Source organism: Motilimonas eburnea (assembly GCF_021295345.1).
GTDB classification, from domain to species: Bacteria; Pseudomonadota; Gammaproteobacteria; order Enterobacterales; family CBDFNC01; genus Motilimonas; species Motilimonas eburnea.
In genome coordinates this window covers 1-57,671 of record NZ_JAIMJB010000011.1, presented here as the reverse complement: position 1 = coordinate 57,671, position 57,671 = coordinate 1, and the positions used below count along the sequence as shown (strand labels likewise).

Sequence of the window (57,671 nt, the reverse complement as noted above, 5' to 3'; positions counted from 1 at the left end):
TGGCGCAATAAGTCGTCCAAACTTTGTTGGTAGGTTTGCAAGGAGTTTTGATACAGCTGCTGCATCAGCAAACTCATCACCAAAAACAAGCCGCCACCAAACCAAAGCAGCAGCTTTAAAACACTCGAACGATAAAGTACATCGCTACTAATGGCCGCCATGGCGAGCTCCGTTTAATACGGGCCTAGCGAATAACATAACCCGCTCCGCGCACGGTTTCGATAAGATCTTTAGCGCCTGCTGCTTCTAACTTTTTACGCAAATTGGCTATGTGTACGTCAATCACATTGGTTTTAGGGTCAAAGTGATAATCCCAAACCGCTTCAAACAAGCGCATCCGCGATACCACCTCCCCCGTATGCTCCATTAAATAATGCAGCAAGATAAACTCTTTATGCTGCAGCTTTAACGGTGCGCCCGCCACATCGACCTTATGGCTGCGCATATTCAGTCGCACCGTCCCAATAATAAGTTCATGGGAGGGAGCCAGAACGGGCTGGTTACGACGCAGCATGCTGTTAACACGAGCGAGTAATTCCGCTAGCGCAAAGGGCTTAGTTAGATAATCATCGCTGCCCGCCGTCAAGCCGGCGACCTTGTCTTCAATACTGTCCATGGCACTTAAAATAATCACCGGCGTGGAGATGCTAGCAGCCCGCAGTGCGGCTAAGATTTGCATGCCGTTTAGCTCGGGCAACATACGATCTAAAATAATCAGCTGATATTCGCTGCTGGTCGCCATCATCAAGCCTTCACGGCCTTGCCCCGCTTCATCCACCACAAAGCCTTCTTGGCGCAGCGCCGTTACCACAAAGCCTCGGGTAGTGATGTCATCTTCAATAACCAGTATTTTCATCTTTAACCTAGAGCCGCTAATCCTTTAATAACTATGCCCAATAGTAAGTTATGTTTTATTAGACGAATATCTGCCGCAGGGAAGCCGCAGCTAAGCCATCAAGGATGATTTCACGGCGTTTCGTATCACAAAACATAACTTTCTTAATTATTTTTTCTCGTTTAACTTCAGCTAACTATAACATTTACAAGCAAAAAAGGTGGCCAAATTTGGCCACCAAAGGAAAGGAGCAACGCTTGGTTACCGTTACTCACATAGCGCATGAGCAAACACCATGTCATGCGCCATGATCCACCACTAAATGGCCTTCATCTCACCGGCGATGATTTCCGCCATCGGCCCTAAAATCACTTGTAGGTTTTTATCTCCCACATGCACCACGGCTTTGGCACCTAAGGTTTTCAGCTGGGCTTCGTCGACCTTACTCTTATCCGCAATACTTAAGCGCAAGCGGGTAATACAAGCATCAATTTGAGTTAGATTGTTTTTTCCGCCTAACGCTTTGATATAGCTATGAGCCAGTTCTGAACTGTCTAGATCATCGGCTTGCTCACTCACGGTCGCATCTTCACGACCTGGCGTTTGAATATTGAAGAAGCGTATCGCCAACATAAACAAGCTGTAATAGACCAATGAAAACGCCAATCCTAGTGGCACCAACATCCAAGCATTTTTCGCTGCAGGCGCATTAAAGAACAGCACATAGTCAATCAAGCCCGCCGAGAAACCAAATGACATATGAATATCGAGTGCTGCCGCGACCGCTAATGAGATCCCCGTTAACACCGCATGGATGAAATACAACACAGGTGCCAAGAACATAAAGGTATATTCAATCGGCTCGGTAATACCGGTTAAAAAGGCAGTAAAAGCAATACTTAACAGCATACCGCCTACCGCTGGTCGGTTTTCTTTACGCGCACTGTGGTAAATAGCCAAACAAGATGCCGGTAGTGCAAACATCAACACCGGATAGAAACCCGATAACATCAAGCCTGCGTTTGGATCACCCGCGGCAAAACGTAGCATTTCGCCCGTTACGCCGTTGTACTCACCCATCACGGTCCAGACGATACTGTTAATGATATGGTGTAAGCCCACCGGAATAAGTAAGCGGTTGACAAAGCCGTAGCCAAACTTACCGCCCACTTCACTGGCCAACATCCAGTTACTAAAGGCATCGATTCCCGCACTGACAGGCGGCCAGATAAAGCTCATTAATACCGCCAACAGCAAGGCGCTCAAGCCAGTGATAATCGGCACAAAGCGCTTACCACCAAAGAAGCCTAAAAACTCAGGCAAGCGTATGGTGTGAAACTTGTTATAAAGCTCACCGGCGATCACCCCTATGATAACGCCGCCAAACACCCCTAAGTTCAACGCAGGATCGAGCACCTTCAGGGCTTCCGTTAGAATAAAATATCCCACCATCCCCGCCAGAGCGGCAGCAGCATCACTGTTTTTACTTAAGCCTGCGGCAATCGCAGCAGCAAATAAAATTGGCATTTGCGAAAAGATCGCACTGCCCGCCGCCTCCACAAAAGGCATGGCAAACACATCTGGTTGGCCCAAGCGAAGCAATAACCCCGCCACAGGCAAAGTGGCAATCGGCAGCATTAACGCCTTACCTAGCCGTTGTAAATAGCCCAAAATATTCATCGGTCAACTCCTTTATGCTAATGTCCAATCAGCATAAAAAAGTCAGTATTAAGCCATCCCTTGGCCAACATTAACTCTACTTAATCTTGGTTAAGTAACGCAGAAAGTGTGATATGGATTATTTTTCAAGCCCTTAGTTAGATGAGCATAGCCTCATGGAGCGCCAGTACCAAAGCATTAATCCACACCATTTTCTAGCTCTGAACGAACAAGATAAAGACCGATAAGGTTGCCTATTAATCAATGTGTTACGATATTAAGATAAAAAGGCGATGGATGTTTTAATTTTTATAAAGTGAGCTTGCCTTGAAGCATCAGCTTGGCTTAAATGGCTGAATGCAGCAGGCCGAAACGCCAACAGGGGCAGTGCAAAAACATGCTGACGACATATTGCTGGTACGAAGGCTAATTTCAAGTCATAAAGCAAATTAACAGAGCATAAATGACAACCCCCTGATACATCAGCGAAAGCAGCGGCTCAGTCTTGCATGGGATTGAGATACACAACATTCTTAACATACTAAATACACGCAATCTATCGGTTTGCATTAAATAAAGACCACTATGATAAAAAAATATTCTTTAAAGCAACTGTCTGCTATTTTTCTGTTAACAGGTTGTCAGTCAACACAAAGTCAACTACAACCTATACCTGAAAACGTATTGACAACCCTATCCACTCAATGGGTGGTTGTAGAAGCCTGCTATAACTCTGGAGATTATAGTGTCGAACAAGCCGTCAACTACCAAGAGGCGATTAGTTACTCTTTTTCGACTTGGTTAGTAGAGCAATCCAACATACATGAGTCAATAGGTAAAGTTCGCTTAGCACTATCAGAATATCAATCTAACTATGGCAACCTTGGAACAACATGTAAGGATTGGCATTTACATTTAGAATCTGGATTGCGGAAAGTTAATAATCACAAAAATCAAATATCGCTCAACCAGCAACGAGCACATGAAATAAACAAAGCAAATGCATCTAAGCCCGTAACGTATTCAACACAACCATCAAATTCGAATAGCAATTTTGTTCAATGTTATAAGGCTGGTGACATTAGCTTTAATAAGAATATTCAAACATTTAATGGCATGTTCTGTCCCATTGGTTGGTTTCAATATTACGGTTACTAACGCATACAGCTAACAACCAAGAAAAGATATAGCGTTGCCGAAACTCTATTTTCTCTTTGTGATCAATGCACGGATAATCTTTAGATCCTTGATAAGCTCGGCTCACTTAACTTACAAGTTACTAATTCGACGTTAACTGAACTGGCCCGAGAGCCTTTCTTAGCTAACTGCACTAGCATAGACACAATCATTCCAATGATTGACTCGGCTGCTTGTCTTGTAATGTTTAGTTGGTAAGATTTATACCACACTCTGACACGGAGCGGCTTCGTTCAACAAGTTGCTTAATTTTGTTCTGACAACAAACGTCATAACCTTCACAGCACTGTATACACAACGGCAACCTGCTAATAATGCGTTAGGTGCTAACACTATATTGGTGAAAAATGTTAACCGAAGAAATAAAAGCTTTAATTGATGCCAAAGCAAAAAGCCTGAATGAACACGATAACTTAGCAGGTTACGTGGCGAGCAAAATCGACCTAATCAATTCATATATAGACCAAAAAACAGAGTTAAGTGAATCTCAAATCGAAGATATGTTATCTGAATTGGTTGGTTTCTTTACTACATCCTTGCACATCCCACTAGACCCTGGGTTAAAGTTGCTTCGGGCTAGGGCGTACAAAACTATGCATACAGAATCAAATGTTTCACAACTGTCTTATATCGCCAAAGAACACAGTGATAAAGCGAGTATTGGGCGTTTAAATGAGCAAGGACACCCTGTATATTATGGTTGTATATATTTCTCGGGAACTGGCGCTGTTAACGTAGCTTTTTCGGAATCCAATTCCTCGGTGGGTGATACAGTAAATATATTACGCTCTGAATTGAGCGGTGAAATCAACGTTTATTATGTAGGCATTTACGACCATGTTCGCAGACAATCTAAGCCAAGGTTTATGTCTGAAGATATGTTTGGTTCATTTTGCGAAGTGAATCAGTATCAAGAGCAAAGGTACACACCTAGTGTATTCTTAGCTCACATTCTATGCGATGCTTTTTTGTCTGACATCTTACGTAGGAAAGAAAATGGAAACCTTTATAAAGTAACTTCAAAGTTACTTAACATTTTTACCAGTGATGACACGACTGATGGAATTATCTATACGTCCGTGAAATCTGAGGGAGACCCCGTTGTTGCTTTAAAGACTTCAACGGTTGACGATAAAATTGTCCATAAGTCATGTGATTGCTATCGTGTAGAACACGACTACGGATATGCACTTTACAAAGCGGTGCATACGCATAGCGCTAGTATTAACTCTGATAAATCAATCAATTGGGTTAACACTCATTAATAAAAATAGATGAGGCGTAGCCGACGGGCTATATTAGGTTAGTTACGCTGTACAACACATATCTCCACTATTTGAGAACGCTTAATCCTTAGCTATACGCCAAACAGTGGATTGACGTCCATACTCTTATGCAGGATCCGGATCACCCTGATTTGTTGGCTTCCTATCTGTAGATAAAATATGACGTGACTACCTTGAGGAAATTTCCGGTACCCTGTGCGGATTTCATCACATAGTTTTCCTATGTCAGGGTTTTCGGCCAGCAACCAAAATGAATCATCAAATTGTTTGAGGTAGATATTTCGTTGCTGTTTACCCCAGCGCCTTTGCGTAAATAGAGCGATATCACGCAAGTCAGTTGCGGCTGCAACAGTGAGGTTAAATGGCCTCATCAAATGTTTTCACTATCGAGCTCATTTACAAAACGATCAAAGTCATAATCAGCATCACCGCTTTGTTCACCTTCGACAAGCAGTTGGCGTAATGTCTGCAGTTTGGTTTCTTGGTTTTCGAGTAAACGTAGCGCTGAGCGAATCACTTCGCTGGCTGAGCCGTAACGACCACTTTGAATTTGGCTTGTAATAAAGCCATCGAAGTGCTCACCAAGGGTAATGCTTGTATTTTTAGCCATTTGATCGCCCTCACAATACCAATAAATACCTAATTATGGTATCAAATAGCTTTTTCGGCAAGGTACAACCACTAAAAATAGGTATCACGCAGCCAACGTCCTATACTCGCTCGACTGATGCCAATGCAGCGCATGCTGTACTGGCAACGCCTCCCTTGCAAAGCACCGCCTAACATCACTACCAACGAAATTTCAACGCCGTCCCAGCCAAGCTAAGCAGTTGCGACTAAACTGGTATTTATCAAGCAAGTTGCGCAAGGATGCTTATGGCTAAGCCACCGGTCTCATTCACACTCGACTATGCTCCGTTATGGCCGCAGGTACGCTATCAATTACTGCACCTGCTGCCCTTGTTCGCCGCGGGGGTGGCACTGCTATTTTTTATGCCCTTCTTGCCTTTGGGTAAAAACCTGGATGAGCTGATATCCCAATCCCATCTCTTAGGGCTAAGCGCCGCCGTTGTAAGCGCCCTCTATTTAACCTTTGTGTTTCCCATTAGTTTGCTACGCGCCAATCTAGGCTTTGGCAAGATGCTGATGCTGTTACTTGCCAGCCACTTGTTACTCTGGCTGTTACTAAGCAGCCAAGTGGCCGCCGAAAGCCTGTTCGATATATTAGGCACACCCGTGCTTAACTGGCCGTGGGAAACCGAATTATTGATGCGCTTTTTGGCTTGGCTTTGGTTGGTGCAGCTGTGTTGGCTGTTAACCACGCGTCAAGCCAGCTCAAAATGGCTGTGGATTGGAATCAGCCCCTTTGTGTTTGCCGCCAGCTATACGGTGATCATTCCCCTTGCGGCCACCGATAATATCACCGAGCTGCTGCGCCAGCCCTTTGGTTTAGTGGGCATCATTGCCACCTTTTTGGTCATGTTTGCCGCCAGTGAGCAGCTTAGCCTAGCCAAACCTCTCGGGCAGCGGGTGCTGATTTACCTTATTACTTGGCTGGTCAGCTTTGCCTTATTAGCCATCAGCACCCAATCCGAAGTGGATAAATATGGTCACCAGTTTGCCGCCTTAAGCTTTATGCTGGGGTTAGGGCGCCAGCAAACCACCAGCATGGTGTTGCTGCTTGGGGTATCATTGTTACCCTATATAGTGATCATGATGGCCTTAGTGCAGCTGCGTAAATTCGCAAGGCAAACCGCGCCGAGCTTGGCTCCCCAAGGTACAGACCATGAGGAAATCTCAGTTCAGCCCGTTAATAGGGCGAACAATAGCCAGCACGCCAGCACTCAAAGTCATGGCATTCACATCAGTTCTTGGCCGCTGATCCTTTATGCCATATTGATCGCCTACGGCACCTTATATCCCTTCGATCAATGGCAAAGCCTTGCCCTGCCTGCTATCTGGTCGGTGTTAACCAGTGCGCCATCGGGATTAAGTAGCACGGATATTCTAGTTAACAGCCTTATTTATCTACCTTTTGGTTTTATGTTGCATCAGCACTTATATAGCAGTGTGGGCAAACGTCACCTGTGGGTGTTGCTATGGGCATTTTTGCTTAGCTATTGCTTAGAGTATTTACAATTCTTTTTGCCAGAGCGTAATACCTCACAACTGGACTTATTACTTAACACCTTAGGGGGCGGACTTGGCAGCTTACTGGCGGCGCGTTATCACCCCGACAGTGACTATCTATCTAGGCTCAATGCTTGGCGGGCACAATATATTATTAGCAGCCCTAGTGCTTTATTGGGGCTGGCGAGCTTGGCCGCCTTATTGATTGGCTATTTTAGCCCACTGCAACCTAACCTCAGCCCTTACGGGGTATGGCAAGCCATCAAGCCGTTATGGCAACCCCAGTTGTATGATTTTAGCGCCTTTAAACTCCTCAGCTACTTTTTACAGCATTTGATTATGGGTTTGATTTTGCGGGCGGTTTTGCACGCTGATAAACGCTACTGGGCGTGGCTGCTACCTTTATTGCTCACCTTTATTCACCCATTTATTCTGTTTCACCAGTTGAGTTTAGACCTTATGCTGGGCAGCGTGTTAGCCAGTATCGCCTTGCTGTTTGCAAGCCTTAACCGTCAAACCAGTGAGCGCCAGTATTCGGTTATTGCCTTTATTACCTTAGCTTGGCTGCTGATTAAAGCCTTGTTACCCGCCAGCGGTGACATTCACCCCTTTAATTGGTCGCCGTTTTTTTACCAGCTGCAAAATCTTGCCTTTGCCAGCAGCATGTTTAACGCCGTTTGGCCGGTATTTGCCTTGGCTTTTTGTGCCATGCAAGGTCATGCCAATTGGTTTATCAAACGCGAGCTGATCTGCGCCTTGGCCATCGGTTTATTGTTTATTGCGTTGGAAGTATTACAAATCGGCCAGCCGGGGCGTTATCCCGATATTACCGATGCCATTATTGCCGCCATTAGCTGGATTTTTATCGTCCATTTTTATCGCAATCACTACGCTCACCAGCAAGGGCACAACAAAGAGCCTGCTTATCTGCCCTATTGGCCCATTGCGGTCTTTTCATTATGTTTATTGTTCATAGGCACCTTGCTCAGTATCCATCAATTTAGCCAGCCCAGTGTGCAAGCCAGCCCCATCAATGCCGCCCTTGATTATAAGCTGCCTCAGTTTAATGCTACTCGGCCTCGCTTGCCTGCGCCCAGCAATGAGGACATCAAGGCATTAAGCCAAGATGGCTACTATTTGAGTGAACTAAAAACCCGCAGCAAGCGGGGTAAGTTAGACAGCCAAGCCATCTTGGCTTACTTGCAACCCGAGCAAGTGGATCTGACGCAATTACATCAAGATCTCATGGCGCTGGAATTTCGTGGCCGCGGTAATGTCGAAGTGAAACCCTTAGCCGTCGCCTATGACTGGCTTTATCCGCGCTGGAGCCAAGCGCAAAGGGCCGAGCTGCAAGGCAAACTATTGCAAGGTTGCCAATTTATCATCGACTACATCAGTAAGGCGCAGCTGTCGCCCTACAATGTTTATCTCTACAACAGCCCACTGCAAGCGTTAATGGCCTGCGCCATCGCGGGCTATCAAGACGCCCCCGAGTTTGAGCCTGTGATGGCCTTTACCGCCTACACTTGGCGCGAACAAGTATTGCCAGTTTGGCGCCAAGTCATGGGTCAGCACGGCGGCTGGCACGAAGGCGCGGAATACGTCGGTATCGGCATAGGCCAAGGGATTTACCAACTGCCCGCCATGTGGCGAAAAGCCACCTCGGAAGACTTTTTTAATGAGCCGGGTATTGTCGGATTTGCTGATTTCTTGTTATATCGTATACGACCCGATTTAAGCCAAATGCGCTGGGGGGATGGTCGCTTTTTTGATCGCGGCATTCCCGACCAGCTTGCTTTGGCCATTGAGTTAAATCATCAAGCCAGCTTAACACGCCTTAGAAACAAGCATTTAGGGCCAACCTCTTGGCCTTGGGGGCCATTAATGGGAGATTTAACTCCAGCAGCCAAGCCAGCGCCCTTACCTTGGGCGAAATGGTTCGATGGCATAGGGCATCTGGTTGCACGCAGTGATGAAAGCCCAAATGCCACCTATGTGAACTTTCGCGCGGGGAATAACTATTGGTCCCATCAGCATTTAGATCAGGGCAGTTTTACCCTATATAAAGGCAGCCCCCTAGCTATCGACAGTGGCTATTACGGCCCGGGATACGGCGCCGACCATCATTTAAACTACAGCTATCAAACCATCGCCCATAACACCTTAACCATTACCGACCCCGATGATAATCAAGCCATGCCAGCGAAAAAGGCCGGCCAAGCCGAACGCGAAATTGCCAACGACGGCGGCCAGCGCCGCATTGGCTCGGGTTGGGGACAAGCTGCCCCCACCAGCGTCGCACAATGGCAACAGCAAGTTGATACCTTTCACACCGCGACCGTATTAGAGCAGGTGCAAACCGAAAGCCTAGTGGCCATTTATGCCGACCTCACACCTGCCTATCAAAATCAGATGTCTGGCAAGGGGGACTTTTCGGCCCGCAGCCAGCGTGTCGATAAGGTCAAACGCCTGTTTATCTACGATAAACAACTGGATGTGGCGATCGTGTATGATCAGGTTACCTCGCGCCAAGCCGATTTTACCAAGCGTTGGTTATTGCACAGCATAGGCCAGCCCACTCGACAAGCCGATGGTCAATGGCTGATCCAAACGCCCGCCCAAAGTGAGCGCCAACAACCGGGCCAGCTGTGGTTTATTCCCCTGTTGCCACAGCAACATCAGGTGCTAGATATAGGCGGCCCCGGCTTTGAATTTTTTGTCGATGGCGTTAACTATGATGAAAACGGCAAACTCAACACCATAGTGCAAAAACAACGCCAGCCCAAACCAGAGCTAGGCCAGTGGCGCTTAGAGTTAATTCCCGAGCAGCCACAAACCGAGGATGAATTTTTAGTGCTGCTCAAGCCGGAATTGGCAGGTCTTAGCAATCAAACCCAGCACAGCTTTAGCCAGCAAGGCGGGCAACATCGGCTAACACTGAGAATAGCGGATTACCAATTGAGCTTGCTGATCACCCCAGAGCAAATCCAACTGCAGCAGATAAGTGGCACAACCCCATCTCCCCCTTGGCTGTGGGCCAAGTAGGAGCACCAGTCATGGTGCGATTTGAGCTTATATTGAGCCTTTAATCGCCGCATTACTGCGGCTCCCACTGGATTACTGCGGCTCCCACTGGATTTATACAGTTCCCACAAAACTGCGGCTCGCCACAAACCTTTTTTTGTCTACACTTAAAACAGTGTCTACTAGCTAGGAACCTGTGCATGGATGCAAGCAAGCAAGCCGCGCCCGCGCAACCAACCACAAAGCGAGCCGATCCCCCTTTGGCCCACCATGCTATGGGCTCAGCCTTGATTGGCATTGCCGGCTCGCCTAAAGTAAGGGTTAATCAAGCGCGCCAACTTAGCCTGTTTGATCGACCCCATTTAAGCCTTGCCAGCAGTCAGCCTGAACTCAGTTTCACCAGTGCTAACCTGGGTTTCTATAGCTTTATTGGCCAACCCAGATGGCAAGGTGCACCGCTAACTCAGGCCAGTAATCAGCAAGCCTTTGCGAACCAATTTATCCAATTACCACATAAGGCCTTAAACCAGCTCAACGGTGGCTTTGCCATGGCCTATAGCGATGCCAAGCAATGTATCTTGGCCAGTGATCCCTTTGCAAGCCATAGTGTGTATTACACCCTCATCGGCCAGCAATTGATCTTTGCCAGTAACTTAATGTCGCTGCTACAACAGTTACAGCAAGCGCCTAGTTTAGATCTACAAGCCATCTTTAATTACTTGTATTACCACATGATCCCCAGCCCACAAACCATATTTAAAGGGATCTATAAACTTAAACCCGGCGAATTAGTCCGCTGTTACCAAGGTCAATTGCACCATCAGCAGTATTTCGTTGCCCCATTTAGCGAAAACAAACGCCAGCAAAGGGAGCAGCTACAGCAAGAGCTCAAGCAAACCCTGACCGATGCGGTAAAACAGCAACTCCCAAGCGGTGAATATGATACTCAACAAATCGGCAGCTTTCTTAGTGGTGGTTTAGACAGCTCCACCATCACAGGATTATTAAGCCAATTACGCCCCAATAGCCCTTGCTACAGTATCGGTTTTCATATTGAAAAATATAACGAGCTGCCTTGGGCCGAGCTCAGCGCTCAGCATTTCAACAGCCCGCTATATCAGCATAAGGTCACGGCCGATGAAACCGCCACTGTCATCGAACGCATTAGCCAATTTCTCAATGAACCCTTTGGTAATTCTTCCGTGGTGCCGACCTTATTTTGCGCTCAATTAGCCAAACAACACGGCACCCATATTATGCTCGCGGGCGACGGTGGCGACGAATTGTTTGCCGGCAATGCCCGCTATGCTAAGCAGCAAGTGTTTGAGCTGTATCAGCAGTTACCTAGAACCCTGCAAACCAAACTGTGCGATCCCTTAGTCCACGCCTCAAGCTTGCAGCGCTGGCGCTTAGGACAAAAGGTACAAAGTTACCTCAAGCAAGCTAAGGTCACCTTACCTGCCCGATTAGAAAGCTATAACTTTATTCATCGTCTTGGGCCAGAGCACTTTTTTACCCAAGAATTTTTAGCCCAAGTCGATGTCGAACAGCCAGAGCAACTTAACCAAGCGTGTTTTAACCAACCTGACGGCATCAGTCAGCTTAACCGCATGCTCTGGCTGGATTGGAAACACACCTTAGCCGATAACGATTTACGCAAGGTCAGTAGCATGTGCCAATTAGCGGGGGTTGATGTGCGCTATCCCATGCTAGATCGCCAAGTGGTCGATCTTAGTTGCCGTATTCCCAGCCAATGGAAGCTGCCCTTTGGCAAGTTGCGCCATTTCTACAAGCAAAGCTTTCGCGATTTCTTACCTGAGCAGTTACAAACTAAGCCTAAACACGGCTTTGGCTTGCCTTTTGGCATTTGGACTAAGGAGCACCAAGGGCTGCAAGATTTAGCCAGCACAGGAATAAACACCTTAGCTTCACTTAATATCTTTTCACCCAGCCTACTTAAGCAGGTGCAAGACTTACATCAGCAGCAACACGCTGAATACTACGGCGAGCTGGTTTGGATCTTGATGATGTTGGGGCTTTGGCTCAAGCAACATCAACACATCAAACTAAACCCAAACAAGGAAGTAGCAGCATGATTTGGTTGGCTGTAGAGCTGTTAGTTTGCTGGCTAGTGCTAGCCAATTTGGTGTTGCTGGCCCTGTATCGGCGTAAATTGCGCTTACTTTGGCTTGAGCCGACCTTTAAGCAGCCGGTGATCTTGTTTGAAAGCGATGACTGGGGGCCAGGACCCGTGCAACATGCCAAGGCGCTCGATCAGATCCAACAGGTCCTGGCTCAAGCCCGCGATCACCGCGGCCGCTGCGCCCACATGACCATAGGCACAGTGTTATCAATTCCCGACGCCGATAAAATTATCCAAAGCCAATACCAAACCTATACTGGTATAGACCTCTCTGCCCCGCAGTTTAGCGCGGTACTCACCAGTTTGAAAAACGGCTGGCAAAAGGGGCTGTTTTCACTGCAACTGCATGGCCGCGAGCACTTTTGGCCGACAACCTTACTCGCAGCCATCCGCGATAGCGACGAACTAAAACAGTGGTTAGCCAACGACAGCAGCGCAACCGAGCAATTGCCCTCCACACTGCAAAGCCGCTGGAATCCGCCCATCAGCGTGGCCGACATCGCCCTTGCGGTGAAGCAGGAAACCGAGCTGTTTAAGCGTTGCTTTGGCTTTGGCGCCGAAGTCGCGGTGCCACCTACGTTTATTTGGCATGAACAAGTTGAAATCAGCTGGCGCAGTCAGGGCATCAACACCATTATTTGTCCGGGCAAACGCTTTGTTGAGCGCCAGCAAAGCCAATTTCGCTGCGATCAGGATCTGATTGTTAATCTGCAAACCTCGCAAACAGGGCAGACTTACTTAGTTAGAGATCAATATTTTGAGCCTGAATACGGCCACCAATGGCAAGATGCCATGGTAAAAATCGCAACATGTTTGCAACTCGGTCGACCCTGTTTATTTGAAACTCATCGTTTCAACTTCACCGACTCGGCTCAAGCTTGCCACAACAGTTTGCAACAATTGCAACAGCTGTTAGCCCATGCGCTCAAGCGCTGGCCCGACTGCTGTTTTTTAACCAACAGTGAAATCATCAACTTGCCACAGCATGATCCCGACCACGTGCTGGAGCACGGCTGGCGAGCAAGATTAAAGGTATGGCTGGCAAGGGCCAACACCCTGCCTCGGTTTCGCTACTTTGCCACATTCACTGGGCTAAGTTTTATGGGCTGGTTACTCACCCTAACCTTTACCCACCCTAAACCTAGCCTAACTCAATCAGCACAACCCTAGCAGTGAAGTTGCATCGCGCTAACGCGGATCGGATAAGGATGCCATGATGGAAACAAACTTAGTGCACAAACTCACCAATGCTGACTACCTACACAAGAACTGGGTGGCGCTACAGCGTCATTTAAAAGGTCAATGGTGGCAATTAACCCAGCCACAAACCTTAGATCCCATCTTTATCGTCGGCTGCTCGCGCAGTGGCACCACAGTCACCTTTGAAACCTTGTCGCAATCCACTCAAGTTAAATCCCTTGGCTATGAAACGCCGCAGCTCTGGCACAGTTTGTATGGACCCAAGCACAATCAATGGCACTCAGAGGCCGCTCGCGCCGAGGATGCCAAACCCGCCCACCGCGACGCCTATTTTAAATATTTTTACCAACGTCTTGGCTCAGGCCAAGTACTGGATAAAACGTGCATTAACATCTTACGGTTGGAATATTTATATCAGCTGTTTCCCAGTGCCAAGTTTGTATTTATTTATCGTAATGGCCGCGACAATGTTAGCTCTTTGATGGATGGCTGGCGCAATGACAAGCAGTTTTGTTTAACCCAATTTTTGGGCGAGAACCCAGAACAAGTAGCCATAGAAAATGGCGAGTTTAAGCAATGGCATTTCTTTTTACCGCCACAATGGCGCAGTTACAATCACGCCAGTTTGGCCGAGGTTTGCAGCTTCCAATGGCTCAAAGCCAATACCTTGGCACTAAAAGCTAAACAAGTGATCCCCAGTCAGCAATGGGTTGAATTTCGTTACGAGGACTTTGTTAAGCACCCCGTCGATATCATGGAGCAAGTGTGTCAAAAGTTAGGCTTACCGTTTGAGCCCAGCATTAAGCTGCATTGTGCTAATTTAAGCGCGCGCCCCACCAGCTTAGTTAGCGGTAAGCCCGAGCCCGATAAATGGAAAAAGCGTAATTACCAAGCCATCCTTTCCATCGAGGATAACATCGCCCCCTTGATGCAAAAGTTAGGGTATCAATAGATGCGAGATCCCAAACGTGTGAGTGTGGTGATCCCCCTTTACAACGGTGCTTGGTGTATCGAACGCGCCGTCAACAGCGTATTGGCCCAACATCAGCCGCCATTAGAAATCATCGTGGTGAATGATGGCAGTCAAGACAATGGCCCCGCCCTACTTAAGCATTATGGCGACCAAATAAGAGTAATTCATAAAGCCAACCAAGGCTTAAGCGCGGCGCGCAATACCGGCATTCGCGCGGCTCTGGGCGACTATGTGGCGTTTTTAGACGCCGATGATTATTGGCTAGAAGACAAACTGGCTGCTCAAGTTGCCCTGTTTCAGGCTAACCCTAACCTCACCTTTTGTGGCTGCGCGGCTAAGGTGGTCGATCAAGACGATCGTGAGCTGCAAGTCTGGCCTTGCCCAAACTTAACCGGTGAACAAACCATCCTCAGCGCTATTTTTGCCCAGCTAGGTTTAGTGCCCGGTAGTGGCTCTGGGGTCATGGCGCCCACCCAATTGCTATTGCAACTAGGTGGCTTTGATAGGGAGCTTAAGGCGCTGGAAGACGTCGACATGTGGCTGCGCTTAGCCAGCCAAGGTGAGTTTGCCTGCGTAGAGCTGCCACAAGTGGTGATCTTACGCCACACTGACAGCATGAGTGGCAGCCTCGATTTAATGCGCCAACATGCCATTAAGGTGTTGCAAAAGAACCGCCATTTATTGCCGACCAAATTACGCGGCCGCTATTGGCAACATTGCTACGCCGGCATGCTCATTGATTATGCCAAATGGGCCTATCGCGCCAAACGCAGCGCTCAAGCCCGCAGAGACTTACTCCATGCCCTGCGCCTTGCACCGCTGCGTTACGGTAAATTAATCGCGTCATTGTTTGTTGCTATGAGTGCCCATAAACCGATTTGAATTAAAGGAGTGCGCCATGGCTGGCCAACCTACCTTAGTGATCACCGAACTCTTTTTACCCACCAAGGGCGGCACCGCTGTGTGGTTTGATCAGGTTTACCGCTGTTTAGGGGGCAAAGAGCAACATATTCTAACCGCCAAGGTAGCGGGAGATGCACAACATGACGCCGACCACCCTAACCATATTCACCGTCTCACCTTACGAAGAGTAAGCTGGCTAAGGCCAGAGTCCCTGCTGATGTACCTTAATTTATTTTTTCATAGCCTTTGGCTATGTTTACGTTATCGCATCACCAGTATCCATGCTGGGCGCGTATTGCCAGAAGGGGCGATAGCGCTGATTTGCAGCCGAATTTTTCGCATTCCTTGTATCGTCTATGCTCATGGTGAAGAGATCACCACTTGGCGTCAGAACGGAAAATTTAAAGCCATGACTTGGGTGTACCGCCATTGCGATCGCATTATTGCCAACAGCGAATTTACCCAGCAAGCCTTGCTCGAACTGGGCGTTGCCAAGGACAAGATAACCCTGATCCACCCCGGTGTTGATATCGAGGTGTTTCGCCCCACCTTGGCCTGCGCCGATCTTAAGGCTCAATTGGCAATGACAGCCAACACCCCTTTGCTACTGTCGGTAGGGCGATTAAGTCGGCGCAAGGGCTTTGACCATGTTATTCAAGCCCTTAGCGAACTCAAACAAGCTAACTTAACGGTGCACTACGCCTTGATTGGCATCGGTGAAGATCTTGACTATCTAACCAACCTAGCTAAGTATCAAGGCGTTGCCAAGCAGGTGCATTTTTTAGGTCATGTGGCCGCTGATGATTTACCGCGCTGGTATAACGCCTGTGATGTCTTCGTTATGCCTAACCGCGAAGTTAACGGCGATACCGAAGGTTTTGGTATGGTCTATATCGAAGCAGCAGCTTGCGGCAAAACCGCCATATCCGGCTGTGTCGGTGGCCCGCCCAACGCCGTGCTGCACCAACAAACAGGACTAAATGTCGATGGGGAAGATATCCAAGCGCTAAGCCAAGCCATCCAACAATTGTTGCAAGACGTTGAGCTGCGCGAACGCTTGGCAAAGCAAGCCATGGCGCGCGCTACAAATGAGCTTAGTTGGCCCGCCGTTGCCAAACAAACGCAGCAATTGCTCAACAATATGGCCTAGTAAATCATGACGAACGGGGCTGACATCGACGCCAAAAAAGCGATGCTACATGGCGCAATGTGGACCGTGGCAATGCTTCGTTGGAGCGGTAAGTTACATAAACAACTCGGCTGGTTCGCTGTCGCTAAGCAAACTCAGCAACCTATCAACCTATCAACAATATGGCCAGCTAAATCATGACGAACGGGGCTGACATCGACGCCAAAAAAGCGATGCTACATGGCGCAATGTGGACCGTGGCAATGCGCTGGGGCGGTAAGTTTCTCGGTTTAATCAGCACCATCATCGTTGCTCGCTTAGTGCTACCAGAAGACTATGCGGTGATTGCCATGGCCATGTTAGTGGTTGGCTTGTTGGAAGCCTTTATTGATTTAGGCGCCGCTACCGCGCTGATCCGTGAACCAAAACCGAATACCGATTTTATCAACTCGGCATGGACCTTGCGTTTTTGTCAGTCAGCAATCGTGTCGCTGCTACTGCTGACTCTGGCCTCCCCCTGTGCCGCTTTTTTTAACGAACCCAATGTGGCTCCCATCTTGTTATTGCTAGCAGGATGTATGCTGCTGAACGGCGCCAATAATTTTGGTTTGGTCTTAGCCCGCAAAGCCCTTAATTTTGCCCTCGACTTTAAGGTTCAAATTATCGCAAAAAGCTGCCAAGTGCTGGCGACCGTTATTGCGGCCTATTATTTGGGTGACTATCGTGCGCTGGCCATTGGCGTAGCCCTTGGCTATTTGCTGGGCTTTATCCTCAGTTATGTGATGCACCCTTATCGACCTTGGTTTTGTACCCGCGCTTGGCCACAAATTTGGCAGTTTAGTAAATGGCTGATTATCGCTAACAGCGCCCAATATCTGCTGCAAAAGCTAGACCAGCTAGTAGCGGGGCGCACCGGCACCAGTCATGAGTTTGGCTTGTACAATGTCGGTGGCGATCTGGGGCAACTCCCCACGGCCGAGCTAGGCCCCGCCATCATCAAAAGCTTTTTACCTGTGTTATCTAGCATTCAAGACCAACCCGAGCGAGTCAATCGCGGCGTGCTAAAGGTGTTAGCCATACTCAATACCTTAACCTTACCTGTGGGCTTTGGCATCGCGGTAATAGCCGACCCCTTGGGCAACCTGATGTTAGGGCCAAATTGGCAAGGTGTGGCCCCTTTTATCGCCTTATTTGGTATTTGTAGCGCATTTAAGGTGGCACCTAAGCCCCTTTCTAGCTTGCTATTGCTACATGGGTACAGCAAAAATCAAAGTGGCATCTTAGTTATCGAGTTAGTGAGCTTTATACTGGCGGCTTGGCTACTTATGCCCCTTTATGGGCTAGTGGGTTTAGTATTGGCGCGCATCAGCGCGGCCATCTTAGTGATCTTCGCTTTTTGCTATGAAGCCCAACAAAAATGCGCCCTGCCTTTTTGGCAGCCTCTCTCGACCTTAGTTCGGCCGCTGGCGTGTGCTTTAATCATGTATTGGAGCTGCACTGAATTGCTCAAACAGCTTAACCTCAATAATGACCTATATCAGCTCGCCGTTGCCATTCCCAGCGGCGCCCTGATTTATGGTGTGTTGATGTGGGTACTGTGGCTACTTTGCCGCAAACCCATGGGGTTAGAGCAAGAAATTTGTCTATGGCTAGCACAAAAATTTAAACCAAAAGGAAGCCCGCAAGTATGAAGCAAGTGTACCAAGATTGGTTGATCCGTACTCATCACTTACTGCATGTATCTCTGCCATTGTGGTTGGCAAGCTTCAACACCAAAGCGAATCACAACCTTGAGACCCATACCCTGATTTTTCCGGCTGATCCACAAAACCCATTGGGCTCGATGGGCGACCAAGCAATCTTTCTCGGCCTGATCCAATTACTGCGCCAGCAAGGTAACCACAAGATTTCCATCTTGTGTTATCGCACCCCAAAGCAAGATTGGCCCGAGGTCGAATTTATCCAGATCTCGCCCAGTTTTAGCGGCAGCGCTGAATTTGCCAAACAGCTCGCAAACGCCACCCAGTATGTGTTTACCGGCGCCGACGTGGTGGATGGTAAATACGGCGCGCGCTTTGTTTGCCAAGCCTTAAGCTTTGCACAGTTTGCTGTCATACAACAAAAGAGTGCCATCATCACCGGGTTTAGCTTTAACACTCGGCCGCGCCAAATCATCATTAACGCCCTTAATCGCTTAAGCAAGGCGGTAGCCATTCATGTCCGCGATCCTGACTCACTGCAACGCTTCCAACATGTATGCCAACACCCCGCCAATCTCGTGGCGGATACCGCCTTTAGCATGGCCAAAGCCAAGCTGCTTCCACCAGAGGTTGAAGACTGGCTGGCAAAAGTGGCAAAGCAAAACCAATTGCCTGTTGGCATTAATATTAACCGCCACGCATTTAAAGCGGCGGTTAAACGCTTAGGCCAACAGGCCTTTGTTGATCAAGTCGCAGCGCAGTTGCAAAACCTAGCTCAGCACCACCCACTGGCATATTGCTTTATCGTGCATGATTACAAAGCCCAAGCGGGCGATGTGGAGCTGCTCACCGAGCTAGAACAGTGCTTACAACAAGGTTTACCGCAAGGTTTGCAACAAGCTGATTCTGGCATTACCTCATTATTGCTGATGTCACATCAACCTGCTGAGATCAAAGCGGTATGCGCCAAATTGAGCCTAGTGATCAGCGCCAGAATGCACTTGGCCATTGCCAGCTTAGGCGCAGGCACCCCTGTTTTAGTGGTGGATTATCAAGACAAATTTACCGGCCTGCTGCGCCATTTTGAGTTAAATGAACAGGCAATCTTATCCCCCGATGAGTTTCTCTCGCCGAAATTACAGCAGCAAGTTGCTCAGCAACTCGATCAGCTAGAACAAAGCCGCAACCAAATCGAACAACACTTACCTCAAGTGATGACATTAAGCGCCAGGAATTTGGCGAGTGGGCCATCACAACAGGCGATGGCCGTTAGCAGAGCACGCAGCGGTTAGGGCTACAAATGGAGGAGATCCCCATCATTCTCTTGTTACATACCCATATGCTCAAGACCTGTGATTGGATTGTTACGATTAACCAAAAACACGGACACCAACCTAAATGATAAGATAAATTTTTCAGATTCAATAACACACGATAGCTTGACGACAAAAACCTGGCTTTCGGCCAACTTCACTCTCAACTTATCATTCTCGCCAATATACGCACTATTAACCTACCATCGATGAATCCTTCACAGGAAAACTCCCGACCTAAGACACTGAAATAAAAGATTTAAAATTATATTTCGTGAAAAGCATTTGTTTGCAACTAGTTATCCGACAGCGGTTGAGTAATATAGCCTGCGCACAGCAGAAAATAAAAAAATCTACGCTGTACCAAAGCTTATTCTATCGCTCAATGATGAGCATAGAGAGAAAAAAACAGGGAGAAGTTACATGCTTAAAAATAAAAAAATAATATCAGCTACATTACCACTCATGCTTTCACTGCTTGCTGGTTGCGCCAGTAACGGTGGGGATAAAATAAGCATGCATAATGGCGAGGTTGTGTTCAGTGAAAACTTCACCGGGGGTTTTGAGCAATGGGTTGGTAAAGAACAAACAACAGAGATAAAAAGCATAATAGTGAATGACCCGCTACGCGAAAACAAAAAAGCGGCCCAATCTACAGAAAAAGTCTTTGGTGGTGACTATATCAGTAAGCAAAAATTTACTGCGGGCGAATATATACTGAGTTTTGATTACTTAGGTACCTGCTCAAAAGATTGCGGCGGTGTAGTCGGCTATGGTGAGGGTTTTCCAGGAGTCAAACACCACTGGCTTGCCGGTACCCGTAGTGGCTTCCCGACTAAGTTAAACGACAAAAATGAGTGGATTCATTACCAAATTGAATTTAGCGCGGCCTATGATTTCCACCTCATTTTCGAGCAATGGACGGATTCAGACGGCGAACCCGGTACAGTATTGTTTGCCGATATTGAACTGCAAAAAAAGTCATCCCAATAAATTAGCGATGATAAGGAGTGTTCTCAGGGTGGCCGCGTGAATGTACAGAAAACAATCATGGGTTTGTCCTGAGAGCGTTGGTATTCACATTTTGCACCAATTACTGGCGGGTTTGCTGATATTGGCAGGGGGAGTCATGCTGCGCCGACATGGCTTGGTTTTGTAATCTGAGCCTACAGGTCGTCAGGCCCAGCAAGACTTACCAGCGCCGAGATGGCCGAGCAGGCAGTAGCGCCAACCGAATCAGAAAACCCGCTATCAGCACAGTGATCCAAAACGCGGTATAGGCCATCATCAGCGATATATCTTTTATGCCGGGGAAAATGATTGAAGCAAAGGAGAGATCATACCGGCGCATCGGCTTCCAGTTGCTGGGCTCATCTACCGGGAAACGAACCAACACTTTTTGGCCCTCGCGAAGCGCTTCGGTATTTCGCATACTGCGCTCTGCGCCATTAAAGGCTACTTTCGCCATCCGAAAGTCAACTTGTTTACTGCCTATCCGATTACCTTTTGAGTCTCGGGTGGTTTGAGTTTGCGACTCGGTATAGAGCCGAGTAACCACCCCTTGGCCTTCACCCTTAGCCCAAGCGTATGTGGCCTTTTTACTCATATCTTTCCACGCCGTTGCGGCACCTAAAAGCAAGATTGACGCGAATAATAGATCGATAAACAAATCTGACATTCTGACACTATATCTTTGCCTAAGGAGTTGTAAAAGAGCCACGATGAAATCCCTTTCTCAAAATTTATTTCAAACTGCTCACGGCAGACGCTAAAGCCATAAGAAAAGCTAAGGACATCCAACTCAATGAGCCGACAATTTTATAGGCCACCAAAATATAAACCAAATTTTGTTTGCTCATTTGCGACAAGCACGCCTACTGCCAGTTCGCGCTTAAAGCAGGGAGCGTGAATTTCTGGAGTCGTGGGGTAGCTCGGTTATTTGTTATTTTATTCTCTAAATTGGCGTTATGCAGAGCGAGTCATCACCAACAAAAATTGCGAATAAGCTCTCAAAATTCCAAAGTGATCATGATAATGCTCTCAAGTAAAGCTTCTCTATAAGCAGCTTACTCGCCTAAAGCTGATTCACTGATAAACTTTTTTGTACTCAACCTATTAAGGACCATTGATATGAGAAATTCTTCTACTCAGGCATGGATGCGTAAAATCGGGCTGGCCTTATTTGTCATCCTACTAGCAGGTTGTTATGACGATCAATTGGGCAACCTCACACTGACTGATCTTGACGCCAAAGGCGAACAAACCAAGTTTGGCGAAGTTGTTACCCTCGAGTATCAATTTGATTCACGCGGCTTTACTGACCAAACAACCGATATCCAGTTTGTGCTAGCCAATGTTGACGACTTGCATGTCGACCCTGATGTGGAGCAGGAATTAAGTGAATACCACGTGGTGGGTATCGAGACCGTCCCTCTCACTAACAGCATTACCACGCACTCGGTAACTTTCAGCATACCAGAAACCGTAAAAGGCGGAACGTATCAGGTCGTTGCCCACATAGATCCAGATAATCTCATCGAGGAAGAGAACGAAGAAGATAACTCCCCGACCATCAATGATACGGACGGCACCCATCATCATGCGTTATTACAAATTCAAGGGCCACCTGAGCATGACTTTCACCTTGAAAATATCTCACTTGGAATAGAGCAACTGATATTGGATACGCCAGAGACTGAAGCCCTAGGTGAGATCAATCGCGCGGATATCGTGGGTTATGTTGACTTACGGTATCATGGCCTTCATACCGATAAGGCAGCATTGACAGCCGCGGCTGAAATTGACGGAGTATGGGTACCACTCAAATTTTGGCATGCCGACTCCAATAGTTATACCGATGATATCATTGTCGATTTAAGCCTAGACGATCAGAGTAACCACATTCAATTTGATCTCGACTTAAACGCGAATCACCTCAATGCACTGCATGCTAGCTACGATGCCAGCGGCGACAATCAACTAAAAATACGCTTGACCGCAACAGAAGGTGAGACCACAGGCCAATTTGAACACAGTGATGATAACAACCACCTCGACATCACCTTATCCTACTACTTCTTCTCTGGTGAACAAGCACGCCAAACAACGGCTCGCTCAGGGGTCGGCACCATCAATTATGAAAAAGACTTTGCTGCCACTTATGGCAACACCAGCAAGTTTGCGGTGGCTATTGATATTGCAGGAAAAATGTCTCTCGTTCCCTTAGTTGACCCCGGCGCCGCCATTTCTGGATCAGGGGATGTGTCTGCCTACTTCTTCAATGCACATAACACCTTGTTTGGCGTCAGCTTTGAAGGCAGCGCTTATGCCAGTGGCAATAATAGTGGCTACGCGACCGAAATGGTCATTTTTAACGCCACCGTGCTAGACGAAGAGTTCTACAACAACGCATTTAGTAAAACATGGGAATACACATGGGAAGAAGAGCGCGTATTGGCACAAGCTCGATTTTCTATTGGGCCTGTGCCCATGTCAGTAGAAGCAGGCGTTAGCGGCAACTTAGGCTTGGAATTAACCGTGGGTTACAATGCGGAATTAACCGGAGGTGGAGATCTGTTCCATGTTGACTTTGGCGCATTTGGCCGGGGTGGGATCAACTTACTCGTTGCCTCTGGTGGTGTCCAAGCCATTTTCACCCTCATTGATAACACTTTCTCCATGGACTCCAGTGCCGGTTTTGAGTTAGCCAATAACGGACAAAATGAACCTAATATTTACTACAGCATCGGACTAGAAGACAGCATTGATGCCATATCGGGTAAGTTTGGCCTTTATGCCGAATTACAAGGTATCAAGTGGTGTAAAAAGTGGATTATTTTTTATCCCTGTGGCACTAAAACAACCCATTACGACCTCTGGCTATACCAAACACCGAGCTTATTAAATAAAACATGGACCTTACTTTCAAAAGAAGGACAACAACCGTTATGAAGCTCGCGTTAGTCATCGCTTTAGGTATATCGATAGTCTTGCTTGCACCTTGGGTGCAAGCAACACAATGTCAGCGGCAATATCAGTTTAGCATCAATACACAAACGCACTTTTCGATGCAATCGCCTTTACCTAGCAGCCTCACCATGAAGGGGGTTATCTCGATCACTCCAGTACAATACCAAGAGCAAGCATGGTGGGGAGTTAAGGCAGATAATGTGATACTCACCAGCAATGGCATCAATGACCGCGACCCTAGCTTTGAAGCCCCCTTTGCCTTTCAAATTGACAAACAAGGGTTGATCAAAGCATTTTGGTTTGCGCCCCATCTCTCCGCTAATCAACAGCAGCAATTACAAGGGTTTGCATACTATTTTCAATATTTAAGTGGGCCAAACACGACCAAAGCAAAACCGACTCGGTTAGAGCAAGATAATTTAGGCCAATATCAAGTGCGATATAGCACCAATCAACAGCAACAGTTGCAAATGCAAAAAACAGCCTACCGCCTCACTCAAGCTAGCGCCGCTAACGCCTTTCGCCATATCGAGGTGAAGCAGTCTTTGCACACGATTACCCCTGAGCAATGCTGGTTTAGTCAGCGCCATGGCACAGAGCAATTAAACCTAATAGGCCAAGCTGATGAATTATCTTTCAATACCAAGCAAAGCTACCAATTGAGCTTGTTGAGCCAAGCCCAGCCGAGCGAATTATTCTCCCTGCCCGCCAAGGTTGAAGATTGGCCCGTTAATAACCAGCCTACACTTAGCGAAGCACAGCTCAATGAACTAAGCGCACGACTCGACCACTTTCTTACCAATACCGACTTACTTGCTTTGGATGGCTTTAGTTTAGCCGCCAAATTGCGCGAGTTTGACGCCGTGCTCCAACGCTTACCAGATACACTCAACCAGCTAAACTTGTCAGATAAAGCACAAATGCGCCTATTTAACGCGTTAGGACAAGTGGATAGCCCACAAAGTCAGCTAACCTTGGTGCGCTTTATTGATCACCAAGATAGCGCTCCAAACACACGCTTTCGTGCCCTGCGCGCATTAGAAAATGGCCAGGCCCCGCTGGGCAATGCTGCCAGCCAAGCCATCATAGACCTATTGCAAAATACATCCGAACTCGGTGAGCAAGCAGGCAGCTTTATCATGACATTAGGAGCCATGTTAGGACGCCGCCAAGATAATGAAAACAGCCAGCTGATCAGTGAACAACTGTTAGACAAGCTGACAACGAGCAAGGATGATAACCTAGCCGCCAGTATCATTACCGCGTTTGCCAATAGCGCTGACGAGCAATATACCGATGTCGTATTGGGATACACCAATAGCCCTTCCAGCGCGATACAAAAAGCCAGCGCTAGAGCACTGGGTAGCTTCGCCACCCCCCGAGCCTATCAAGGCTTACAAACCATGCTCACTCCAGAGCGAAAAGAGCGAGTTCAACAAGCTGTATTAACTTCCCTTGGCAATTATCAATTAGACACTAATACGCGTAAGGATGTATATCAGTATGCAGCAACCGCAAAGCAAGATAAGGTACGCTATGCTGCGATCCAAGCCCTAGCCAACCAACATTATGCTGATCGTAACAAACAGCTACGCACCCTGTTAAATAATGAAACATCGAGACGAAATTTCACGGCTATCGTTAAGGCATTGCATCAAAAGCCTTAACATTTATGCTAACGCCTCATGTAATCGCAACGAGTAGATACGTTGTTATATACCCAATCAACCTGGAGATGCTTGATTTCAGCAAGAATTTACAGGCGTTTAGGCAAGGCATTGATTGCAGGTAATGGTTGTTCCCTTATCAAAATCAATAACGCGGCATAAACGCCTGTAAAACTTGCCCTTTGGGAGCGACACCGTACTTCCACTACGTTGTTACGCTAATTTAGAAGGTGCTTACATTCCTGCATTAGCGTGCCTAGTATTGAAAGCACGGTGGCGCTCTGAAACATACATCTTCAAGTAGATTGGGTATATAGAGTGAGAGCTGCTTGCTGATTGGTTTACGGTTAACTGAGGAGGTCGCCAGTAGTTGGCAGGTTTGTTGAAAATTGGCTGAAATTGCTTTGGTGATGATGCTGCGCTTCTGCTTAATCGCAGCGATCCGATATGTTTTTATGTTGCATTGGAGTTACTTGTTGGTTTGCCGCTAACACAGGTGATAATAACCCTTGCGCCAGTTGTTGGCAGGTTTGCTGAAAATTGGCTGAAATTGCTTTGGTGATAATGCTGCGCTTCTGCTTAATCGCAGCGATCCGATATGTTTTTATGTTGCATTGGAGTTACTTGTTGGTTTGCCGCTAACACAGGTGATAATAACCCTTGCGCCAGTTGTTGGCAGGTTTGCTGAAATTGATTGGGGTGATAGTACTGCGCTAACACGGCTTGACCCTTACTAATACGCCCTTGCATTGCCTCGCTCTCGTTAAGGGTGCTAATACAAAGAGCAGCGAAGTCATCTGGCTTATCCGCCACCAGCAAGGTTTCATCTGGGGTTAAATAAGGGGCAAACGCATCACTGCAGATAGAGGTGGTGACGCAAGGTTTGCCATAAGCGATAGCTTCTAGCACCTTGATATTACTGCCGCCGCCCATTAATACCGGGGCAATGACGGCGCTCGCATGCTGGTATGCTTGGGCTAAGCTTTCAACAAACCCCGGCGCCAACACGCCCTCGACCTGCTGCCACTTTTCCCTTCTCGCTTGCGGCGCGGCGCCCACTAACATGACTTCAACGTCTGCTACCTGAGCGCGAATTAGCGGCAAAACCTGAGTTAAAAACCAATCCACCGCCACAATATTAGGTTGATACCACAGGGAACCAACAAATAAGAGTCGCGGTTTGGCTGGCACGGCGCTTGGAGCCTGAGCCGACTGTTGCTCACTTTGCTGACAAACAATATTGGGCAAGATCCGCGATGGCAGCCAATTGGTTGCGACTTGATCGCGCTGACAAACAAAAAAAGCCCCTGCAAAACGGCGCAACAACAAACGATTGTGCCAATAGGCAAAGTACTTTTTCAACGCTGAGACAGCAAGGGCTGGTGTCCAGCTTAATTGATTTGAGTAGCGGTATTTAAAATCGTCTAAATCCACTAAGGTTGGCACATGATGAGGAATCGCAAGTTGACTGATGGGCCAAACATAACGACCAACAACAAGGTGATAATCGGCCAAGGACTGACCCAATTGCGATTCGATTTGACGATTAAGCTCACGATGGGGCCACCAAGCATGCCAAAACCGACTAGCCAAGGTCAGCTTTAGTATTGAATGAGCTTGATCCCATATCAGCTTAGTCTGCGCGCCGCACTGAATTTCAATCACATCCACTTCACCCAAGGCAGACAACGCCTGATAAATCAGTAAACTGCGCTGCGCTGCGCCGGAAGTTTGCGCAAACGGCGAAACAGAGCACACCAGTAATATTTTTACCTTAGGTTTAGCCTGCATCGGCCACCGCCTGCGCCTGTTGCGACGCTAAGATCATCTTGACGGTTTGCCGATCAAAAAAGCGATGATACCAAGCGGGTCGCAGTACCAAATGCTCCAAAGGTGCATCTTGATATAGGATTTCAACCCGCTCGGGAATACCTTTTAACCCTGCCACATATAAGCGCTCAGATAACAGTTTATTTTGAAAATGGCGCAAGCTATAGCGGCGATAGCGATTGAGATAGAAACGCGGATCGGTAATGGCATGCCACCAAGTGCTGGGATAGTTAAATTGCGCCTGCGGACATACCTTAGTTAAGGTTTTGTTCCAACGATTGCCCAAGGGGTCGAGATCCCAATGAGCCAGAGCGCCCACTAAGCTATCGTCACCAATAAAACCAATGGGCATCTTGATTTTTTGCTGTTTGATCCTTTGCACAAACTGACCCGATAAGGCGTAAAGACAGCCCGCTATGCCGCCTTTATTGACCATCTCTTGGCGATACAAAGACAATGTTGCACTAGGTACGGCCGAGCACGCGTTTAACTTAATATCATGATTTAATTCATCGATTAGTTTAGCAATGGCGTTAGGCTGGGCAACACAGTCACCATCGAGAAACACATAATATTGTGACGGCTTACTGTATTGATGCACCGCACGGTTCCACGCGTTGGCTTTGTCGCCACGCTCGATTTCAAATACTTTTACCCAAGGTTGCACCGAAGGTTTTAGCCTCGCAAACTGTTCACTGAACTGACGCGCTAACTCAGCGGTATTATCACGACAGCCATTGGCCACCACTAAACACTCCACTTGCGCAAACGGATTTAGCTTGGTTGCTACTAACCCTTGAACATTAGCTGCGACCGAGGTTAAACAAGCAATGATATTATCAGCCTCGTTATACGCCATGATCACCACAGTTAACAACAAGGGTTCAGACTCAGATAAATGCTCTTGGTTCCCTACCTTGGTCATAACCGCTCCTTTTAATTTGAGCCAATGCTCGCCTCTGCCTCGGGTAACAGTTTTTGATATTTTTGCAGCCGCTGTTGCAAGTAGTCCGATTGAGTGTGCTTGATACCGATTTCCAATACTTCAATCGCTTGTTGCGGTTGCTGATTAAGTAAATAAATGCGACTGAGCTGCACATAACTGCGCACTAATCTAGGCGACATCACCACGACTTCATTAATGCTCTCTACCGCTTTATCATATTGCTGTGAGACTTCATAAATATACCCCTTAGTTAATAATAGCTCGGGATAGATAGCATGTTCGGGCGGGGTACGAGTTAATGAATAATTGACGTTGTTGAGAGCCGCCTTTACCAGCACTTTTTCGCTGCGATCACGAGATAAATAATGCTGTATTTGCACCAAGGCATGGCAATAGTGATGAATATGAGAGTACACCTTACTGCCAATGCGATCCGACCAATATTTCACTTCAGGCACGCGCATATTGTTACCATTTTTACTGGCTTTAGGACGACAATAGCCCGGCAACGTCATCAACTCTTCCGGGGTTGCAGAAAAATTGCCTATCCCCTTCGCCTGTACTTGGCTAAGGCTAAGCAACAAGGCACTGCAAAATAAACCGACCCAGTATCCTCTCATTGCTGTTCCTCCTGCAAGATCCACGCTTGTAATAAGGCAGCCAAGCCCTGCCAAGGCGCCATGGTTAAGTCACACGGCCCTGCAGGATGGGGATCTTGGCTACAACTTAATTGCGTGCCCGTTGTTAACCTCAGTTGCTCTACTTGATACGGCCCTTGGCGCACCGCTTTTAAACGCGAACGATTGATTTGATTTAAGTATGACTCCTTAATCGCTAAGGTGCCTTGGGTCGGGTCGGGGATATATAGCAGCTCAGTAATGTTGGGGTAGCGAAACCTATCTTTAGGTAACCCTGGCATTTCACCTAGCCACATGCCACTTTCATAGAAAGCCACGCTTTGTTCATTAGCTTGACTGAGGGGGGCGATGGCCATGGTCGAAGGAATACGGATACCCAGTTGCTGTAAAATGGTTGGCGCGATACTGAGGCTACTGGTGGTATGGTTAATGGTGTGCGGCTTAGGATCACGTGGATCATACAAGATAAATGGGATACGGTAACTCGAGGGATACAACAAGTTACCTTGGCCCCAAGATTCTTGCTCGAACAAGTCAACACCGTGATCGGAAAACACCACCACTAAGGTGTTTTCAGCGATGCCTAGGGCGACTAAACGTTGGATAACCTCACCGACCAAATCATCAAATTGACTGACGGTGCCATCATACAAGGCATTGATCTGCTCAATGTCAAAACTGCGTTTATCACGCGCCATGTTCTTCATCACTTCACGGATAGAGCCAAAACTGCTCATCACATATTTAGATTCCCCCTCATAATCTGGGTTGCTGTATCGCTGATAATAAGGCCAACGGCTAGCGAAGGGGATGTGCGCGCCTGCGCTAAATACCGTCATAAAAAAGGGCGCGGGCTGCCCGGCAAGTTGATTGAGCTCATCTAAGGCCAGTTGATAGATGTGTTGGTCGATGGAACTGCCTGCCACATAAAATATCTCTGGTAACCAACGTCGTCCTAATTCGTGATGCCAAAATAAACTTAATAACAGACGAATATTTTTTGGTCCCTGGGCAATTAAGGTGGTTAGATTCCATTGGTCTGCCGGTAAAGACTGACGCGAAAAGCCGAATTCAAATTTACCCAAATCCGTTGCCGCCCAATCTCCCACCACGGAAGTAACGTAACCTTGCTCCGCCAACACTTGAGGTAATGCACCTGCCACATCGACCTGTTGCTCGGTGACAAAGTTGGTCCTTACCCTATGCTGCCAAGGGTAGCGTCCCGTCATGATCGAACTTAAGCTGGGCGCCGTTCGCGCTAACGGGACAAACATGTGATTGGCTTGCAACCCTTTACTCGCTAGAGCATCGATATTCGGGCTAATTTGGCCGCGAAGTTGGTAACCATAGGTAGATAATCGGTCTGCCCTGAGTGTATCTGCACCTAACATAATGATATTAGGTAAATCACTTCGGGCTGGTTTAACGGAGGTTGTCGCAGCACCTTGCAACGGAATATGTAACAAAAAGACCGGCAATAACACCAAGGCAAACCAAGGCCACAGAATGCGCCAATGACTGGTGACTCGCGGCACAAAAAAAGCCCGTAGTAGATGAATAAACACGGGCAATAGCAAAAGTGTCAGCAGTAAACACCAAAGGGCTAAAATAACATCCTTATTTAACAAAGGGCTAAAATAGGCCAGCCATTTTTGATCATAACTAAAATTAACCACTATCACAGACGGGTTAAAAAACAGCTGGGTAACAAACAGCAAGATCAGGAAGGCTAAGTTAAAACCCACTAAGAGAAAAAAATAAACACTTGGGCGTGGGCTCAACCACCCCAAATGTCGATAGTTTTGGTAGCTAAGCACACTAGCATAAACCATTAAAAACAGTGACACCCAAACCGCGAAAGTCAGCTTCAACAAAGACACGAGCATGTCCTGCCAAAATGGCAGCAACAGCTTGAATTCAACGGCAGGACCAGACATGGAAAAGTTCACGTAAGCGTAGCTAACGTACAAGATCGTTAACCCTAAGGTGATCATGCTAATGCGAGTAACCGACATACGCCTCCTTGAACCAATCTAAACCTAAACTTAGGCTAGTAAAAACCTGATTTAATAGCATGTTTATCATCTTTCTCGGATTTAACTGACTGTTCATTGGGTTGCTGTTGAACCAAAACAGAACACGTGATCACGATACACAATAAATGATAAGGCAAATCAAAATACGCCATTCCTAAAAACGCCCCACCCGAAAGATAAGCAACAAAAGCCACCTGCACATGGCGCAACAATTGATTGATAGATGCCAACTCAGAATCGGGGGGCGCCTTATTCGTTTGCACAATAAGACGCTGCGCGCTGAGCCACGTCATGGCCCACAAAGATAGAAACAAGGCCAAAGCGATAAAGCCGTGCTCACCGAGCACCTCAAAATAGATACTGTGGGCATCGTGCACCATGGTTGGCTCGGGCGCATAGAGATAAAATGTCTCATCACGGAAGCATTCAAACCCACCCCCTAATAGCTTTTGGCTGGATAAATTAAACGCCATTTGCCACGCATTTATTCGCCCCATCGCCGACTGGTCCTCTTCAAAGGTTTCGATCGTGTTCATCCGTTCGGTCCACTGGCTGGGCGCGAAATTAAGCAGCAAGGCCCCAATCAAAACAGAGGAGGCCAAAGACAAGAAGGGGGTTTTACTGCGTAGACAAAGAAAACTCATCATCACAACGCCCCCCACCAACGCGCCCCGTGAATGGGTGCCGACCACAGCAAATAAACAAATCACCGCCATGCAATTAAGCCCAAGGCGTAACCACCATTGCTTGGCGTCAATGGCTAAAAACCGGATGAGTGGTGTGATAATTAAGATCGCGAGCCCGATTTCATTATTGCCAAACATGAACGAATCTGCCGGCCCCTGAACCCGATAAACGCCCCCTGTGGTAATGGTAAATATGCCCCCTTTAACACCATAAAACCCGATGGATAAAACAATCACCCACACCAAGGCTTTAAGATCTTTATAGCTGGTTAGTACATACAAGGAAGCAAAAACAATCACCTGAATTTTTAGTACCTTCTCCAGCTGGTACCAAGCTAAGTCAGGATAAAATGCGGTTAACGTACTCACTATCATGCAGCAAATAAACGCTATTAGGATCATTACCTTGCCATCACGCCAAGGCATGGTAAAACGTTCTTTACTGAAAAATAATGCAATCAGCAATAAAATGGCCGTGGTTTGGGCAAAGGGCAATGAATAGGCAAATCCATACACCAAGCGATGGGGGTTCATATAACTGAGCCAAGACCAAACCAAGATTGCCCACATAGGTCGCTTTAGACAAAATGGGATCAGGCCAAGATAAACTAAGGTCAGCGCAATATCACGCATAGTCCCAAGTCGCTCCGACCTTGCTCTCTACATATTTAAACTTACCTGATTTCTCCCTTGGAATTTGGCTGACAAACTCTATATCTAACTGAATATCACCTAGACGTTGATGGAAGTTACGGCGAATAAAATCGATGCTGGCATTGTCTATGTCCGATTGCATCACCAGTAACAAGCGGGTGTGAAATTGCGATTCTTGAATAATTTTAAACTCGGCCACATTGGCTAATTCACGCAGTACATAAATCAAAGACAGCGCATGCATTGTGGTACCGTCGGCGGCGAGAACAAAATCAGTGGTACGCCCTTCAATGCTTTCCAACAAAGGTAAATGGCGCCCACAGGGGCATAAATCCGTGCCCAAACACGCCAAGTCCCCGGTGCGATAGCGCACAAAGGGAAACTCAGCCGTGGCTAAATGCGTCACCACCACTTCACCAATTTCACCCGCTGGTAATGGCAAACCTTGTTTGTCCACTATCTCGACAATAATGTCTTCGGCAGAAATGTGCATGCCACCATGGGGGCATTGATGGGCAATAAACCCCGCATCTCGACCACCATATCCATTGGCTACTGGGCAATTAAACACCTCAGATATTAGGGCTTTTTGATTTTCAAACAAGCGCTCTGAGGTGACAAATGCCACCTTGATACCAAGATTAGACAAGTTAATTTGATGACGTTTGGCATAACGCGCGATCAAGGCCAAGGAAGAGGGGTAACCAAATAGCATGGTCGGCCCATAATGAATAATCTCTTTGATATACCCCTTGATGTGCTGATCCGACATAGCGAAAGCGGGCAACAAACGCGACCGAAACACACGGTCGCGCCATTGTTTCAGGTGATCTTGCGCCCCTAATTCAATCGGCGACCCCCAAACCACTAACTCTTTATCGCCTATATCCACATCCCACCAGCGGGTGGCACGCCACTTGGCTGCCACATCATGGCTTTTGCGCTGCTTACCCACCATAAATTGCAGGGGTTGACCACTTGATCCCCCGGTATTAAACAGGCTTAGTGGCCCAGCATTATCGGCTTGCAGCAAACTCCCCGCTTGACGGATCTTGGTTTTGTCTAGTAGAGGTAATTCAGCGAGTTCGGTAACGGATTTAAAATTGCCAGGAATAAAGCCAAGATCTTGAAACATACTCCGATAGTAAGGCACATGCCGCCCTATCTCAGTCATAAAACGGTTCAGCTTTTCAAGTTGCATCGCAGCGAGTTTGTCTTGATTAAACCATTGGCTTGCTTCTAGCTCACGGCGCAACGCAACACTTGAATGGCGCTTAACGAGCTCATGTATAGGAAACAGTACTGACGAGACCAATTTGGTGTACATGCCTTACTCCTTAGCCAAAGCCATAGGTTGCCTGCGCCTTGACGACCTGTTTACGCCCTCAGGTTGAGAAAAAAAGCCTAGGGCCTGTTGACCTTTCGTGGTTAATTTTTGTTCGAGATAAAAGCGTTTTGAGCAAGGCGAGCAGTGTGTAGCTTAGCATTCTAAGTAAATACTGCTCAACGACGCGCAAAACGCTTTTAGCCGAATCCAAAGGACAGCGTTTGTTGGTCATTTCTACTGCGTTAGCGCCTTTTCGCGTAGGTGACTATGCCACAAAGTCGCTGCCTTGTATAAATACCCAACAAATCGCTGCAAAAACAAGCTCCAAAGATCAACAGGCCCTAGCAACACATTGACAGACAATGTCCGTATTCATGCCTGTGTTACGTTTGCTGCTGTGCAACACAAGCATTGAGCCTATTTAATAAGGATAGACACAATTGCTCGATCTCGGGGCTAAAACTGGGTGCATTTCGCTTCCCCACCGAACCACTGAAGATATAACGTGTCATTTTGTCATTAACCGGCAAATCAGCGAAACTAAGGACTTCTGGTAACACTTGCTGTGGCTGCTCAACAAGCTGCTCGTATTGAACTAATTTCACATCTGGGCCCTGATCTAGGCCTAATTCGAAAAACATCACGTTCCTAACATACCACTGCAGCGCGGCCGCATCGGTATCGTTGATATCTGGCGTCACGCGATCCTGTAATAGGGCGAGCGAGGACTCAGATAGGCCATTACCCCACCAAGAATCATCTTGCCCTGAAGCCAAGCGCTTAATTTGCTTACCTTGGTTGCGAAAAGACTTCAGCATGGAGTTGACCACATCTCGAAAGTCTCGATAGATCCACAAAATTTTAGCAGGCGCTAATTCTTGCGTTAGGCGCGGCAGTAATTCCAATTCACACAAGGTTTTTAGCACAAACACTGGCGCCTTACTTTGCTCTCTTAAATCCTTAATCACACCAAGCTCACGCATTTGATAGCGCTCAAATGCACGCTCGTCGCGTTCATGAAACACATCAGTGGCTAAGCTTAAATCCAAGATGTCCATTAACATATTGGTACCGGAACGCTGGCACCCCGCCACCAATATAGTGCGCTCAGAGTCGGTGGCTTTAATATGTTGCACTAAATGCTTGAGCCAATATTGCTGCCCTTGCTGGGCCTTTTCTATTAATCTTTTCATGGCCACACCCTATGATTCACTTTCTAGTTCAGCTTTCTCGTTCATCGCTTCCCTGCTCGCTTCGATTCAATGCGAGAAAATGACGCTTTAATTGCTCGACTCGTAACTGCCAACTGTTTGCCTTGGCGTATTGATATAAGGTCTCTTGTTGCCAGTGCTTGGCCAGCCCTTGCTCAATGCCGGCTAGCAATTTTGCTTGGTCGCCATAAGGATAAATCAGCCCCAGTTGCTCATTAGCAATCACTTCACGATTACCGCCAACATCACTGGCCAACACAGGCACACCGCAAGCCATGGCTTCAAGGATCACATTGGCCCAACCTTCATTGGCACTGGCTAGCACAAACAAATCTGCCGCACTTAAATAATGACGCAGCTCAGATTTGGGTTTTGGCCCAACAAACAACACCCGAGATGACAACCCTAATCGAGCCACCTGTTGTTCAAGGGTGAGTTGATAATCACCCTCAGCACTGGCTCCCCCAACAATCACATATTTCACCGAGTCAGGCAGCTGCGCCAAGGCGTCGATCACCAGATGAAACCCTTTGCGCGGCACTAACCCCGCCACCGTAATCAACACTTGGTCTGTCTCAGCTAACCCTAAAGCAGCTCTGGCCTGCTGCTTATCCACGGGATAAAAAGTATCGCAATCCACCCCATTGCCAACCACGTCGGATTTGGCTGGCGATGCGCCTTGGCCCAAAGCAAGTTGTTGCAATGAAGTCGAAACCGCAAACACCCGATCCGCTTGGCGCCAAGCCCAACGTTGCCAGCGCGCCGTGAAAAATCCCAAACTATGGGGCACCTCAGTACCACGCAAGGTAAGGGTAACGGGTTTACGAAACCATTTTGATAGCAAGCCCGCAGCCGCCCCTTCGGGATAACTAAAATGGCTATCTAAGATCTGCCAATCTAATTCTGGATGCCGCTTGAGCCAGCGTGACACCGCCCTAGCCATAAACCAAGCATCAAAACAGCGCCCCACCCCCGGCAAAGAAAAAAAACGCGGAAAGTAGACATGCACCAAGGATCCATCAGGTGCGGTTTGCACCTCAAAATTGGCTGGTTGAGGGCGATAATGAGGCCGCCACCATTGAATCAGGCCTTGTAATGGAAACCAAGGCACGGGGCTAACCACAAATAAGGGGAATTCAGCCGCTACGCGAAACATGCGCTCTTGAATAAACAGCCCTGCAGTCGGACGAGCCTGACTTGGAAATAATGAGCTCAGTACCAAAATACTCGGCATATTAGCCGCTCTACGACTATGATGGGCAGCATGGGCTGCCGGCATGGGCTGAACTGAATCGGGCTTGGGCATAGCCACCACTAGCACGCCCCTTGATCTAGGGGTTGGCCACTTAGCCCGCCTAACTGATAGACTTTTTGGTAATTAGCCACGCTGACTGACCAATTACGCTCATTGCGCACGTAATCTATGCCCTGCTGCCAAATCGCAGGCCAATGGGCTTGCTGCGCCAACACCTTAGCTAAGGTTTGGGCCAAATCTGTCACGCTACCTTGCTGAAACAAAAAGCCATTCTCACCATCACGAATTAACTCCCTATGCCCGCCTACATCCGATGCCACTACTAACTTACTTTGTGCCATGGCTTCTAATGGCTTAAGTGGCGTCACCGTTTCCGTTAACCGCATGCCTAGGCGCGGATACACTAAGATATCCACTAAGCTGTAATATCGCGCCACTTGATCATGGCTGACTCGGCCAATAAACTGTACCCGCTTGTTCAAACCCAGACGCTCAACTTGCTGTTGCAAATTGGCTAATTGCGGCCCGCCCCCTACCAACAACACACAAATGTCGTCATCTTGTAACGCGGGCTCGGTCAGGGCATCAATCAGTAAATTCAAACCTTCATAACCGTAAAAGGATCCCAAAAAGCCCAATACCTTTTTCCCTTCGAGGCCTAACTCTTGCAACAGCACCGAGTCAGGCTCGGTTAAAGGGGTAAACTTGTCTATGTCTACCGCATTAGGTATCAAGGTGATTTTTTCTGCAGCGATGCCGCGCTGTTGCATGTCGTCTTTTAGCCCTTGGCAAATCGTTGTCACGGCATCGGCACGTTTAAGTACAAACGTTTCTAATGCCTTGGTTAGCTGGTAGCGCCAACCATGCTCAACCGCAGTACCATGGTCCACGGCCGCGTCTTCCCAAAATGCCCTCACCTCATACACCAAGGGTAATCCGCTCATCTTCGCTTGCCACCAAGCCGCTAGGCCATTTAATGCCGACGAGTGAGCATGGATCACATCCGGCTTCACTTGACGCACAGCGCGGCTTAACGCCCATTTAAGGGTGATAACCGTCGTTAACTGCTCAAGCAAAGGTATATTCATCAACCAAGCAACATAGGGGCTACGCATAAACACTAAGCCATGGCTTAGTTCCTGCCAATCCAGTCTAGGCCCCTGTTTTGCCGAGGTGAGGTGATAAGTTTTCCAGCCGCGAGCACGCTGCTGATTTAATATGGCTAAGGTGCGAAAACTATAACCGCTATGTAAAGGCACCGAATGATCAAGAACATGTAATATTTTCATAGACTTCCCTGTTATATCACGGCCGATGCGGTGACCGAGTCTGGCTGCGAAACAGCCCCCGCCTGTTGCTTCGCCAAAAAGGCTTCAAACATCAACAGTGCCCATAAGGCAGCACTATGATCACGGCGCCCAGAGCTGTGCTGCTCAAGTAAGCGGTGAATGTAATCCAAGTTGAATAATTGGCTTTGAGCCAGGCAGCCGGACGACAAAGCGGTATGTAACTTGTCTTTAAGTGGGCCACGAAACCAGCGGCACAAGGGCACAGCAAAGCCCATTTTGCGGCGATACAGCACATCTTCAGGCAAGTGAGGCTCGAGCGCTTGTTTCAAGATAGCCTTGCTGACGCCTTTAGCCAATTTAGTCGCTGGCGGTAATGTTGCACTCCATTCCACTAACTTGTGATCCAGTATCGGGACCCTGACTTCTAAAGCATGTGCCATGCTCACTCGATCAACCTTAGTTAAAATATCGCCCGGCAAGTAGGTTTTTAAATCTAGGTATTGCACCAGTGACAAGCTATCCACCCCGTCAAAGTTGGCGTAATGTTCATTAAACACACTGATACTGCGATAGTCCCCTAATTGCGCCTTTAATTGTTCGCTAAATAACTCACTCTTTTGCGCTTCGCTGAAGATTGAAAAATTATGGAAATACCCTTCGACCGTGTCTCTGGCAATGGCTTGAAAGGTGGTTTTAGCGCGTAAAAATTTGGGCGCCCAATCGGCCTTAGGGTAAGCCTTCGCCAATAACGAAAAAACAGGTTTACGGGCGGCTTCAGGCACTAAGCTACGGATCCGCTCTTCACGCAAATGCCATTGATAACGGCGGTAACCTGCAAATAACTCATCGCCACCATCCCCCGAGAGGGCCACGGTGACTTGCTGTTTGGCCAGTTCACACACCCGATACGTCGGCATGGCAGAGCTATCGGCGAAAGGCTCGTCGTAAAAATAAGCCAGCTTGTCGATCAAAGCAAAGTCGTCACTGGCCACGGTCGCGACGCGATGGGCCGTTTGATAACGCTGTGCCACCATGGCGGCAAATTCGGTTTCGTTAAAATCCGCGACATCAAAGCCAATGGCACACGTGTTAACGGGCTCGGCTTGCAACTGCGCCATCATCGCCACCACGGCACTGGAATCAACCCCTCCCGATAAAAACGCGCCTAGCGGAACTTCTGCAACCAAGCGGATATCGACCGCTTCACGCAGGCGCTCTGTCAGCTGCTGCGCTATGCTCTTACTCGCATCCGTTTCTGCACTGGCTGGCGGTGCAAAGGAGACATCCCAGTAACATTCACTGCTTGGCAACGATGTCATACCTTGTTTTAATAACAGGGTATGACCGGGGCGCAGCTTATAGACTTGCTCAAAAATGGTTTTAGGCTCTGGAATATAACCCAATGAGAAATAGTCAGAAATGGCCTGAGGGTTAAGCTCAGTGGGTAATTTGGGGTGTACTTGTAGTGCTTTTAACTCACTGCCAAATATCAATTCACCACTGGCCAGCATGGCATAATATAAGGGCTTAATGCCGAGTCGATCCCGAGCTAAAAAGAGTTGCTGCTGAGATTGGTCCCAAATCGCAAAGGCAAACATGCCACGCAACCGGTTGACCACTTGCGGCCCCCATGCCAGCCACCCTTGAAGGATGACTTCGGTATCACACACAGTGTTGAAATGGTGCCCTAACTCAATCAGCTCTTGGCGCAATGCTTGATGGTTATAGATTTCACCATTAAACACGATACAAGCTCGTTGATCGTCACTGAGCATGGGTTGTTGACCACTGGCCACATCAATAATAGATAAGCGGCGATGACCTAAGCCGACCCCTTCGCCTAAATAAACCCCACCCTCATCTGGACCTCGATGAAACAGCGCCTGATTCATATCCCGAATCAGCTGAGCATTCACTTCGTTACCCTGCGCTAATACTATCCCTGCAATGCCACACATAACGCCTCCAGAATCAAGCCATGTTATCCCGTTGCGACTAGCCGCTATCTATAAGCCTAGGGCTTGTTTTTCATTTATGCTGAATATTTGACCCGTTATTTACGTCTGTTAAATCATCACTCGGCAAACGCTTGGCATGCGGATGCTGAGCCAATAAATCACGATAAAAGCGGCTATATTTACCGACCATGACAGGTAACGAAAACTCAGCCACCGCTCGTTCACGTGCCGCCTGGGCGTGTTTGGCTAACATGGCAGGCCTTAATAAATAGGCCAACATGGCTCGCTCCAGCTCAGCGCAATTTTGTGACTCAACTAAGGTGCCGGTTTCGCCATCTACGACCAACTCGCCATTGCCCCCAACATCCGTCGCGATCACCGCCTTACCTGCCGCCATTGCTTCCAGTATGGTGTTACAAATCCCTTCAGCAAGGGACGGCAACACAAATAAGTCCATATATTGCAGCCACTTGTTGATGTCTTCTTGTTGCCCCATGAAAAACACAAATTGCTCAAGGTGATGTTCACGCACAAATTGTTTTAAGCTTGGCTCACATTCACCCGAGCCAATGATCAGCAAACGAACCTTCTTGCCATCACCGGCGGGGTTATCCAGTAACGAAGCAAAGGCTTGTAGCAGCAACAGTTGATTTTTAACCTGTGCTAATCGCCCAACAGTACCAATAACAAAGCAATCTTGATCAACTTGGTCAGGGGGTAACAGGTTAGGTTTTCCCGCTGGCGAAAAAACATCGGTATTCACCCCGTTACATATTTGCATCACCTTAGCCGGCGGAATGTTCACTCGCTCAACCAAGTACTGATAGGTATGTTTTGATAGGGCGATATAGGCATCAACCCAATAAGAGTAGAACCGTCGGATCAAGCGATACTTTAACCGCCCAGTTAAATCAGAGACATCCCAGCCATGTTCACCATGACAAGAGAGGGGCCGAGTGGCCAGCCATGCTGGCAGTTGATATTCAAGGGCAGCCAAATTACGGCTATGGACAATATCGGGTCGGATCTGCCTCACTAGTTTGAAAAAGCGATAAGAACAGCCCCAGTCAAAGCCCGCTTTCTTATGTAAATCAATGACCTCAACGGGCACTTTGATCCGCTCAATAAAGTCATCGTGATCCGTTAAGCAAACGATAACATGACGCACCGCCTCCGTAGGCATCTGATTAATAATGTTCACTAAGCCATTTTCTAAACCTCCGGCATAAAACCGATATACCACATGCATGATAAGCGGCCTTGCGTCTTCATTACGCTCCATTTTTTGCCTCCTTGGCTAAGATAACGGGATTGGCAAACCACCGTTTCAGCCCCTCGAGATGCTGGTTAATAAAGGTCTCAACCAATGCAAGATCGGCTTGCTTTGGCACCATGATCGCAAACACTTGCCCGCGACTGGGCCCAAAGGGCGCATGTAACCATTGTTGTAACTTAGTGTTGATACCACCTAACGAGGGATGCTGTCCTACCTGATACCAATAATAGACAAATTGTTGTTCGCCCAATTCGTTACCCAATCGGAGTTGGTTAGCCACCAGCGTTATCTGATCGAACTGCCCCTCAAAACGGTTCTGGCTTAACACATGCCAATGACTTGGGTTATATAACCGATTGAGTACACTGACTAATTCTTTACCTTGTCGCTCTTGGTGATAGTAAGCGCTATACACATAGAGCACCTTACCCTGATAGCGATATTGCCCTAGCCATTGATGATCAGCATTAACAAAGCGGGGTTGCCACGATAATGCATCGGCGCCAATCCTCACTGAGTCAGGACCTTGCCAGCCCAAGCTTGCTGTCGGTAAAGGCTTAGCAGCAAAGGTCACCGCCGCGGGTTGGCTGTTGCCCGCGAATACGGCGACGAGCGCTAAACTCACCGCTGCCAAGATTAACGCAGCGATACCTGACAGATGGCCAAATAAATCAGCGCCCTGACGCAGTGACTCATTAACGGTAGAGGCAAGTTGATCCACTTGAGCCGGCTCAGCAAACCACCATCCCACTAAAAACAACAACCCGATAACGAGCGAGAAAAAAAACCACCCATAAATCAAATGATCCACATCGCCGGCAATACCTTGGTCGATAAAATGGTAAATCATGATAATTGACCACGCCCTAACGCCATTAGCCAAAATCGGCAATGCGATAGAGAACAATATAAATAACAATCGCTTGCTGTAGATTTGAAAATGCAAGTAAGCAAACAAGCAGCCCAAGCTCAAGGCGGCTAACAAGTAACGAATACCACTGCAGGTCCATGCCACCTCAAAGCGCGCATCCGGGGTGTATAAGAACATGCCCTCTTGGTATACCGGCACACCACTGAGGCGTAACAGCCATACTGACATTTCTGCCGTAATGTGTTGTAAAGAAGGGATCAAAAATTCGCCAAACGGTAAGGCAAATAAACTATAAAGCAAAGGAAACAAGATCACCCTGCATTTGGCTGAGCCCCAAATCAGCCAAACAAAGTTAGGTAACATGGCCAACACCGCGAATTGTTCAATCACTTGAATACCCAAGCGCAGGCCAAATAACCAACCTAACAACAGACAAAAATGTAACCCAACGGGCCACCAAGAAAAGCCTATCGCGGTGCACGACAACGCCGCTCGACGCTGCCATATTAGATACAGGCTAATGGGAATAATAAAAAAACAGTGTGCGAAGGTTTCTATGCTGTACCAAATCTTCACCATCGTCAGCCAAGTCACTGCAAAGCTATATAACCAGAGCAACAGGAGGCCAGCTAGTGCAAACCAAGGCAGCCAAAGGCGGGTGGCGAGGGGCGGCTTAGTCTGAGTTAAAGGTTGAGGTAAGGCCATCATCGGTTAGCCCTTGGCTTGGCCCATCAGATGTTCGAGGCGGTTAAAACTATTTTGCCAGCTAAAATGCTGCTGTACCCAATGACGCGCTAAAGACTCAACGGCCGCGGTATGGGTGTGACCGTCATAGAGTTGAGCCACTTGACTCAACGCCGCAACACAATGGCGAGCAAAGTCTTGCTTGGTATCCGCCATTCGCGAACCAGAGGCATTGCCTATCCCGACAAAAGCATGACGACTGCCCACCACGACCTTGTTCATCGCCAATGCTTCTAATACCTTATTTTGGATCCCTCTGCTAATGCGTAACGGGGCGACCGCCAAATAGGCATGCTTCAAGTAGGGCCGCACATCGTCAACGCGCCCCGTGACAATAACGCCGGGCTGATTGGCTAATTTTTTAACGGCTTTGGTTGGATTTGAACCCACAATATAGAAGGTCGCTTTAGGTTTTTGCGCCACAATACGTGGCCACACCTGTTGTACAAACCACGTCACCCCCTCTATGTTAGCCCAATAATCCATTGCCCCAGTAAAGACCAGCGCCTGCTCATTGTCGGCATAGGGCGATACGTCACTGACCACACTGGGATCAAAGTAATCGAGATCAACCCCATTTTGCACCCAGCTAATATTGTCATTGATTTGGGTTGTTGGGGTCACTTTTTGACGTTGCTGAAAATCATCAGCCTCGCTTTGCGAAACAAACAAGCTTAGGTTGAAGGTGCTGGCAACATGGCTCTCATACTTAGCTAAGGTGTTGTATTCACGGCGGTATAGCCACGCCATCAAGCCTTTCTTTTTGTCTGCATATTGCTGCCATTTATCCGAGTCGATATCAACAAAGTCCATCACCCGAAACCGGTCTTCTTGGCCAACAAACTGCGCCATCACCGACGAGAAAGTTAATACCTTAATATCCGGATGCTCACGAATAACGGCCTCAACCCAACTTTGCATTTGTTTACTTTGGTAATAAGCCAAACTTAATGGGCGCCGATCCATCAATGCACGCAAGCTTGCCATCTTATGCCATAGAGGATGGCGTGCCACAAGATGACACCCCGCCAATTGTGGCTGCAATACGGCTTGGTATTGCCAGTCTTCAGGATCATCAATAAAAGCGCCAAGATAGACGTCATATCTTTGCTTTAAATACTGCAGCCAATGGTACGAGCGGATCTTATCCCCTTTATTGGGGGGATATGGGATCCGGTGACACAGATAAAGTATTTTCTCCATTAGCCTAAGTCCTTTGCGAGTACCGGCCCTAACACCCTACTTATAGGTAAAGGCAGCTTCTTCCAAGCTTTTATAAACAACTGATACTTAGGGTTAGTCGGGCTGACATTAGGTAAGCTTTGGCTTTTTACCAAACAGCTTTGATAAAACAGCGGCTGGGCCACCATGCCCCAATGTTTTTTATATGCATGGGCGCCACTGCCTAACTTGCTACGACCAAAATCAAATTGCGTCATGCCTTTTTGAGCACCATGGCACATTAATTGGTAATACATGTAGTCGTTACTTTTTAGCTCACGAGCCGACAAGGTACCGCCGCCATAATACGGCATGACCTGATGCTTAAAGTAGAAGCTCATGACACTCGACACAGGTTGACCCTGTGAGCGAACGGTCAATATATCGATATACTCGGGAAAGGTGGCGAGCAAAGCTTGAAAATACGCCTTGGCAAACACGGGGGTGCCCAAATTGCGCACACTCTCAGAATAGATGGAATAAAAAGGCTCAACCTCTTGCTCAATTTCAAAGCTCAGCCCATTAGCGAGGGATTGACGAATTACCGCTCGTTGTTTTTTCTTAACCCCGGCTAAAATTTGCTCGGGTGAGCCAGCGAGCTCACAGGCAAAGTTTTCATGGCTCGGCTTGGTCAGCCAATCGGGTAACATGTCGCGTCGATGACGTAATTCAATACAATCGACTTTCAAGCTCGTAGCCAAGGTCTTGGCTTGCTCTAGCAACAAGCGCGTCGCTTCTGGATCGGTGGATAAAATGCCAGCACAAACAGAAAAAGGCAGCGAGATAAGCTTGTTACCAAAAATCCAACTTTTGATCTGAGCCAGGGGTAATAAGCCTAAAATACGCCCTTGATGCTCAATATAATAAAACCAACATGGATGGTGATAAACTTGCTCAAAAATTTGTTGCCACCCCGATAAGTGAAAAAACTCACCTTCAGGGTGGGACATCACAAAGTCATCCCACTGTGGTCTTGTATCGGGTGTTAATTGCTTTAGTTGCACAGCCTATTCCCTCATCATCGCGGCCCTCTTGGCCTTGTCATGTAGGCTACTGCTATGTAAATGCCTGCCGAGTTTGTTGTTAGCCTTGCTCGTTCTTGTCTAAGAATAGTTCATCCATTCGCCGCCATGGATATTTGCTCAATAAACGCGCAATACGCGGCTCGGTTTTGTGTAAATTTAAATAATGCCGAAATTGCGTTTTCTTGCTCAGTTGAAATGGCCGAGGCTGCTTAGGATCTAACTCCCAAGGGTGAATGTAGAAAATATAAGGCTGTTGTGCTTGACGATGAAAACGACGTAAAGCCCATTGCATCAAAGTCTCTGGATACAATCGAAAATAACCACCACCGCCAATGGGGAAGTTTTTGCCCATCAATTGGAGCGTAGAAATAGGCACTTCCAATACATCAGGGTGAGCCAAAAAAGCAAATCTGGGCAATAAGGGGGAGCCATAGTGATCATGCTTAACGGGGTAAACACTCGAACTATAACGATAACCGGCATTAGCCAACTCATCATAGGCCCAAGGTGTACGCTCACTAATGGAAAAACTCGGCGCACGATAGCCCTGCACTGCAACGCCACCAGTGTCTTCTAATAAGGCTTTGCTGCGCCTGATATCGGCGGCAAAGCCTTGTCTGGATAAATGGTGTACCCGCTGGTGGTCATAGCCATGGCTAGCGATTTCGTGTCCAGCCTTGGCGATGGACTTAATCAACTGAGGATAATGCTCCGCTATCCAACCTAACACAAAAAAAGTCGCGTGAATTTGGTGCTGCTCAAACAGGTTTAACAACTTTTCGGTATTGGCTTCTACCCGACACTCAAACTGCTGCCATTGCTCACGATCACTAAAAGACTCAAATGCCGACACTTGAAAATAGTCTTCTAAATCAACCGTCATGGCACACATATTAGCCAAAGGCAGTAAACGCTCACCTTCTGCTGTTAGGGTATCACCAGATTCGCTTCGATCTTGAAGAGTTTGCTCTTGGGAGGCTCGCTCTTGAGCGCTGCGCTCTCGAGCACTGTGCTCCTGAGCCAGCTCGGAAAGATTCATCATAGCCGCTCCTAACGAGAACCTTGAGCAAAACAAACCACCTCTATGGTTTGCACAAAGATAGCTAAATCAAACCAGATGTTACGATGCTTAACGTAATACAAATCATATTTAAGCTTCTCTAACGCATCTTTATCACTGGCACCGTAGGGGTATTTTAACTGTGCCCACCCCGCAAGACCCGGCTTAACATTATGGCGCTCGGAGTAATAAGGTAATTGAGTACATAAGCGCTCAACAAATTCTGGTTGCTCGGGGCGTGGACCAATAAATGACATTTCACCTTTAACAATATTAAAAATTTGAGGCAGCTCATCGATATGATATTTACGCATAAATTGGCCAATTCGCGTCGCACGACTGTCATTTTTAGCTGCCCATTGCGCACCGTTGGCTTGAGCATCCACGCGCATACTGCGGAATTTGAGAATTTGAAATGGTTTGCCACCATAACCCACTCGAGTCTGGCGATAAAAAATAGGGCCTTTGTCTTCCATGTAAATAGCGGCCATCACAAACAACAGTAGCGGCCATAAGAAAGCGAGGATAATCACCGCAAGAGTCAGGTTGACTAAGTTTGAAGCGATATTACGAATACTATCAGCGCGAACAAACCCATTGGAATAGACCAGCCAGCTAGGGTACAGCTGATTTACCGCTATTTGCCCAGTTTCTCGTTCAATAAAAGTCAACACGTCCATGACTTCAACGCCGTATAACTTACAAGCAAACAATGCCTGAAGCGGTAGGTGTCCGCGCCGCTCATCACAGGCCACCACAATTTCATCGATGCGTTGTGTTTTAACCAGTTCGGTTAAGGCACTGGGTTGCTCTAGGTTAATGTTTTGCAGCTTCAAATCCCCCATGTCAATCTCGGCATCGCCGACCATGGGAATAAAGCCAATCAGATTAAAGCCTTTTTTATCTGACTCTCTGCGCATCCGCTGCAGTATAATCTCGGCACGTTTCCCAGCCCCTATCACTAATACCTTACGACGAAATAGGGCATCAAACTGGCGAGAGACAAAATAGCGAAACCCCATCAGCATGAACAAAGAGAGTAAAACTGAGCTGGCCGCCATCGTAAAAGACAAGCTAAGGGCATCAATGCTAGATAACGAAAAGGCAAGCAATAAAACCAAGCTGCAAATGATAATCAAGCGCCGACCAACACCATCACCACCACACCTTAATCGAGGGTTATACAAACCCAAACTGAGCATCAAAAGCACTATCGTTAATGGCAGTAGTAAGATTTCAAGCAGCAATTGCGGCTGATTTAGCAATTGCTCATATTGGTTGGTATAGAAAAACAGACAAACGATCAGAAAGCCGAGGTAAACAATCGTCAATTCAGATAGCACTAATAGCTTACTGGCTTTACCCGTACTTGCGAATGCGAAATGATTCATAAGGCGGTGTCCCTTTGCCTATATTTGACTCCTTTAAAGATAGTTGATCCTCATCACATTATGATGTAAACAATATGTCAAATTAACATATTGTTCACATTTGACTGCAAAAATGGACTGTTTGCTAACACTAACTAAATGATTCTTTTATTATCTGTGCAATTTTTGCGCGAACATAATTTCATGAACTATGCTGATAAAAGTTGAGGTATTCACCTCCTCCTTACTTATCACAGAGAGAGAAAAGCAATGGAAAGCATGTTCAAGCAATACTCATTGTTCATTTTATTTGTGTGTTTTGGTTTAAGTGGTTGTAGCAGTCAAAATACGTCGCCATTAGCAAGTTCGGCCACCCTAACGCCGTCACTCACCACGCAAGCCGATCAATATCAATATCTCATTGGCCCGGGCGACAATCTCAATATTTTCGTCTGGCGCAACCCGGAAATTTCTGGCTCTTTTGTGGTTCGACCAGACGGCATGATCACCACCTCACTGGTGGAAGACATTCCCGTCAGCGGTAAGACCCCTACTCAATTAGCGCGTGAGATTGAGGAGGTCCTCGCCACTTATTTACGTGAGCCCATAGTGACGGTGACCGTGGCTGGCTTTAATGGCCCCTATAGTGAACAGGTGCGTATTGTTGGCGAAGCAACCGAGCCCAAGGCGCTAAACTACAGTCAATATATGACGGTATTGGATGTCATGATCGCTGTCGGAGGGCTAACGGAATTTGCCGATGGCAATAACACCGCTTTAGTCCGTATCGAAAATGGCCAACAGAAACAATATCGCGTTCGTCTTGATGATTTGATCCGCAAAGGGGACGTCAGCGCCAATACCAATATGCTTCCCGGCGATATACTGATTATTCCTGAAGCTTGGTTCTAATTCCACCGGATCCGTTATAACCAGCAAGGAGGCCGCTGATGAAGGAGTTAATCGATAAAGCTCTCTTCTATGTTAAGGGAGTGTGGATGAAGCGACGCTTCATCATTATCATTGCTTGGCTACTTTGCCCGATTGGTTGGTTCTATGTCATGCAGATGCCAGACCAATATAAGGCATCCGCCAGGGTTTATGTTGATACTGACTCCTTACTCAAGCCACTATTACGTGGGTTAACGGTTGATACTTTCAAAGATCAACAACTCAACCTCATGGTCAAAACCTTGTTAAGCCGCCCCAATGTCGAGAAAATTGCGCGCATGTCGGATCTCGATATTTTGACCAATAATAACGACGAATTCGACTTACTGGTGGATAACCTCAGTAAAGAAATAAAAATCGGCCGTACCAAACGCGAGAAAATTTTCACCCTCAATTACACCCACCCGGATCCAGATTCGGCTAAGTCTGTGGTGCAATCTGTCCTCACCATCTTTGTTGAAGATACCTTAGGTGAAACGCGTACCGATACCGATAACGCACAGCGCTTCCTTAACCAACAAATCAGTGATTTTGAGAAACGCATGGCGGCCGATGACGCAGCGCTGACCGAGTTCAAGCGTCAATATGCCGACCTGCTCCCCGGCCAGGGCAACTCATACTATGATTTGCTCAACACAGAGCAAGAGCAACTCGAAAACACCGAGCTGGCATTAAAAGAAGCACAAACGCGATTATTTTCAGCGCGCATCCAGTTAGAAGATGAAGAAGCGCTCCCTCGAGCGCCCACCCCTCGCCAAGCGGTGTTAAGCAGCAGTATTGTCACTCAATATGACAGTCGCCTTATTCAGCTCAATCAAATGCTGGATGAGATGAGCTTACGCTACACCGATAAGCACCCCGACATCGTTGAGCTAAAACGGCAAATTGCAGATTTACGTGCCAAACAGCGCCAAGAGCGCGCCGAGTTAGCCGCCATACAATACCAACAAAATCGGCCAGCCGAAGCCCTTGAGTCTCCCTTTGTTCAGTCACTGCGCTTAAATGTGAGTCAACTTGAGAATGAGGTTGCTTCCCTTAAAGTTCGCGCCGAAAACTACCGTGAAAAAGTTGCTAAATTACAAGAAAAAGTACATTTAGTTCCTAAGGTAGAGGCGGATCTGGCAGCCTTAACCAGAGGCTACGACATCACCAAAAGCCAATACAACCAACTACTAGAGCGTCGTGAATCCGCCATCATGTCACAAAAGGCCGATCAATCAACCGAAGGGGTTGAGTTTAAAGTCATCGAGCCGCCTCGCGTTCCCAGTGATCCTGTTGGGCCTAATCGGGTTATTTTCCTCAGCATTGTCACCTTACTCGGACTCGGCTTGGGCGTATTTGTCGCCTTCGCTATTAGTCAAATCAAGCCAATTATTACCGGCCCTAAAGAGCTGGCGACCCTCACCAAAGTGCCGGTATTAGGAGCGATTTCTCACACCAATATCGATAAAATGTTGCAGGTAAGACGACGCCATAATCTGGCTTTCGCCTTGGTGATCTCTGTCCTGTTATTAGTGTATGCAGGGCTAATGTTTAGCCAAACCAGCAATAGCCCCTATGTTGAACAATTTAAATCGCTTGTGGCCATGAATAGGTAGGGATACAGATGAGCATTATTGAAAAAGCCCTCGCTAAAAAGCAGCAGCACGCTGAAAAGTTAGCCAAACAAGAGCAGGAAGAAAAATCTAACCTTGAGACGGCAAATGCACAGCCCCAAGCTCCTGAGCCAGTAATCGCTCAGGATGTGGCGCCAGTAAAGGCGATCACCAATGATATTACCACGATGCCTCCCGCCTCAAACCCAGCTGACGTCCAAGCGACACAAACAGCAGCGCCTGAAGCAATGCCTGAAGCAGTGCTTAAAGCAACCTCTCAATCCGCCCCAAGGCCAGCACATCAAGCATCTGAGCTACAGAGCTTAAACTTGAACCTGAATAAATTAAAACAACAAGGGTTTCTGGTCGACAGCAATGAGCGCAGCCAGACTCACGAAGAGTTTCGCTTTGTTAAAAGACGCGTACTAAAGACCGCTTTTGGGCCACTCAAAGATACCTTGCCCAATGCCAATCTGGTATTACTCACCAGTGCATTAAGTAATGAGGGTAAAACCCACACAGCACTTAATTTGGCGTTAAGTATCGCCATGGAGCCAGAGAAAACCGTGCTGTTAGTGGATGCAGATGTACTTAGTCCTTCCATTTGTCACACCTTGGGGGTACGTGCAGGTGTGGGCCTGATCGACTATTTGCTAGGAAAAACCTCTACATTACAAGAAATTATCTATAATACCAATATACCTAACTTGCGCATTATGCCGGCAGGCGGCAAGCACCATCTGACCAGTGAACTATTAGCCAGTGAGCGCATGGCCAACTTAGCCAGCGAACTTGCCGAACGCTATTCAGATCGGGTGATCATTTTTGATGCGCCGCCACTGCTCGGCATTAATGAAACCCAAGCCTTAACCAGCTTAGTCGGGCAGCAGTTAGTTGTCGTTGAAGAAAATAAAACGCCATTACATAGCTTAGAATCTGCTATCAGCCTATTAAACGCAGATCGGGCCATAGGCTTAGTACTCAATAAATCAGTACAAACTAAAAACCTTTATGCTGGGTATGGATACCAATATGCCGAAAACCAATAGCTGTTTTGCCATCATTATTACCACGTTATTATCGCCTTATGCCCTTGGTGCAAATTGGCAGCGCAGTGCCTCAGTTGAAACCAGCATCGAATATTCAGATAGCGTCACAGTGGATGCCATTAAGGCCAGTGACGATGTCATTTTGTCGATTCGGCCCGGCTTTGGCATTACCGGAAACGGTAACCATGCCACATTAAGGGCAAGATACGACTTTCAAGGCCAGTATTATACCGATGCAGGCGAAGTTGAAAGCTATCACGACCTCACCTTACAAGCCGATATGAAGGCCTGGCAAGATCGCATTCGGTTGTTCAGTAACGTCAGTGCCAATCAGCAAATCAGCAACATCAATGAAGGCTTATTGCCCGATTACACTAACAACCCGGATAATCTCGAAACCGTAGGCAATTATCAACTCGGGATAGAGTGGCTACAACCTATTGGCAAACTTGCCGAACTGAGCTTAAACAGCGACCTCTATTACGTTGATGAAAAATCCAGTAACGACACCTTAGGCTATAACCTGAGCATAGCAGGCTTAAGTGGCCGTGATTTTCGTCGCAGCTTTTGGCAACTGGGGTATGATTTAAACCATCAAAAACCTCACCAAGAAAAACGCAGCCTAAGCCAATCAGCTAATGTCACCTTAGGTTATGGTCTCATTGAGCATTGGGCCGTTTTCATCAATGGCTATTGGGAAGAAAATGATGTCCCTGACAGCAATGATCTCGACACGGCAGCCTGGGGGCCAGGTATTCGCTTTACCCCCAGTGACCGAAGTTATATTGATGTCAGCTACAACTTCAGCTTAAAAAAATCGAACGATGATTACTGGGCCGCACGGGTGAATTGGGTACCTAGCCTACGCACCGGCCTCAATGCCAGTTACAGCAAACGGTTTTATGGCGATGCCTATGATTTCAGCTTGTATCACAATGTGCGTAAGATCCGCAGCCAACTCACCTATAAGGAGTCAATCGAATCCTTTGCCAGCCAGCTCAATCGCCAGTTCAGTAATAGTGGTTCTTTGATTTGTCCGGCTGGGCCAATTAACGATCTGAGTCAATGTGAGTTTTCTAGCCTCACCAACCCACAAGTCGGGCCCGATCAACAAGTCGTCAACCTCTACAGCGCGCTCCCTTCCATTGATAACGAGCTATTTTTAAGTCGTGATGGTAAGTTGAGTAGCGTGTTCAAGGCGCGTAAACATACCTTTAGCCTCAGCCTATTTTATATCCAACGAGATTACTTCAGTGATACGCCAGACACCGATGATTATGGCGGCCTATTTGCGTGGGCGTGGCGCGTCGGTCAAAAAACCAGTATCCAGTTAAGCTCAGAATTAAGATTCTTAGAGCAAGACGATGTGAGCTACACCGACCAAGAACAAAATCATGGGATTAGCCTAAGTCATACACTCGGACGCCGCTCACTGATCGTGCTGGGTTATACCTATATCCACCGTAAAAGCGAAGCACAAAGCACAGATGAAAATAGCATTAAGTTAAGCTATCAAGTCGTATTCTAGGAGGCGTTATGTACGAAGCGTTCTTTTCTCTTAGCGCCAAGCCTTTCCAGCTCACACCCGACCCTGAGTTTTTCTTTGCCAGTAAAGAACACAAACGAGCCATGTCCTATCTGCAATACGGCCTCGACCAAGGTGAAGGATTTATTGTTATTTCGGGCTCTATTGGTACAGGTAAATCCACCCTGGCTAAGCATTTAGTGTCCAATTTAAATGCTCAGCAAGTGGAAGCGATTCAATTGGTAACCACCAGCCTCTCACCCATGGATTTACTCAAGCTGATCGCCACCGGGTTTCACCTTCAATTGCCTAACGAGGTCGACAAGGCCAGCTTGCTGCAGCAAATCGAACATTATCTCAACCACAACTTCAGCCAAGGGAAACGCACCTTGCTATTGGTCGACGAAGCGCAAAACTTGCCGGCAGAATCCATTGAAGAGCTGCGCATGCTCTCCAATATTCAACATGACAACCGCCCACTGCTGCAAAGCTTTTTATTAGGCCAAGAAGAGCTAAGAGATACCTTGAAAGGCGCCAATATGGAGCAGTTTCGACAACGTATCATCGCTTCTTGCCATTTACCCCCACTGACCAGTGAAGAGTGCCGTCACTATATTGAACATCGCCTAAAACACGTTGGCTGGCAGAACAATCCCGCTTTTGCCCCCGGTTGTTTCCCTTTGATCCATCGCTATACCCGAGGGATCCCACGGATCATCAATCTCTTTTGTGATCGACTCATGCTGTTTACCTTTCTCGAAGAGGCCAACTTTATCAACGAAGAAGCCGTTGAAACCGTCAACGCGGAATTTATTCAAGAACAAGAGTACGCCACCTTGCCGCCTTCACCGTTAAGTGCACAGAATGTGACAGCCAAGGTAGCCAGCCCACTTTCAGATCAAAATACGCAAGTAAAATTGCTCTATGAACATTTAGAAGAAGTATTTCAATACCTAGATAAAACCATGATGGATAAACTTAAATTGCTGCGCTACCTAGACAAATTAATCAAAGAAAAAAACATCCAAAATAAGGTAAAGCCTTAGGACCTAATGCACAGATACGACATCTCGGCCTAGGTAAGGCTCACGTTTCCTTATGCATGGTGTTGCTTTTATCAATACACTACTTAGACTAAAAATGAATGGGCTTACAGTGAAAGGCAAGCAAATGCCAATCTTGGCAAAGAAAGGCAAGCAAATGCCAATCTTGGCAAAATGCTCCAAGCGCGCAGGTATTCGAGTAACAAGCTCAATATTTTTCCCTCAAGATAACAATGGATCCAATGGCCTCAATCTCTGATGTAGCAAAAAAAGCAGGTGTTTCCAAGTCAACTGTGTCTCGTGTACTTAACCCGGGAGGCAGCGTTTCCTCAAAAACCAGAGCCATAGTGGAACAAGCCATCGCCGAGCTCAACTTCCATCCCAATGGTTTTGCACAGGGGCTAAAAAGCAACAAATCCGGCATGATCGGCGTGGTCATGGTGGATATATCCAGCCCTTACTACGCCATGCTATTGGGTGGGATCCAAAGTCGCCTAAACCGCGACCAACACAGTATTCTCACCACCAGCAGCTTTGGCAAACAGGAAAAAGAAGCCAATGCGATCCAGACATTTAAGTCTCGTCAGTGTGACGGACTGATTGTTTACCTTGAGAACCAGCCCGATCCCGCTACCATTAAGCGCCTCAATTATAGCCAAACACCTGTGGTTACCTTAGGCCTGTCTGCCCCTACTTTATCACCCAATTCCGTGCTGGTAGATAATGAATACGGCGGCTACCTTGCGGCCCAACATCTGATTCAATATGGGCACAAAAACATATTAATGCTGGCAGGGCTACCTCGCTACCCCGATGCCATTAAAAGAAAAGCAGGGTTTATCAAAGCGATGCAAGATGCTGGCATTGACGAAACCCATTATCAGATCATTCATGGCGAATTTAGTGAAGAGTTTGGCTACCAAGAGACGCAAAAACTGCTACGATCTAATTGCGACTACACTGCCATTTGCGCTGGTGACGACGATATTGCAGCAGGGGTATTACTGGCATTAAGGCAAGCGAGAGTTAAAGTACCGCAAGACATCTCCGTCATTGGGTATGATGATAACTTTCATGCAAAGCACACTTATCCTGCGCTGACCACTGTGCGTCAACCTATCGATTCACTGGGTGTGACAGCGACAGATTTATTATTTGAAATTATGGCGGATCCACACCATTTAGGTAAAGATATCATTTTAAAACCCGAACTCGTTGAACGAGACAGTGTCGGTCCAGCCGTAGACTGTATTTAGCCAATCCATTTACTAAGGAGCGCTCATTGAGCAAACGCATTTTATCCTTTGTCATTGTCGCCTTATCTGTCACCTTGAGTGGTTGCAATAGCACCGCGCACGAAAGTACTAGCCTAGTCTATATCTCAGACGGTTATGTTCAATGTGAACACCCACCCGCGCCTTTAGCCGATACCGCAGCCCTATTACAAACCGCCAATGTCGAGGTACTGAGTTCAAGCTGCGGTCAAATAACAGACATGGGCGTGATTGCCATGTGCGGGGCTGGAGGCACAGGTATCCATTTACACCAGATCAAGAACACAGATGTAGACCAAGCTAACCAAGCTGGGTTTGACAGCATAGACAAGCTAACCGAGCAAGGGCTGGCTTTTGAATTCATCGAATGCGGTTTGTAAAACTGTATTGCCACTCACAACTATGACGTTTAAATGACACTTAAACGTCATATATAACTTGAAACGGGGGAGCCAAAGCCTTATATAGATAAATGCCTATCCGTTTAATTGTATCTACCTATAGGTTATTTTTCTTAAAGAGTTAAACTGAAAGCAACCCTAAAACAATGCGTTACATTATTTGTAACCGACTATCACAGTGAAGAGGGACTTCATATGAAAATAAATGTTACTGGCCACAACACCAAGATCACCGATAACATCATTCAACATTTAGAAGAAAAGTTTGCCAAGATCGCTTCACATTTTCCAAGTATCATCTCGTTAAACGTGATCATTTCTCAACAGCATTCAGAGTCACACCTAGAAGTCAGCACCACTTACGAAGGCGCACAAATTTCTGCACGCGGCACCGCGGAGCAACTTTACCCAGCCATCTCCAATGCCGTTAAAAAGCTCGATGCGGCACTGACTCACAGAAAAGGCCAGCTTAAGGCAGATCGTCACGCTAAACCCGTATCGACCACGCCTGAAATAGCCCATGAAATCATTCAAGAAATGAAACTGGTTAATGATTAATCATTAATTAGGTGCCATCTTTTCCAAGCCGGCGAGATGCCGGCTTTTTTGTCCCTGCACTTATCCAATTTGACTCGCACTGTCCACTTGCGAACTAATGGCATACTTATCAAGTAAGGCATACAAGGTCGGCCGAGTAATGCCCAATAATTCTGCCGCTTTTGATACATTATTATCGCTAAAACTTAAGGCTTCTGTGACAGCATTTTTCTCCGCTTGCTCACGAATTTCACGCAAGTTAAACGGTTGGTTAGGCTTAGCCTGAAGTGAGCTGGGCAAAGACAGATCCAGCGCGCTGATGCGCCCCCCCTCGGCCATGATCACCGCCGATTTCAACTTGTTTTGCAGCTCTCGAATGTTTCCCGGCCAATGATATTGATACAAGGCTTGTAACGCACTGTCGTCAAACCCTTTAATATGTGCCCCCAACTCCTTGTTGATATTCACTAAGAAAGCCCGGGCCAGTAATAGCACATCGCTGCCTCGTTCACGTAAGGCGGGTAACTGCAAGGTCATCTCACTGATTCGGTAATAGAGATCCTCACGGAACGCCTGCTGCTGAGCCATTGCCAACACATCTTTATTGGTGGCGCAAATCACTCGCACATCAACATCAATTTGCTGGCGACTGCCCACTGGCTCGATCACCCTCTCTTGTAAAAAGCGCAACATTTTGGCTTGTAGCGACAAGGGCATGTCACCGATTTCGTCCAGAAATAAAGTACCACCTTGGGCACACTCAATCTTACCTTGGGTTTTCTTATGGGCGCCGGTAAAGGCACCGCGCTCATAACCAAACAATTCACTTTCTAATAAATTTTCAGGGATTGAGGCACAATTAATCGCAATGAAAGGCGCATCTTTGCGTAAGCTGCAATCATGAATGGCTCGCGCAAACACCTCTTTACCTGTGCCACTTTCACCTAAGATCAAGGTCGTGATTTCCGTTGGCGCGATTTTTTCCACCACACGACATAGCTTTTGAATTTCAGGGCTATCACCAATGATTCGAGCTAAGCGCAAATCTATCTTGCTAAACTCTTGATTCGCTTTTTCTAATTCGTGAAGCCATAAAGCACGCTTAACCAGGATCGTGAGAATATCAGCATCAATGGGCTTATGGTAAAAGTCATACGCCCCTAATTTGACCGCTTCAATGGCATTGGCCTTATCTTCATTGCCTGTCACCACTATCACCTTAGTTAACGGGCTTAAAGCGACTATCTCACTCAACGTGGCCAAGCCTTCACTGGCATTGGCAGGATCAGGAGGTAGGCCCAAATCAAGGGTGACCACCTTAGGCTCATAGCGGCGCAATTGTTTAATGGCACTCGCACGATCTTGAGCAAAGACAAGCTCAAACTGGTCGAGCCCCCATTTAAGCTGCTTTTGAATGCCGAGATCATCTTCCACCACCAGTAATACAGGTTTGTCGGTTTTCATTTTGCCTCCTTGTGCTGCCTTTTCTCTTGGCAACTGGCATCAATCGGCAAGGTTAAGGTAAAACAGCTTCCCACTCCCGGCTCGCTCACCACATTCAATTGCCCTTTATTAACCATAGCAAACTGCTTCGCTTCGTAAACGCCGATCCCCATCCCGGCATTCCCTTTGGTGGTATCAAAAGGGGTAAATAAGCGTGAACGGATAAACTCTTGATCCATACCGCAGCCCGTGTCTTGGATAGCGATCGAGGCAACATCATGCTCCAGTGACAAACGCACCCTCACCTCTCCCTCTGGCTCCGTGGCATCTTGCGCATTGGTAATCAAGTGCTGAAGCACCTCTAACAACTGTATTGGGTCAACACAGGTTCGCGCCCCCGCTAATATCTCCAGCTTAGGCACAGGAACATGTTGACTACAGCGCTGACAAGCCTGCTGCAACAGCTGAGCTAAATCGACCTCGGTCGCACTAGCCGGTTGCCCCGCGTTCGAACGAAAATGCTCAACCACTCGACTGATACGCTGCACGGCATTCGCTACCGTGGCTAAACTATCATCAATAAACTCAGGATTGCGCTTATGTTTTTCAGCATTGCTGATAATCATGGAAAGTTGCGATAAGGTATTTTTTAAATCGTGTACCAAAAAGGCGGACATCTGATTAAACGCCTGAAATTGCTTAGCTTCAGATAACGCCCGGTGGGCTTGATGCAACACCAAGTAATGGGCTAATTGCTTAGCCAATACCTTAATATAATCCCTGTCTTCCCAGTTTAGCTGAGTTAACGCCCGCGATTGCCCGATAAAAATCAACGCCACTAAACGGTGTTGATAAAAAGCCGGCACCACCAACCATAACTGCCCCATGGCCATCACCCCCTGGGGCATCACTAAGCCGGGGTAGCGCTGCGGTGAATTACGAAACTCAGCGACATCAATAACCCAAGAGGACTGGCTAAAGTATTGGGTTAACCCCGTAAGCTGATCCGCCGCCACAGGGTGAGATAACTGACTCGTGCCCATGAGTGTCACTTGATTATCTTGTACCTGATAAATGGCGCCTGTATCCGTATTTAAACGCTTGAGCATCACAGTCAACGCATATTGATAGGATGACTGCTGCTTGGGTTGCTCCATTAAGTCTTGAGTTAAGGAGAGCCATTCATCTCGATACTCATAGCGATTCGCAAAAAAGTGCTTAGCAATAAACACCTTCACTTTTTGCCGGAAAGATTGTGAAAAATACACCACCGCCAGCATCAAGATGGCCACCACCACAAACAAGGTTTGGATAGCCCCGCCCCATTC

46 protein-coding genes (1 of these 46 running past the window's edge) are annotated in these 57,671 nt (G+C 47.3%); 22 read left to right on the top strand and 24 right to left on the bottom strand.

The features are described from left to right. From K6Y21_RS12190 to nagE, 3 genes are all read right to left on the bottom strand, one after another. On the bottom strand, positions 1-161 hold the 5' end (the start) of the coding sequence (locus K6Y21_RS12190; RefSeq protein ID WP_233072130.1) for a HAMP domain-containing sensor histidine kinase. It extends 1,198 nt beyond the left edge of the window; 161 of the gene's 1,359 nt are visible here — the first part of the coding sequence; the start codon lies at positions 159-161; its stop codon lies off the left edge, out of view. A 23-nt stretch (positions 162-184) separates the two neighbouring features. Next, positions 185-856, bottom strand: a complete 672-nt coding sequence (locus tag K6Y21_RS12185) for a response regulator transcription factor (RefSeq protein WP_233072129.1) — start codon at positions 854-856, stop codon at positions 185-187. A 297-nt stretch (positions 857-1,153) separates the two neighbouring features. Continuing rightward, positions 1,154-2,515 carry an N-acetylglucosamine-specific PTS transporter subunit IIBC gene (nagE, locus tag K6Y21_RS12180; protein WP_233072128.1) on the bottom strand — a complete coding sequence of 454 codons (1,362 nt, stop codon included), beginning with the start codon at positions 2,513-2,515 and terminating at the stop codon, positions 1,154-1,156. Positions 2,516-3,079: 564 nt separating this feature from the next. On the opposite strand from nagE, the gene K6Y21_RS12175 reads away from it, so the two are divergent. Together K6Y21_RS12175 and K6Y21_RS12170 are read left to right on the top strand one after the other, a co-directional pair. After that, positions 3,080-3,652 carry a hypothetical protein gene (locus K6Y21_RS12175; RefSeq protein ID WP_233072127.1) on the top strand — a complete coding sequence of 191 codons (573 nt, stop codon included), beginning with the start codon at positions 3,080-3,082 and terminating at the stop codon, positions 3,650-3,652. Between the two features lie 386 nt (positions 3,653-4,038). Next, positions 4,039-4,956, top strand: a complete 918-nt coding sequence (locus K6Y21_RS12170) for a hypothetical protein (protein ID WP_233072126.1) — start codon at positions 4,039-4,041, stop codon at positions 4,954-4,956. A gap of 92 nt (positions 4,957-5,048) precedes the next feature. Here the strand turns inward: K6Y21_RS12170 and K6Y21_RS12165 are convergent, their stop codons facing one another. Both K6Y21_RS12165 and K6Y21_RS12160 read right to left on the bottom strand, forming a co-directional pair. Then, entirely contained in the window at positions 5,049-5,348 is a 300-nt protein-coding gene (locus tag K6Y21_RS12165; protein ID WP_233072125.1) for a type II toxin-antitoxin system RelE/ParE family toxin, read from the bottom strand. Beyond that, a complete protein-coding gene (locus tag K6Y21_RS12160; RefSeq protein WP_233072124.1) occupies positions 5,348-5,587 on the bottom strand; it encodes a type II toxin-antitoxin system ParD family antitoxin in 240 nt (79 codons plus the stop codon). Before K6Y21_RS12160 ends, K6Y21_RS12165 begins: the two co-directional genes overlap by 1 nt. A gap of 266 nt (positions 5,588-5,853) precedes the next feature. On the opposite strand from K6Y21_RS12160, the gene K6Y21_RS12155 reads away from it, so the two are divergent. The 10 genes from K6Y21_RS12155 (at position 5,854) to K6Y21_RS12110 (ending at position 20,485) form a co-directional block, all read left to right on the top strand. After that, entirely contained in the window at positions 5,854-10,152 is a 4,299-nt protein-coding gene (locus tag K6Y21_RS12155; protein WP_233072123.1) for a VanZ family protein, read from the top strand. A 179-nt stretch (positions 10,153-10,331) separates the two neighbouring features. Further along, positions 10,332-12,227, top strand: coding sequence for an asparagine synthetase B family protein (locus K6Y21_RS12150; protein ID WP_233072122.1), 1,896 nt, complete (start codon positions 10,332-10,334; stop codon positions 12,225-12,227). Beyond that, complete coding sequence (locus tag K6Y21_RS12145) at positions 12,224-13,444, top strand: hypothetical protein (RefSeq protein WP_233072121.1); 1,221 nt, start codon at positions 12,224-12,226, stop codon at positions 13,442-13,444. The genes K6Y21_RS12150 and K6Y21_RS12145 overlap by 4 nt, the downstream gene beginning before the upstream one ends. 43 nt (positions 13,445-13,487) lie before the next feature. After that, the gene (locus tag K6Y21_RS12140) at positions 13,488-14,426 is read left to right on the top strand and encodes a sulfotransferase family protein (protein WP_233072120.1); all 939 of its coding nucleotides are present in this window, start codon (positions 13,488-13,490) and stop codon (positions 14,424-14,426) included. Then, positions 14,427-15,329 carry a glycosyltransferase family 2 protein gene (locus K6Y21_RS12135; protein ID WP_233072119.1) on the top strand — a complete coding sequence of 301 codons (903 nt, stop codon included), beginning with the start codon at positions 14,427-14,429 and terminating at the stop codon, positions 15,327-15,329. Positions 15,330-15,345: 16 nt separating this feature from the next. After that, entirely contained in the window at positions 15,346-16,500 is a 1,155-nt protein-coding gene (locus K6Y21_RS12130) for a glycosyltransferase family 4 protein (RefSeq protein WP_233072118.1), read from the top strand. A 6-nt stretch (positions 16,501-16,506) separates the two neighbouring features. After that, positions 16,507-16,680, top strand: coding sequence for a hypothetical protein (locus K6Y21_RS12125; protein WP_233072117.1), 174 nt, complete (start codon positions 16,507-16,509; stop codon positions 16,678-16,680). Continuing rightward, the gene (locus K6Y21_RS12120; protein WP_233072116.1) at positions 16,677-18,170 is read left to right on the top strand and encodes an oligosaccharide flippase family protein; all 1,494 of its coding nucleotides are present in this window, start codon (positions 16,677-16,679) and stop codon (positions 18,168-18,170) included. Before K6Y21_RS12125 ends, K6Y21_RS12120 begins: the two co-directional genes overlap by 4 nt. Next, positions 18,167-19,471, top strand: a complete 1,305-nt coding sequence (locus K6Y21_RS12115) for a polysaccharide pyruvyl transferase family protein (protein WP_233072115.1) — start codon at positions 18,167-18,169, stop codon at positions 19,469-19,471. Before K6Y21_RS12120 ends, K6Y21_RS12115 begins: the two co-directional genes overlap by 4 nt. Positions 19,472-19,915: 444 nt before the next feature. Continuing rightward, positions 19,916-20,485 carry a hypothetical protein gene (locus tag K6Y21_RS12110; RefSeq protein ID WP_233072114.1) on the top strand — a complete coding sequence of 190 codons (570 nt, stop codon included), beginning with the start codon at positions 19,916-19,918 and terminating at the stop codon, positions 20,483-20,485. A gap of 199 nt (positions 20,486-20,684) precedes the next feature. On the opposite strand, the gene K6Y21_RS12105 is transcribed toward K6Y21_RS12110, so the two are convergent. Next, entirely contained in the window at positions 20,685-21,170 is a 486-nt protein-coding gene (locus tag K6Y21_RS12105; protein ID WP_233072113.1) for a DUF3592 domain-containing protein, read from the bottom strand. 452 nt (positions 21,171-21,622) lie between these two features. Here K6Y21_RS12105 and K6Y21_RS12100 point away from each other — a divergent pair, with 452 nt between their 5' ends. Beyond that, a complete protein-coding gene (locus K6Y21_RS12100; RefSeq protein ID WP_233072112.1) occupies positions 21,623-23,443 on the top strand; it encodes a CARDB domain-containing protein in 1,821 nt (606 codons plus the stop codon). Continuing rightward, positions 23,440-25,128 (top strand): HEAT repeat domain-containing protein, encoded by a 1,689-nt coding sequence (locus K6Y21_RS12095; RefSeq protein ID WP_233072111.1) that lies wholly within the window; start codon positions 23,440-23,442, stop codon positions 25,126-25,128. Before K6Y21_RS12100 ends, K6Y21_RS12095 begins: the two co-directional genes overlap by 4 nt. 579 nt (positions 25,129-25,707) lie before the next feature. On the opposite strand, the gene K6Y21_RS12090 is transcribed toward K6Y21_RS12095, so the two are convergent. The 16 genes from K6Y21_RS12090 to K6Y21_RS12010 all read right to left on the bottom strand — a co-directional run bounded on the left by K6Y21_RS12090 (position 25,708) and on the right by K6Y21_RS12010 (position 46,546). Continuing rightward, positions 25,708-26,919, bottom strand: coding sequence for a glycosyltransferase (locus K6Y21_RS12090; protein ID WP_233072110.1), 1,212 nt, complete (start codon positions 26,917-26,919; stop codon positions 25,708-25,710). Beyond that, complete coding sequence (locus tag K6Y21_RS12085; protein WP_233072109.1) at positions 26,909-27,883, bottom strand: glycosyltransferase family 2 protein; 975 nt, start codon at positions 27,881-27,883, stop codon at positions 26,909-26,911. The genes K6Y21_RS12090 and K6Y21_RS12085 overlap by 11 nt, the downstream gene beginning before the upstream one ends. An 11-nt stretch (positions 27,884-27,894) precedes the next feature. Then, a complete protein-coding gene (locus tag K6Y21_RS12080) occupies positions 27,895-28,524 on the bottom strand; it encodes a tetratricopeptide repeat protein (protein WP_233072108.1) in 630 nt (209 codons plus the stop codon). Then, positions 28,521-30,557: a sulfatase family protein gene (locus K6Y21_RS12075; protein ID WP_233072107.1), complete on the bottom strand. Its 2,037-nt coding sequence runs from the start codon at positions 30,555-30,557 to the stop codon at positions 28,521-28,523. The genes K6Y21_RS12080 and K6Y21_RS12075 overlap by 4 nt, the downstream gene beginning before the upstream one ends. 35 nt (positions 30,558-30,592) lie before the next feature. Further along, entirely contained in the window at positions 30,593-31,897 is a 1,305-nt protein-coding gene (locus tag K6Y21_RS12070) for a putative O-glycosylation ligase, exosortase A system-associated (protein ID WP_233072106.1), read from the bottom strand. Next, entirely contained in the window at positions 31,890-33,245 is a 1,356-nt protein-coding gene (locus K6Y21_RS12065) for a phenylacetate--CoA ligase family protein (protein ID WP_233072105.1), read from the bottom strand. The genes K6Y21_RS12070 and K6Y21_RS12065 overlap by 8 nt, the downstream gene beginning before the upstream one ends. A gap of 383 nt (positions 33,246-33,628) precedes the next feature. Further along, positions 33,629-34,438: a sulfotransferase family protein gene (locus K6Y21_RS12055; protein WP_233072104.1), complete on the bottom strand. Its 810-nt coding sequence runs from the start codon at positions 34,436-34,438 to the stop codon at positions 33,629-33,631. Between the two features lie 28 nt (positions 34,439-34,466). Then, positions 34,467-35,762, bottom strand: coding sequence for a glycosyltransferase (locus K6Y21_RS12050; RefSeq protein WP_233072223.1), 1,296 nt, complete (start codon positions 35,760-35,762; stop codon positions 34,467-34,469). Positions 35,763-35,770: 8 nt separating this feature from the next. Then, the gene (locus tag K6Y21_RS12045; protein ID WP_233072103.1) at positions 35,771-37,000 is read right to left on the bottom strand and encodes a TIGR04063 family PEP-CTERM/XrtA system glycosyltransferase; all 1,230 of its coding nucleotides are present in this window, start codon (positions 36,998-37,000) and stop codon (positions 35,771-35,773) included. Between the two features lie 11 nt (positions 37,001-37,011). After that, complete coding sequence (locus tag K6Y21_RS12040; protein WP_233072102.1) at positions 37,012-38,958, bottom strand: XrtA/PEP-CTERM system amidotransferase; 1,947 nt, start codon at positions 38,956-38,958, stop codon at positions 37,012-37,014. Positions 38,959-39,028: 70 nt separating this feature from the next. Then, positions 39,029-40,240, bottom strand: coding sequence for a TIGR03088 family PEP-CTERM/XrtA system glycosyltransferase (locus K6Y21_RS12035; protein ID WP_233072101.1), 1,212 nt, complete (start codon positions 40,238-40,240; stop codon positions 39,029-39,031). After that, positions 40,230-41,813 (bottom strand): exosortase A, encoded by a 1,584-nt coding sequence (gene xrtA / locus K6Y21_RS12030; protein WP_233072100.1) that lies wholly within the window; start codon positions 41,811-41,813, stop codon positions 40,230-40,232. The genes K6Y21_RS12035 and xrtA overlap by 11 nt, the downstream gene beginning before the upstream one ends. Positions 41,814-41,816: 3 nt before the next feature. After that, positions 41,817-43,052, bottom strand: a complete 1,236-nt coding sequence (locus K6Y21_RS12025) for a TIGR03087 family PEP-CTERM/XrtA system glycosyltransferase (protein ID WP_233072099.1) — start codon at positions 43,050-43,052, stop codon at positions 41,817-41,819. Then, positions 43,052-44,074 carry a FemAB family XrtA/PEP-CTERM system-associated protein gene (locus K6Y21_RS12020; protein ID WP_233072098.1) on the bottom strand — a complete coding sequence of 341 codons (1,023 nt, stop codon included), beginning with the start codon at positions 44,072-44,074 and terminating at the stop codon, positions 43,052-43,054. Before K6Y21_RS12020 ends, K6Y21_RS12025 begins: the two co-directional genes overlap by 1 nt. Before the next feature lie 79 nt (positions 44,075-44,153). Then, the gene (locus K6Y21_RS12015; RefSeq protein ID WP_233072097.1) at positions 44,154-45,137 is read right to left on the bottom strand and encodes an XrtA system polysaccharide deacetylase; all 984 of its coding nucleotides are present in this window, start codon (positions 45,135-45,137) and stop codon (positions 44,154-44,156) included. A gap of 8 nt (positions 45,138-45,145) precedes the next feature. Continuing rightward, positions 45,146-46,546 (bottom strand): TIGR03013 family XrtA/PEP-CTERM system glycosyltransferase, encoded by a 1,401-nt coding sequence (locus K6Y21_RS12010; RefSeq protein ID WP_233072096.1) that lies wholly within the window; start codon positions 46,544-46,546, stop codon positions 45,146-45,148. A 249-nt stretch (positions 46,547-46,795) separates the two neighbouring features. Between K6Y21_RS12010 and K6Y21_RS12005 the strand changes: the two genes are divergently transcribed. The 8 genes from K6Y21_RS12005 (at position 46,796) to hpf (ending at position 54,921) form a co-directional block, all read left to right on the top strand. Next, on the top strand, positions 46,796-47,437 hold the full coding sequence (locus K6Y21_RS12005; protein WP_233072095.1) for an XrtA/PEP-CTERM system exopolysaccharide export protein: 642 nt from the start codon (positions 46,796-46,798) through the stop codon (positions 47,435-47,437). 38 nt (positions 47,438-47,475) lie between these two features. Continuing rightward, positions 47,476-49,074 carry an XrtA system polysaccharide chain length determinant gene (locus tag K6Y21_RS12000; protein ID WP_233072094.1) on the top strand — a complete coding sequence of 533 codons (1,599 nt, stop codon included), beginning with the start codon at positions 47,476-47,478 and terminating at the stop codon, positions 49,072-49,074. A gap of 8 nt (positions 49,075-49,082) precedes the next feature. Then, positions 49,083-50,120, top strand: a complete 1,038-nt coding sequence (locus K6Y21_RS11995; protein WP_233072093.1) for an XrtA-associated tyrosine autokinase — start codon at positions 49,083-49,085, stop codon at positions 50,118-50,120. Further along, the gene (locus K6Y21_RS11990; RefSeq protein WP_233072092.1) at positions 50,104-51,648 is read left to right on the top strand and encodes a TIGR03016 family PEP-CTERM system-associated outer membrane protein; all 1,545 of its coding nucleotides are present in this window, start codon (positions 50,104-50,106) and stop codon (positions 51,646-51,648) included. Before K6Y21_RS11995 ends, K6Y21_RS11990 begins: the two co-directional genes overlap by 17 nt. A gap of 8 nt (positions 51,649-51,656) precedes the next feature. Continuing rightward, positions 51,657-52,691: an XrtA/PEP-CTERM system-associated ATPase gene (locus tag K6Y21_RS11985; RefSeq protein WP_233072091.1), complete on the top strand. Its 1,035-nt coding sequence runs from the start codon at positions 51,657-51,659 to the stop codon at positions 52,689-52,691. Positions 52,692-52,930: 239 nt separating this feature from the next. Continuing rightward, a complete protein-coding gene (locus K6Y21_RS11980) occupies positions 52,931-53,944 on the top strand; it encodes a LacI family DNA-binding transcriptional regulator (RefSeq protein ID WP_233072090.1) in 1,014 nt (337 codons plus the stop codon). Positions 53,945-53,970: 26 nt separating this feature from the next. Continuing rightward, positions 53,971-54,342 (top strand): hypothetical protein, encoded by a 372-nt coding sequence (locus K6Y21_RS11975; protein WP_233072089.1) that lies wholly within the window; start codon positions 53,971-53,973, stop codon positions 54,340-54,342. 216 nt (positions 54,343-54,558) lie between these two features. Beyond that, positions 54,559-54,921 (top strand): ribosome hibernation-promoting factor, HPF/YfiA family, encoded by a 363-nt coding sequence (gene hpf / locus K6Y21_RS11970; protein WP_233072088.1) that lies wholly within the window; start codon positions 54,559-54,561, stop codon positions 54,919-54,921. Positions 54,922-54,981: 60 nt separating this feature from the next. On the opposite strand, the gene prsR is transcribed toward hpf, so the two are convergent. Both prsR and prsK read right to left on the bottom strand, forming a co-directional pair. Further along, on the bottom strand, positions 54,982-56,364 hold the full coding sequence (gene prsR, locus K6Y21_RS11965) for a PEP-CTERM-box response regulator transcription factor (protein ID WP_233072087.1): 1,383 nt from the start codon (positions 56,362-56,364) through the stop codon (positions 54,982-54,984). After that, positions 56,361-57,671 (bottom strand): XrtA/PEP-CTERM system histidine kinase PrsK (gene prsK / locus K6Y21_RS11960; protein WP_233072086.1); only part of this gene is annotated, 1,311 nt, incomplete at its 5' end. The genes prsR and prsK, both read right to left, overlap by 4 nt.

What these genes read in the sequence shown, in the direction of transcription:
- K6Y21_RS12000 (WP_233072094.1), top strand. Translation starts at nt 47,476, where the DNA reads ATGAAGGAGTTAATCGATAAAGCTCTCTTCTATGTTAAGGGAGTGTGG.
- K6Y21_RS12135 (WP_233072119.1), top strand. Translation starts at nt 14,427, where the DNA reads ATGCGAGATCCCAAACGTGTGAGTGTGGTGATCCCCCTTTACAACGGT.
- K6Y21_RS12065 (WP_233072105.1), bottom strand. Translation starts at nt 33,245, where the DNA reads ATGTACACCAAATTGGTCTCGTCAGTACTGTTTCCTATACATGAGCTC.
- K6Y21_RS12145 (WP_233072121.1), top strand. Translation starts at nt 12,224, where the DNA reads ATGATTTGGTTGGCTGTAGAGCTGTTAGTTTGCTGGCTAGTGCTAGCC.
- K6Y21_RS12015 (WP_233072097.1), bottom strand. Translation starts at nt 45,137, where the DNA reads ATGATGAATCTTTCCGAGCTGGCTCAGGAGCACAGTGCTCGAGAGCGC.
- K6Y21_RS11990 (WP_233072092.1), top strand. Translation starts at nt 50,104, where the DNA reads ATGCCGAAAACCAATAGCTGTTTTGCCATCATTATTACCACGTTATTA.
- K6Y21_RS12150 (WP_233072122.1), top strand. Translation starts at nt 10,332, where the DNA reads ATGGATGCAAGCAAGCAAGCCGCGCCCGCGCAACCAACCACAAAGCGA.
- K6Y21_RS12105 (WP_233072113.1), bottom strand. Translation starts at nt 21,170, where the DNA reads ATGTCAGATTTGTTTATCGATCTATTATTCGCGTCAATCTTGCTTTTA.
- K6Y21_RS12175 (WP_233072127.1), top strand. Translation starts at nt 3,080, where the DNA reads ATGATAAAAAAATATTCTTTAAAGCAACTGTCTGCTATTTTTCTGTTA.
- K6Y21_RS12045 (WP_233072103.1), bottom strand. Translation starts at nt 37,000, where the DNA reads ATGAAAATATTACATGTTCTTGATCATTCGGTGCCTTTACATAGCGGT.
- K6Y21_RS12070 (WP_233072106.1), bottom strand. Translation starts at nt 31,897, where the DNA reads ATGCGTGATATTGCGCTGACCTTAGTTTATCTTGGCCTGATCCCATTT.
- K6Y21_RS12010 (WP_233072096.1), bottom strand. Translation starts at nt 46,546, where the DNA reads ATGAATCATTTCGCATTCGCAAGTACGGGTAAAGCCAGTAAGCTATTA.
- K6Y21_RS12005 (WP_233072095.1), top strand. Translation starts at nt 46,796, where the DNA reads ATGGAAAGCATGTTCAAGCAATACTCATTGTTCATTTTATTTGTGTGT.
- K6Y21_RS12120 (WP_233072116.1), top strand. Translation starts at nt 16,677, where the DNA reads ATGACGAACGGGGCTGACATCGACGCCAAAAAAGCGATGCTACATGGC.
- K6Y21_RS12040 (WP_233072102.1), bottom strand. Translation starts at nt 38,958, where the DNA reads ATGTGTGGCATTGCAGGGATAGTATTAGCGCAGGGTAACGAAGTGAAT.
- K6Y21_RS12140 (WP_233072120.1), top strand. Translation starts at nt 13,488, where the DNA reads ATGATGGAAACAAACTTAGTGCACAAACTCACCAATGCTGACTACCTA.
- K6Y21_RS12090 (WP_233072110.1), bottom strand. Translation starts at nt 26,919, where the DNA reads ATGCAGGCTAAACCTAAGGTAAAAATATTACTGGTGTGCTCTGTTTCG.
- K6Y21_RS12050 (WP_233072223.1), bottom strand. Translation starts at nt 35,762, where the DNA reads ATGCCCAAGCCCGATTCAGTTCAGCCCATGCCGGCAGCCCATGCTGCC.
- K6Y21_RS12085 (WP_233072109.1), bottom strand. Translation starts at nt 27,883, where the DNA reads ATGACCAAGGTAGGGAACCAAGAGCATTTATCTGAGTCTGAACCCTTG.
- K6Y21_RS11985 (WP_233072091.1), top strand. Translation starts at nt 51,657, where the DNA reads ATGTACGAAGCGTTCTTTTCTCTTAGCGCCAAGCCTTTCCAGCTCACA.
- xrtA (WP_233072100.1), bottom strand. Translation starts at nt 41,813, where the DNA reads ATGATGGCCTTACCTCAACCTTTAACTCAGACTAAGCCGCCCCTCGCC.
- K6Y21_RS12035 (WP_233072101.1), bottom strand. Translation starts at nt 40,240, where the DNA reads ATGGAGCGTAATGAAGACGCAAGGCCGCTTATCATGCATGTGGTATAT.
- K6Y21_RS12110 (WP_233072114.1), top strand. Translation starts at nt 19,916, where the DNA reads ATGCTTAAAAATAAAAAAATAATATCAGCTACATTACCACTCATGCTT.
- K6Y21_RS12155 (WP_233072123.1), top strand. Translation starts at nt 5,854, where the DNA reads ATGGCTAAGCCACCGGTCTCATTCACACTCGACTATGCTCCGTTATGG.
- prsR (WP_233072087.1), bottom strand. Translation starts at nt 56,364, where the DNA reads ATGAAAACCGACAAACCTGTATTACTGGTGGTGGAAGATGATCTCGGC.
- K6Y21_RS12160 (WP_233072124.1), bottom strand. Translation starts at nt 5,587, where the DNA reads ATGGCTAAAAATACAAGCATTACCCTTGGTGAGCACTTCGATGGCTTT.
- K6Y21_RS12185 (WP_233072129.1), bottom strand. Translation starts at nt 856, where the DNA reads ATGAAAATACTGGTTATTGAAGATGACATCACTACCCGAGGCTTTGTG.
- nagE (WP_233072128.1), bottom strand. Translation starts at nt 2,515, where the DNA reads ATGAATATTTTGGGCTATTTACAACGGCTAGGTAAGGCGTTAATGCTG.
- hpf (WP_233072088.1), top strand. Translation starts at nt 54,559, where the DNA reads ATGAAAATAAATGTTACTGGCCACAACACCAAGATCACCGATAACATC.
- K6Y21_RS11995 (WP_233072093.1), top strand. Translation starts at nt 49,083, where the DNA reads ATGAGCATTATTGAAAAAGCCCTCGCTAAAAAGCAGCAGCACGCTGAA.
- K6Y21_RS12165 (WP_233072125.1), bottom strand. Translation starts at nt 5,348, where the DNA reads ATGAGGCCATTTAACCTCACTGTTGCAGCCGCAACTGACTTGCGTGAT.
- K6Y21_RS12025 (WP_233072099.1), bottom strand. Translation starts at nt 43,052, where the DNA reads ATGGAGAAAATACTTTATCTGTGTCACCGGATCCCATATCCCCCCAAT.
- K6Y21_RS12075 (WP_233072107.1), bottom strand. Translation starts at nt 30,557, where the DNA reads ATGTCGGTTACTCGCATTAGCATGATCACCTTAGGGTTAACGATCTTG.
- K6Y21_RS12130 (WP_233072118.1), top strand. Translation starts at nt 15,346, where the DNA reads ATGGCTGGCCAACCTACCTTAGTGATCACCGAACTCTTTTTACCCACC.
- K6Y21_RS12100 (WP_233072112.1), top strand. Translation starts at nt 21,623, where the DNA reads ATGAGAAATTCTTCTACTCAGGCATGGATGCGTAAAATCGGGCTGGCC.
- K6Y21_RS12170 (WP_233072126.1), top strand. Translation starts at nt 4,039, where the DNA reads ATGTTAACCGAAGAAATAAAAGCTTTAATTGATGCCAAAGCAAAAAGC.
- K6Y21_RS12080 (WP_233072108.1), bottom strand. Translation starts at nt 28,524, where the DNA reads ATGAGAGGATACTGGGTCGGTTTATTTTGCAGTGCCTTGTTGCTTAGC.
- K6Y21_RS11980 (WP_233072090.1), top strand. Translation starts at nt 52,931, where the DNA reads ATGGCCTCAATCTCTGATGTAGCAAAAAAAGCAGGTGTTTCCAAGTCA.
- K6Y21_RS12125 (WP_233072117.1), top strand. Translation starts at nt 16,507, where the DNA reads ATGACGAACGGGGCTGACATCGACGCCAAAAAAGCGATGCTACATGGC.
- K6Y21_RS12055 (WP_233072104.1), bottom strand. Translation starts at nt 34,438, where the DNA reads ATGAAAAGATTAATAGAAAAGGCCCAGCAAGGGCAGCAATATTGGCTC.
- K6Y21_RS12095 (WP_233072111.1), top strand. Translation starts at nt 23,440, where the DNA reads ATGAAGCTCGCGTTAGTCATCGCTTTAGGTATATCGATAGTCTTGCTT.
- K6Y21_RS12115 (WP_233072115.1), top strand. Translation starts at nt 18,167, where the DNA reads ATGAAGCAAGTGTACCAAGATTGGTTGATCCGTACTCATCACTTACTG.